This window comes from Rhodanobacter sp. FW021-MT20 (assembly GCF_041107475.1).
In the GTDB taxonomy this organism is placed as follows: Bacteria; Pseudomonadota; Gammaproteobacteria; order Xanthomonadales; family Rhodanobacteraceae; genus Rhodanobacter_A; species Rhodanobacter_A glycinis.
Window position 1 is genome coordinate 1 of record NZ_JBGBPX010000011.1, and the last position, 55,523, is coordinate 55,523.

Consider the following 55,523-nt stretch of genomic DNA (forward strand, 5'->3'; position numbering starts at 1 on the left):
GCCGGCGAATCGTCGAAAATCTGTCCTCACGCAGCCACTTTTTCGCCTCGAAAGTTTCTACCGCCCACGCTCCTGGGCCGGTTGGCGCGATCCCGTTGCACCGCGATCCTTCATGACTCCACACGAAAAACGCCGGGCGGTTCGCGCCGCCCGGCGTTCGTTTTCAGCTCAACCGGAAACGATCAGTGCATGATCGTGTTCGGGTCCTGCTTGGCCTTCAGTGCCGCGCAGAGCAGGCTCGACTCGCTGGTCTGGGCCAGACCGCGTGCCGCACCGGCGGCATCGTTCACGCGGGTCTTGAAGAACGCCTGCAGGCGATCAACCTCTTCCTTCGAGCAGCTGCCGCCGGCGGCCAGCATCGGCAGGCGACCCCCTGCGAAGCTGCCGGTACGCGCCAGGATCTGCGGGTAGTGGCCGGTGAACCAGCTCCACAACGCGTCACGCTGGGCACGGGTGTCGCGACCACCGCGCAGGATCGATGCCATCTCGCCCACCTTCACCGACTTGTCCAGCGCGAAGTCACGTGCCTCGTTCGCTAATTCCGGTGTCTGTGCGGCGCTGAGTCCGGCGAGGATGCCGTTGCGCAAGGCCGGGTCGGTGGTCTTGGGCAGTTCGGCGATCAAGGCATCGACGGCGCTCTTGCCATTCGTCTGCACCGCCACGCCCAGCGCATCGCCGAGCAGGTCCGGATCGGCCGCGGCCAGGTTCAGGCGACCATCGGCTTTCTTCTGCAGCGCCGCGTCACCCTGCTTGAGCAAGGCCGCACGCACCTGCGGCACATCGAAATCGAACGCCAACGCACCAGCCAGCGTACTGCGCAGCAACGCATCCCCATCGGACTCGCCCGCTTTGCGCACGTAGCCGAGCTGCTCCAGCCGCGGCAGGTAGGCCGATTCGATCCACGAACGGATATGCGCACGCTGGGCGTCGGTGGTGGCCTCGTGGCGATAGATCCACGCGACCTGGCCGATCGGCGCGGTGGCCACTTCGCTGGTCTTGGAATGGGTCAGCGGCTTCAGCGCCATCAGCATGTCGCCGGCATTCAGATCGCCACGCTTGAAGCTGGCGCTGATCGCGTCGGCATAGGCCAATTGCTCGGTGTCGCTGAGCTTGTCCGCCTGCTTGCTGAGCGCGGCCAGTGCGTGCTTGTCGAGGCTGAAGCGGTAATAGCCGCGACCGTCGGCATTCGGCATCACCCAGGTCGGCTTGCTGGCATCGGTCAGCACCATCGAACCGGTGGCCTTGTCGAGCATGTCGCAAGCCACCTTGCTACCGCCGGCCACGCCGTAGCGCACGCACACCGGGATGCCCCAGATGCGCTGGCTGTCGCCGGTGCTGCCCAGTGGCAGGTAACGGCTCTGCTTGAGTTCCAGCACGGTCTTGCCGTCCTTGTGCTCCAGCCGGGTCTGCACGTACGGCACGCCGGACTGGTTGAGGAAGCTCTTGAACGCGTGCTTGAAGGCATCGCCCTTGCCCGCCGCCGTGGCGATCGAATTCACCAGGTCGCTGGCGGTGGCGTTGCCGAACTTGTGCGCTTGGATATAGGCGCGCATGCCCTTCTGGAAGGTCTTCTCGCCGACGTAGCCTTCGAACATGCCGATGACCGCGGCACCCTTCTGGTAGGTAATGCCGTCGAACGCGGTCATGATGTCGCCGTTGCCGGTGATCGGCTGGCGGATCTCGCGCGCGCTGACCAGGCTGTCGTTGTTCATCGCACCCTCGGCGCCGCGCACGCGATCCAGATCGGCGCGGTATTCCGGATGCACTTCCATCGTCACCTTCTGCTGCATCCAGGTGGCGAACGCCTCGTTGAGCCAGATGTCGTTCCACCACGGCATGGTGACGGTGTCGCCGGTCCACTGGTGGGCCAGCTCATGCGCGGTGACGTTGAAGGAACCGCGCACGTTGCGCGCCGGGGAATCCGGGTCGAGCAATAGCAGCCAGTCGCGGAAGGTGACCAGGCCGGCGTTCTCCATCGCGCCGGCGGAGAAATCCGGTGCGGCGAGCAGGTCGAGCTTGTCCCACGGATAGCCGAAGCCGTAATAGTTCTCCAGCGCGTGGATGATGCTCGGCGTCTCGTCGAGCACGTGCTTCATGCGATGGCCCTCGCCCTTGGCGGCGATGCCGCGCAACTGCAGCGGCTCGCTGCGGTACTTGTCGGGCGAAATGTCCGGGGCCTTCACCACGTCCCACGGACCCACCGCGAAAGCCACCAGGTAGGTCGGCAGCGGCTTGGTTTCGGAGAAGGTCAGCGTCTTCCAGCCCTTGCCGGCGGCGACCTGCTTCACCTGCTTGGTGTTGGCCACGCCGACCAGGTTGTCGGGAATGGTCAGGCTGATGTCGAACGGCGTCTTGAACGAGGGCTCGTCGAAACTGGGGAAGGCGAAGCGCGCGCTGATCGGCTCCATCTGCGTCATCGCGTACGCGTTGCCGGCGTAGTTGACCTTGTACAGGCCTTGCAACTGCTGGTTGAGCGGCGCGGTGTAGTCGAACGTCAGGGTGAGCTGCTGCGGCTTCAGCGTGGTGCCGAAATCGACCCGCGCCACGCCCGCCTTCGGCAGCGACGCGATGTACTTGCCGGTGTGCAGCTTGCCGGCGGCATCGGTGATCGTCACCTTGCTCACCTTCAGGTCGGCGCCATCCAGCCAAAGGTGGTCGGAGGCCTTCTTCAGGTTCAGCTTGATGGTGGTGACGCCGGAGAAATTCGCCTGCGACGGATCGACCTTGAACGCGATGTTGTACGACTCGGGCATCGCCCAGCGCGGCAGTCGCCCATTCGGTGCCTGGTCGGCAGAGGCAGCAAGCGCCGAACCGCAACAGGCGGCCAACGCAGTAAGCAGGAGGGGACGGACAAGGTGACGCATGGCGGATTTCCAGCAACGAAGAAGAACCTTGCACGCTAGATCGGGCATGACTATGGACACAGTGCCAAAAGGCATGCCCGCCCCGGCGCCGACAGCAGACGACCCACCATGCAAGCGATGGCTACCCCATCCGGTGCCAAGCCACTTGCAAGGGCCGGAACCCGCTTGCGACCTTTTCCCTTGCCTGTGGAAGATGGGAGCCGGTGCGCGTACCGGGGATCGCCCATGCATTGTCATGATTGATTATTTCAGGCAAAAGCCATAGATAGGAACTATTCCATTCACTGGCCGGAGCCGACGATGAACCTGCGCGATCTGCATTACCTCGTAGCCCTGGCCGAACATCGCCATTTCGGCCATGCGGCCGAGGCCTGCTTCGTCAGCCAGCCCACCTTGTCCACGCAGATCCGCAAGCTGGAAGACGAGCTGGGCGTGTCGCTGGTCGAGCGCACGCCACGCAAGGTGCTGCTGACCGACGTGGGCCGCGAGATCGCCGCCCGCGCGCGCGACGTATTGAACGACGTGGAGCAGATCAAGGGCATCGCCCGACGCACGCTCGACCCGGAATCGGGCACCGTGCGACTGGGCATCTTTCCCACCCTGGCGCCCTACCTGCTGCCGCACGTGGTGCCGCTGGTGCGCAAGCGCTTCCCGCGACTGGAACTGCTGCTGGTGGAGGAAAAGACCGAGGAAGTGCTGCACCGCCTGCACGAGGGTCGGCTCGACGCCGGCATCGTCGCGCTGCCCGTGCACGAGGACAGCCTGCACGCGGAATTCCTGTTCGAGGAACCGTTCCTGCTGGCCGTGCCGCAATCGCATGCGCTGGCGAAGCTGCCGTCGCTGAAGTTGTCCGACCTCAGCACGCAAAGCCTGTTGCTGCTGGAGGATGGCCACTGCCTGCGCGACCAGGCGCTGGAGGTCTGCCACCTGGCCGGCGCCGGCGAACGCACCGGTTTCCGCGCCACCAGCCTGGAGACGTTGCGGCAAATGGTGGCCGCCGACGTGGGCATCACCCTGCTGCCCACGCTGGCGGTCAAGCCGCCGGTGGCGCAGGCGCCGAACGTGCACCTGATCGAGTTCCGCGGGCATCCGCCGAGTCGGCGCATCGCCATGCTGTGGCGCAAGAGTTCGGCCATGGCGGGCTTTCTCAAACAGCTCGCCGACGTGTTCAAGGAACTGCCGAAAAACCTGCTCGACGCACACAGTGCCGCGTCAACGCCGGTATCGGCCAAACCGGCCAAACGGTCCGCCAGCAAAGCTTCCGGCCATAGTCGCAGTCAATCGTCATGATCGAGACAATCAATTTCATTATGCCTTCGCGCATGGCTACGCTCGGTTAGTCGGGGCTTCGCGCCCTCTCAAGCATTGCCCTCCCAGCCCAACGCCACGAGGTGATGTCATGAGCAACCTGAAAGGCTCGAAGACCGAGCAGAATCTGAAAGACGCGTTCGCCGGCGAATCGATGGCCAACCGTCGCTACCTCTACTTCGCCGCCAAGGCCGACGTGGAAGGCTACAACGACGTTTCCGCCGTGTTCCGCTCCACCGCCGAAGGTGAGACCGGCCATGCCCACGGCCACCTGGAATATCTGGAAACCGTCGGCGACCCCGCCACCGGCCTGCCGTTCGGCGAAACCCACCTGAACCTGAAAAGCGCCGTGGCTGGCGAAACGCACGAGTACACCGACATGTACCCGGGCATGGCCAAGGCCGCACGCGAGGAAGGTTTCGACGAGATCGCCGACTGGTTCGAAACCCTCGCCAAGGCCGAGCGCTCGCACGCCAACCGTTTCACCAAGGCATTGGGCGAAATGGGCTGACTTCCCCGGATCACCGGGTAGGAGCGCACCCTGTGCGCGATGGTCTTGCTTCGATCCGTTCCCGGAGCATCGCGCACAGGGTGCGCTCCTGCCGCAGGGGAAATCGTTCGGGCACGGGGTTCCCGCCGATGTGGGGATGCCGTTGCCCGTGGTTCGCCACGGAGAGACGATGATGGCCGACCCCATCGACGAAACGCGCGAAGGCAATCTCGAAGCGCCCACACGGCACCCGCTGGGCCAGGACGACCCCGCCTTCTGGGATGCTTCCGCGCTGGAAGCGGAAATGGAGCGCGTGTTCAACATCTGCCACGGCTGCCGACGCTGCGTCAGTCTGTGCCATGCGTTTCCTACCCTGTTCGACCTGATCGACGAGTCGAAGACGATGGAGATCGACGGGGTCGACAAGGCCGACTACCCCAAGGTCACCGAGCAGTGCTATCTGTGCGACCTGTGCTACCAGACCAAGTGCCCGTACACGCCGCCGCATCCGTGGAACGTGGATTTTCCGCACCTGATGCTACGGGCCAAGGCAGTCGACTTCCGTGAACACGGCGCGCCGCTGTCGGCGAAGATCCTGTCCAACACGCGTGGCGTCGGCAAGCTGGCTTCGATCCCGGTGGTGGTGCAGACCATCAACGCCGCCAACCGCAACACGACTGCGCGCAAACTGCTGGAAAAGACCATGGGCGTGGATGCCAAGGCGCGCGTTCCGGCCTATCACTCGCCCACGGCGCGCAAGCGGCTGAAGGCACTGGACGGCGCCGGCGAGGCACAACCGGCCGGCCGCACGCGCGGCAAGCTGGCGATCTTCGCCACCTGCTACTGCGACCACTCCGCGCCCGGCGTAGTCGAGGACCTGGCCGCCGTGCTCGCGCACAACGCGATCCCGAACAAGCTGGTCGAACAGGAAAGCTGCTGCGGCATGCCCAAGCTGGAGCTGGGTGACCTCGACACGGTGCGGAAATACAAGGATCGCAACATTCCCGTGCTGGCGAAGATGGCTCGCGAAGGCTGGGATTTCACGGCGGCCATTCCCTCCTGCGTGCTGATGTTCAAGCAGGAACTGCCGCTGATGTTTCCCGACGATGCCGACGTGGCGCTGGTGCGCGACCGCTTCTTCGACCCGTTCGAATACCTCGCCGAACGGCACAAGGCCGGTCTGCTGCACACCGACTTCAAGACCTCACTGGGCAAGGTGGCCTGGCAGGTACCGTGCCATCAGCGCGTGCAGAAGATCGGCCCGAAGACGCGCGACATCCTGCAACTGGTACCGGAGACCGAGATCGTCACCATCGAGCGCTGTTCCGGCCACGATGGCACCTATGGCGTGAAGCACAAGACCTACGCGCTGTCGCGCAAGCTGGCCAAGCCGGTGGAAAGTCGCGTGGCCCAGGCCGAGCCCGCGCACTTCACCAGCGACTGCCCGATGGCCGGCGGCCATATCGCGCACGGGATGGACGACCAGCCGGCGGCGGAGCATCCGCTGAGCTTGTTGCGCAAGGCCTATGGTATTTGAGGAGTGAGTGGAGAGGAGTGAGAGAAAACCCTCGCCACCCACCACGCCACGCTCCGCTTCCGGCTCTATCTCACTCCTCACTCCTCTCCACTCACTCCTCGCTTCCTGCCCTTCTCCACTCACTCCTCGCCTCATGGACAAACTGACCCGCACCGACCTGCTCTCCCTCGAAGCCTACGCCGCGCAACGTGCCGACTTCCGCATCCGCGTGATGGCGCACAAGAAGCAGCGCACCGTACACATGGGCGAGCACCTCACCCTGATCTTCGAAGACCGCCTGAGCATCCAGTACCAGGTGCAGGAGATGCTGCGTATCGAACGCATCTTCGAAGCGGCGGGCATCGACGACGAACTAGGAGCCTACAACCCGCTGATCCCGGATGGCCGCAACCTCAAGGCCACCCTGATGGTGGAATACGCCGACGCGGAGGAACGCAAGCGCGAGCTGGTGCGCCTGCGCGGCATCGAACACGCCATCGTATTGACCGTGCAAGGCCATGCTCCCTCCATCGCGATTGCCGACGAGGACATGGAACGCAGCAACGACGAGAAGACCTCCGCCGTGCACTTCCTGCGCTTCGAGCTGGACGACGCGATGATTGCGGCATGGAATGGCGGCGCCCCCGTCACTGTCGCCTCGACGCTGCCGGCGTTACCGGTGGAAGCCGCGCTCACGCCCGAACAGCGCTGCATGCTGGCCGCCGACTTCGCCTGAGTCGCGCCTGCCTGCGATGTCAGGCGCTCAGCCGGTCCGGCGTCGGCATGCACGTCACGCCAGTGCCTTCCAGCCCGCAATAGCCATGCGGATGCACGGACAGATACTGCTGGTGTTCGTCCTCGGCGAAATAGAACGGGCCGGCCAGCGCAATCTCGGTGGTCACGGTGTCGAAACCCGCGCGCTGCAGTTCCGACTGATAGAGCCGCGCCGAATCCTCGGCCATCGCCAGTTGCGCAACGGTGGACGTATAGATGGCCGAACGGTACTGCGTGCCCATGTCATTGCCCTGGCGCATGCCCTGGGTCGGGTCATGGCTTTCCCAGAACACGCGCAACAGCGCCGGCAGACTGGTCACTTTCGGGTCATAGACCACCCGTACCACTTCCGCATGGCCGGTCATGCCGGTGCAGACTTCGCGATACGTGGGATTGGGCGTGTAGCCGCCGGCATAACCTGCCGCCGTGGTCAGCACGCCGGGAAAATCCCAGAACCGGTGTTCCGCGCCCCAGAAACAGCCCATGCCGAACAGCACCGATTCGCTGTCCGGAAATGCTTCGGACAGCAACGATCGGCCGTGCACATGGTGGCCTTCCCTTGGCAAGATGGCTTGTTCGCGCCCCGGCAGCGCGTCATCGCGGCGTGGCATCCGCTGTTTCCAGGCTCCCACTCCCAACATGGACATCTCCTTGAGTCCTGCGCAATCGTGCGCTCGCCGTCAGTAACGCAGCAGGGCGTGCAGCGGTGTACCGCCCAGCCAGCGGTCGCGTCCGTGCAGGGCGGCCAGTTCGATAACCACGGCTGCACCGATCAGTTCGCCGCCCAGTTGCGCCACCAGTTCCCGGGCCGCCACCAGCGTGCCGCCGGTGGCCAGTACATCGTCGATGATCAGCGTTCTTTCGCCCGCGCACAGTGCCTTGCTTCCCACTTCCAGACGGTCGCTGCCGTATTCGAGCTGGTAATCCGTCCCCAGTACCGGCGGCGGCAGCTTGCCTGCCTTGCGGATCGGCACGAAGCCGGCGCCCAGCTTCAGCGCCAGGGCGGCACCGAAAATGAAACCGCGCGACTCGATCCCGCAGACAGCTTGTACGCACTGCCCCTGCCCCTGCCCCTGCCACGGCTCGGCCAGCGCGTCGATGCAGCGGGCAAACCCCTCGGCATCGGCCAACAAGGGCGACACATCGCGGAACAGCACGCCGGGCCGGGGGAAATCGGGCACGGCGGTGACCAGGTGTTCAAAGGGCGACATGGAACCTCCAGCGGAATATCAGACCACGCGACGACGCGGCCGCAACGTTCCCAGCAGGATACCCGCCAGTGCCAGCAGCAGGCCCAGCCAGTCGCTCGCCGAGGTGACCCGATGGAACAGCAACACATCCAGCACGAAAGCCAGCGCCGGCTGCAACAGCAGCAGCAAACCCACCAGTGACGCCGGCAGCCGCGGCATTGCACGCACCATCAGCAACCACGCCACGACCTGGCCAAAGAAACCCAGGCCCAGCAGCGCACTCCAGTTACGCAGGCCATGCAATGCAAAGCTGTCGCCTTCCAGCCAGCCCCACAGCCATAACAGCAGCGCAGCCAGCAAACTCATCAGGCCCAGAAGCTGTGCCGCCGACAGCTGCGTATGTCCGGACAGGGCGCGACGGAAACTGAGCAGATAAGCGGTATAGGCCAACGCGCTGCCCAGGCCCAGCCACACGCCGAGTCGATGCCGGGCATCGAACATCGACCAGTGCGCGCCCACCAGCAGCCATAACCCCAGCACGGCCAGCAACATGCCCGGTACAAAACCGCGCGCCAATTTTTCCCGATAGAAAACCACGCCGACCAGCGCCAGCAGGAATACCTGCACATTGGTCAACAGGGTTGCCACACCCGGCCCCACCCACAGGATGCTGTGGTGCCACTGCGCCAGGTCGGCGGCAAAGCACACGGCCGGCAGCAGGGCCAGCAGCCAATCGCGCCGGCTGACTCGCTGCCATTGCCCGCGCAAGACCACCCAGCCCAGCAGGATCACGCCGCCGAACAGCATGCGGTAGAACGCCGACACCGTCGGCGCCACCTGCGCCAGCACCACGAAGATGCTGGTGGTGGACAGCAGCATCGCGCCCAGCCCCATGCGCACCACGGCAGCGGGCACCGACAAGGCCTCGGCGCGCGATGGCGCGCTCGTGGAAGTCATCGTCATCGACAGGTCAGCAGGGGGCGGGCTGCAGGTCGTCCGGGGCGTCGCCGGCCTCGTCCAGCGCCTGGCGCGCCTCGACCAGCATCGCCTCGATCTCGCGCACGATGCCCTCGGCCGCAGGCAGGCTCGATTCGGGCACCAGCACCGTCATGTAGTCGCGCGCCGGCAACTGGCCAACCGCACCCATCAGGTATTCGCCGCCGATGAAGGCCGGAATCTCCGCCCGTTCCAGTGCATCCTTCACCAGATGGGCGTCGAACAGGTTTTCGGCTCGATAGGCAATGCGCATGACTGCACGCTACCCCGGCCACCCGGGCTCCGCAAGCAAGCCGGTCCAGAACGCACGAATCCCCGCCACGCCCTGTCCGCCAGCCTGCCGCGCGATCTCCATCTGAGCCGGCGCGACACCGCCCAGCGCGTAGACCGGCAATGCCGCCGCCTCGACCAGTTCGCCAAAGCGTGCCCAGCCCAACGGTGAAGCCTGCGGATGACTGCGCGTGGCCGCCAGCGGCGACAAGGTGGCGAAGTCGGCACCAATCCGCACCGCCTGCGCCAGTTGTGGCGCATCGTGGCAACTGGCGCCCACCGGCTGACTCCACGGCAACGGACGTTCGGCCAGCGTCGACAGTTGGGCGGTCTTCAGATGTACGCCCACGCCCGGCCCCAGCTGGCGGGCGCCCTCGATATCGGCATTGAGCAGCAGTTGCGCGTCGTGCGCACGCGCCGTCGGCAGCAACCGGGCGGCCAGTTCGCGTACCGCTGCTACCGGCCATGCCGGCAAGCGCAGTTGCAGCAAGCGGGCACCTTGCTCGATAGCTTCACTGACCCGGCAGAAAAGGGATTCGGCAGCCGTTGATGGCAGGTCGGCCGGCGTGATCGGGTAGCGCGACGGCAGGCGTAGCGTCTGCAGGATGGCGCGGTCGGCGGGCGCCAGCATTGTCGGATCCACCTGCCGCGGCTCACACCACTGCAAGGCCTGGTTGTCCAGTGAGGCCGGCGCTCCCTGCCAGCGGGTGACCTGCCAGACATCGAGGTGCAGGCCACGTTCGCCGTAAGCCCACGGCACCCGGGTCAGCGGTGTGCAACTGAGCGGGTCGATCTCGATGCCCAGCTCCTCGCGCAGTTCACGCGCCAAGGCAATCAGCGGGGTTTCACCGGGCTCGAGTTTGCCGCCGGGAAATTCCCACAACCCGGCCAGATGCTTGCCGGGCGGCCGCTGTGCCAACAGCACGCGGCCATCCGTATCGCGCAGCGCGCCGGCCATCACGTGCATCGGCGGCAGGCGCGGCGTCATGCGATGAAGGCTCAGGAGCCGTGGACGTATTCGACCATGTCGAAATCGTAGGCGTGCTCGGCATCCTTCTTGTGATGCGTACGCGAAACCTCGGTCCACTCGCTGAAATGCACGCCCGGGAAGAAGGTGTCCGCGCCATCGATCGCGGCGTTCACCCAGGTCAGGTACAGCCGGCGAGCGAACGGCAGCGCTTCGCGGAACACCTGGCCGCCGCCGATCACCATCAGGCCGGTGCCGCCGCAGCGGGCCTGCGCCTCGTCGATCGAACGCACGGTGATCTGGCCGGGGAACGGCGCCTCGTGCTTGCGCGACAACACCAGGTTGGTGCGGTCGGGCAGCGCCTTGCCGATCGACACGGCCGTGTTGTAACCCATCAAGACGTACTTGCCGGTGGTGAGCTGCTTGAACCAACGCAAGTCATCCGGCAAATGCCAGGGCAGCTCGCCCTTGCGGCCTATGGCCAGATTCTCATCCAGCGCTGCGATCAACGAAATGGCCATCGGTGCTCCAGTAAAACCTGAAAGTGGGGTAGATCGAACGGCACATGTGGCGGCAGCACAGCCACCTCATCCTGACCGGGTATTGTATAGCGAGTCAGGAGGACGAACGAGCATGGCCATGGTAACGGGATTCCTTGTCGCGGCGGCGCTGGCCGCCGGTCCATCCGCCACACCGCTGGCGTCCGCCCAGGTGGTGCCTACCACCTATGAGGCGGGCCATTTCTATGCCACGCCGGAAACGGCCGATGGGCATCGACTCAGACTGCAGGTCGATACCGGCGGTGGTGGCAACGCGACGATGTACTGGATCAGCGCTGCGGCGGCAAAACGGCTCGGCCTGAAAACCGCCAATTGCCTGCTGGACAAGCAGCCGACCCCGGTGGCGCCACTACCCGATTACCGCCCCGGACACGGCCTGCCTCCGCCGGCACCCAACCCGTGCGGAAACGCGCTGCTGGTAGCACCCAAGGGAACCGGCGATGCAGATGGGCAACTGGGCGGCGCGTATCTTTCGGGTGGTCTCGCCTGGACTTTCGACTACCCGGCGAAACGACTGATTGCAGAAGGTTCGGCATGGCGTCCCGATGCCCGCGCACACGCCACACCACTGGGGTTCCAGCGCGACGACAAAGGCGAAATGACCGACGGTTTTGCCCGCATTACCCTCCACGTCGACGGCCAGCCGCTGGAGATGCTGCTGGATACCGGCGCCACGGCGCATCCTTCGGCCGCTGGAGAAAAAGCCAGTGGCACACCGACGGTCAACGGCATTGGCGTCGCCAGCTACATCACCACCAGTGTGATGAATCGCTGGCACAAGGCGCACCCGGGCTGGCGCGTGGTGGCGAAGGGTGACGATTTGGCCGGTGCCAGGTACGCGGCAAGGTTGATCGAAGTGCCGAAGGTGGATATCGCCGGCTGGACAGTGGGCCCGGTGTGGTTCACCGAGCGCCCCGATACGGCCTTCCACGATTTCATGTCGAGCATGATGGACAAGCGTGTCGAAGGCGCCGCCGGCGGCAACATCTTCCAGCACTTCGTGATGAGCATCGACTACCCGCACACCACCGCGTATTTCCGCTGCGTGCGCGGCTGCAAGGCCGTCGCTACACCGCCACCGGCGCCTTGATCGCCGGGTACGGATCGTAGCCTTCGATGGCGATGTCCTCGTAGCGGAAATCTTCCAACGCGCGCACGTCCGGGTTCAGCACCAGCCGCGGCAACGGTCGCGGCTCACGCGTCAGTTGCAAGCGCGCCTGCTCGACGTGGTTGTTGTACAGGTGCGCATCGCCCAGCGTGTGCACGAAATCGCCCACGCCCAGTCCGCACACCTGCGCCACCATGTGGGTGAGCAGCGCATAGCTGGCGATGTTGAACGGCACGCCGAGGAAAATGTCGCCGGAACGCTGGTAGAGCTGGCAGCTCAATTTTCCATCAGCGACGTAGAACTGGAACATCGTGTGGCACGGCATCAGCGCCATCTTCGGCAGCTCGCCCACGTTCCAGGCGCTGACGATCAGGCGGCGCGAATCGGGGTTGCGACGGATCTCGTCGACCACCCAGCGGATCTGGTCCACCGCGCCGCCATCGGCGGTCGGCCAGCTGCGCCATTGCTTGCCGTAGACCGGCCCGAGGTCGCCGTTCGCGTCGGCCCATTCGTCCCAGATGCTGACGCCGTGTTCCTTCAGATACGCGATGTTGGTATCGCCACGCAGGAACCAGATCAGCTCGTGCACGATCGACTTCAGGTGCAGCTTCTTGGTGGTGACCAGCGGGAAGCCATCGTTGAGGTCGAAACGCATCTGCCAGCCGAACACGCTCTTCGTGCCAGTGCCGGTGCGATCGGATTTTTCGGTGCCGTGGTCGAGGACGTGGCGTAACAGGTCGAGATAGGCGCGCATGGGCCAAGGATAGCCGATAGGCACATGACAACGGTCACTCGCGGCGTGCCGGGCACCGGCCTAGACTCGGGCTTTTCCAGGCACGGGACACACGTCATGGCGCAGTGGTACTTCAGTTACGGCAAGAACACCCCACGCATCGGCCCGCTCGACGACGCGGCCGCCCGCGCGCAGGCGCAGCGCCAGCCCGGCGGCTACTGCTGGCGCGAGGGCTTCGCCGAATGGATCCCGATTCGCGATGCTTCCGAGCTGTCCGCCGCGGGCACGAACCTTGGTGCGACGCTGGCGCCGCCACCGATGCCGACCGGTGCAGGCGGCAGTGCCGACGAGATCGATTACCGCATCGTCGGCCACGACATGCAGTTCGTCGAGATCGAGCTGGACCCGGGCGAGAGCGCGGTCGCCGAGGCCGGCGCGCTGATGTACAAGGAATCGGCCATCCAGATGGACACCGTGTTCGGCGACGGTTCCAGCAGCAGCGGCCAGAGCGGTAGCGGCCTGATGGACAAGCTGCTTTCTGCCGGCAAGCGCGTGATCACCGGCGAAAGCCTGTTCACCACGGTGTTCACCCACACCGGCAGCGGCAAGGCCAAGGTGGCCTTCGCCGCGCCCTACCCCGGCACGGTGATGGCGATGAAGCTGTCCGACCACGGCGGCCGGTTGATCTGCCAGAAGGATTCGTTCCTGGCCGGCGCACGCGGCGTGCGGCTGGGCATCTTCTTCCAGCGCAAGATCCTTACCGGTCTGTTCGGCGGCGAGGGCTTCATCATGCAGAAGCTGGAAGGCGACGGCTGGGTGTTCGTGCACGCCGGCGGCACCATGGTGGAGCGCGAACTGGCGCCCGGCGAACGACTGGATGTCGACACCGGTTGCGTGGTGGCCTTCCACGACACGGTCAGCATGGACGTGCGCCCGGTCGGCGGCATCAAGAGCATGCTGTTTGGCGGCGAAGGCGTATTCCTCGCCACGCTCAGCGGACCGGGCAAGGTCTGGTTGCAATCGCTGCCGTTCTCGCGCCTGGCCGGACGCATGCTGGTCGCCGCGCCGCAAGGCGGCGATCAGCGCCGCGGTGAGGGCTCCATCCTCGGTGGTCTCGGCGACCTGATCGGCGGCGACCGCAACTTCTAGCCTCGCGCCTTTCTCCCTCTCCCTCTCCCCTCCGGGGAGAGGGTCGGGGTGAGGGGCCAACCTCGCGGCGATGTAGCTACGCAGCGACACTCCGCCCGCAACACGTCCGCGAGCACCCGCCCCTCACCTCAGTCCTCTCCCCAAAGGGGAGAGGAAGCAAAGCATCACCCGCCGACCTTCGCCAACGGCAGGAGCGGTGCCCGCCGCGACATCCACAACAGCACCAGTCCCACCGCGATCAGCGGCAGCGATTGCATCTGTCCCATCGTCACCCAGTGCGTGCCGTACAGGTAGCCGAGTTGCGGATCGGGCACGCGCACAAACTCCACCGCGAAGCGGAACACGCCGTACATCAGCGCGAACAGGCCGGAGATCAGGTAACGCGGCCTGGGCTTCATCGACACCAGCCACAGCACCGCGAACATCACCACGCCCTCCAGCGCCAGCTCGTACAGCTCGGACGGATGCCGCGGCAGGCCGCCGTAGCGCTGCATCAGCGACGACCAGGCCGGATGCGCGGCAACGTATTGCAGATCTTCACCACGGGCCTCCGGGAAAATCATCGCCCACGACACCGTGCCGGGCTTGCCCCAGAGTTCGCCGTTGATGAAGTTGCCCAGCCGTCCGAGGCCCAGGCCGATCGGCACCAGCGGTGCCACGAAATCCATTGTGTCGAAGAAATGCAGCTTCTGCTTGTGCGACCACCACAGCGCGGCCACCAGCACGCCAAGCAGGCCGCCGTGGAAACTCATGCCGCCATCCCACACCTTGAACAGCGCCAGCGGCGTGGTCCAGATCCAGTGCAGGCCACCGGCGTAATAGAACAGCATGTACCAGATGCGACCGCCGATGATCACGCCCATCATGCCGTAGAAGAACAGGTCGCTCAGTGCATCCCGGGTGACCGGCAGGCGGCCGCGCCGGCGCCGGTATTCGCCCAGCACGATCGCGCAGAGGAAGCCCAGCAGGTACATCAACCCGTACCAATGCACCTGCACCGGCCCGAGGTGGAAAGCCACCGGATTCAAGTGAACAACGTAAGGCTGCGACATGGGCCATCCGGACGAGGCAAAGACCGCAGTTTAGCCGCAGCGGCCTACCTGCGGCGGCACAAGCGACCATAAGCCTCAGGCTTGGTTACACTGGAGCCGGGTTGGCCGCATTCGGCTGGGGAGTCGATTGCCACGGAATGGCCATGCCCCAACCACATCAGGGGAAATCGATGTCCACCTTCGCAATGCGAGCCATGCTGGCCGCGGGCTGCCTGCTGCTGTTCACCACGACCGTCGCGGCCACGCCGCAGCTCATTCCCGTAGAAACTTTCGCCCGCCACGCCAGCGTGCTGATGCCGCGGCTGTCGCCCGATGGAAAGTACGTGGCCTTGCGCATGGATGACGGCGACGAACACGCACTCGTCGTCTATCAGATCAGCGACATGAGCCATCCGGTGAGCATGCTGCGCATGCCCAAGTTCCAGCTGCCCGTCGACATCGCCTGGGTCGGATCGACCCGATTGATCGTGGTCAAGGGGCGCGAATTCGGCTCGATCGGCAAACCGGAAAGCACCGGCGAAATCCTCGCCACGGATGTCGACGGCAAGCACCAGGACTACCTGTTCGGTTACAAGGGCGGCTACGGCAGTCGCGCCGACACACGCAATGGCGACCACGGCTGGGGCTCGATCGACGGCCTGCCCGAGCCTGCCAACAATCATTTCTACATGGGTGCCCAGCTCTGGAACAGCGACAACCACAGCTGGCTGTACGACGTCGATGCGGTGAAGAACACCCGGCATCTGATCGGGGATATCGGCGTGAACGGGCTGGATTTCACCGTGGGCCCCGACGGCAAGGCCCACTTCGCCTACGGCACCAACAACGACTTCGATTACGTGGTCTACCACCGCCAACCCGACGGCTGGGCGCCCTATGCCGGGAAGCTACCCGGGCACAGCCTTGCCCCGATCCGCTTTGCGCCCGACCACCAGCACATCTACGCCTATGACAGCGATCACGGGGCCCCGGCCGACCTGATCGAACAAGACGAAAATGGCGGCGATCGCAAGGTACTGGCCAAGGCCGGTTTCGGCAGCATCGGCGACCTGCAATGGACGGCGCCGCCGTTGCAGCCCTTCGCTGCCATCAGCGATACCGGCACGCCGCAAGTCACCTACATCCAGCCAAACCTGCCCGCCGCCAAGTTGTATCGGGCGCTGAGCCTGAAGTTTCCCGGCGAGTTCGTCGACTTCATCAACTTCAGCGAAGACGGCAAAGAGCTGCTGTTTTCAGTCAGCAGCGATCGCGATCCCGGCACGTATTACCTGATCGACACGCAGCACTACAAGGTCCTCAAGCTGTTTTCCGTGGCGCCATGGATCAACCCTGCGCAGATGGCCGAACGCATACCGATGCACTTCAAGGCCAGTGACGGCCTCGAACTGGAAGCCATCCTCACCGTTCCCAACCATGTCCCCATGAACAACCTGCCGATGGTGCTGCTGCCCCACGGCGGTCCCCACGGCATCAGCGACACCTGGTTTTTCGACGAGGATGCGCAGTTCCTCGCCAGCCGCGGCTATCTGGTATTGCAGGTGAACTACCGTGGCTCCGGCGGTCGTGGCTACGCCTTCAAGGAAGCCGGCTACCTGAAGTGGGGCACGCGCATCCAGCAGGATCTGATCGACGGCGTGAAGTGGGCGGAGGCGCAGCACTATGCCGACCCCAAGCGGGTGTGCGTCTACGGCGCCAGTTTCGGCGGCTACTCGGCGATGATGTCGGTGATCCGCGCGCCGGGCCTGTTCAAGTGCGCGGTGGGTTACGCCGGCATCTACGACCTGGCGATGATGTACAAGAAGGGCGACATTCGCGAGCGCGCCGCAGGTCGGAGTTACCTGCGCACGGTGATTGGCAGGAACGATGCCGATCTCGATGCCAACTCGCCGGACAAGCTGGCCGACCGCATCGACGTACCCGTGCTGCTGGTGCACGGCAAGGACGACCAGCGCGCCCCGTTTGCCCAGGCCAAGGCCATGCGCGATGCACTGGAAGCCGCCCACAAGCCCTTCGAATGGCTGGTCAAGCCCGGCGAGGGCCACGGTTTCTACAGCGAAAAGGACAACGTGGATTTCCTCAACCACCTGCAGGCCTTCCTCGCCAAGTACATCGGCCCGGGCGCGGAGCCCGCCAACTGAGCCTGTTCTCACGCAGGAAATTCCCGGCCAGCCGCATGATGTCGCGGCTGGCCCTTGCCCTCGCAACCCGCACCCGGTGGCGCTGAGCACGTAACAAAAGTTCCGGACCGCACGTATGTGCGTTCGGTCTCGGTTGCTTTTCGGCATCACTTTGCCTTAACGTCGGGATTACATCGTCTTTCCCCCAAGCTCGACGATGCCATGTACGCATGTTCCTTTCCCCAAGGGCTGCGTGCCACTCAAAAGACGTGTCCTGATACCCGGCCCAACGGCTGGCTCGGGCCATTTTTGTTCGGAGTTTCCATAACAATGAAGCAGAAGACTTTGCTGGCTACCGCCATCACGGCGGCGCTCATGCTGCAAGCGTGGGCGGTTTCGGCGCAGGATGCGTCCCCGGCGCCAGCCCAGACCACCGACAGCAGCGCCCCCAGCGCCGCCAAGGCCAAGAAGCTCGAGACAATCACCGTCACCGGTTCGCGCATTCGCAGCGTGGACGTCGAAACGGCACAGCCCATCGTCTCGATGAGCCGCAAGCAGATCGAAGCCACCGGCCTGACCAACGTCAGCGACGTGCTGCAGCGCATCGTGTCGGCCAACACGCCGGACATCACCCCGGAAGACACGCTGTCCTCGGGCTCGTCCGTCGGCGGCACCTACACCAGCCTGCGCAACCTCGGTTCGCAGCGCACCCTGGTGCTGGTCAACGGCCGTCGCTGGAGCACCGACATCAACGGCCTGACCGATCTGTCGACGATCCCGACCTCGATCATCGAGCGCATCGAGATCCTGAAGGACGGCGCCTCGTCAATCTACGGTTCGGACGCCATCGGCGGCGTGGTCAACATCATCACGCGTGACCATTACAACGGCGCCGAAGCCAACGTCTACTACGGCCAGAACCAGAAGGGCGACGGCCAGCAGCAGGCCTACGACATCACGTTCGGCACCAGCACCGACAAGTCGAACACCGTCTTCACCGCCAGCTACCGCAACGAAGACGCCATCTGGGACAGCAAGCGCGAGCTGACTCGTACCGGTTACGGCCCGCGTCACCCGGAAGACGGTTTCTACACCGGCCCGTGGGGTCGTGTGGTTGATCCGAACGACAAGTCCAAGAGCTATGTCATCAACCATGGCGCCACCGACTCGTCGAACTTCGCGAACTACCACTTGTACGATCCGAACAGCAACGCGGACAAGTACAACACCAATCAGGACATGACGTATCGCGCGCCCTCGCGCCTGAAGAACCTGTTCGCGCAGGAACGCTACAACCTGACCGATAACATCACGTTGCATGCCACGGGCAGCTACAGCGAGCGCACCTCGTCCTCGCAGCTGGCCGGCTATCCGTTCCAGACGAACGGCAACCAGATCGTGAAGATCTCCGGCCAGAACGCCTACAACCCGTTCCCGGGCCAGGACGTGTCATTCTTCCGCCGCACGGTGGAAATGCCGCGTATCACCAACAGCACCGCCAAGATGTCGCACTTCGACGTCGGCGCGGAAGGCTTCTTCGGCCTCGGCGACCAGGAGTGGAGCTGGGACGCGAACTACAGCTACTCCAAGGCTGACATCAACCAGCGCACCACCGGCAACATCAACCTGGTGAACGCCGCCAAGGCACTCGGCCCGACCGCCATGGTCGACGGCCAGGTGGTCTGCGCCAACGCCGACGATCGCGCCGCTGGCTGCCTGCCGTGGAACATCCTGGCTGGCCCCGGTGGCACCTCGCAAGCGGTGATGAACTACGTCAACACCGTGGAGCAGGCTTCGGCCCAGAACACCACGCGTGACTTCACCGCCAATGTCAGCGGCGGTCTGTTCGATCTGCCGGCCGGCACCGTGAATCTGGCCGTGGGCGTCGAGCATCGCCGCCTGGCCGGCTCGTTCACGCCGGACCAGTTCGCTTCCTCGGGCTACTCCACCGACCTGGCCAGCGCACCGACCGTCGGCAAGTACACTGCCAACGAGGCCTACGCCGAGCTCGACGTGCCGCTGCTGCAGGGCCTGCCGGGCGCGCAGGAGCTGGCCGTCAATATCGCCAGCCGCTACTCGCACTACAGCAACTTCGGCAGCACCACCAACAACAAGTACAGCTTCCGCTGGAAGCCGATCAACGACCTGCTGGTCCGCGGCACCTACGCCGAGGGCTTCCGCGCGCCGACGCTGAGCGACTTGTACGGTGGCACCGGCCAGAGCTTCGAAACCTTCCTCGATCCGTGCGACAGCGCCTACGGTGCGGCATCGACCAACCCGTCGGTGGCCAAGGCTTGCTCGGCTGCAGGCGTGCCGGCCAACTACCGCCAGGTCGACGCCTCCGGCAAGCAGATCGCCAGCAATGCCGGCGGCCAGACCCCGACGCCGTTCCTGTCGGGCTCCAACGCCGAGCTGAAGCCGGAAACCTCCACCACCCGCACGCTGGGCCTGGTGTACAGCCCGCACTTCGTGCAGGGCCTGGACTTCTCGCTGGACTACTACAACATCCGGATCAAGAACACGATCCAGTCGGTGCTGGCGTCGGACATCCTGAACTACTGCTACATCCAGAACGATCCGAGCTTCTGCGGTCGCTTCACCCGCAACAGCAGCGGTGTCATCACCAACCTGAACGAGAGCCTGGCCAACCTCGGCGAGCTCAAGACCGAAGGCTACGATTTCTCCGCGCACTACCGTCTGCCGCAGATGACCGCCGGTCAGTTCGTGGTGTCGCTGGACAGCACCTACCTGTCCAAGTACGACATCACCAACGGCCCGGGCCAGCCCACCGAAGGTCAGGCCGGCATGATCGCCGGTACCAACGGCCTGTTCCGCATTCGCGCGAACGCGTCGCTGGACTGGAGCTACGGCAACTTCGGCGCCACCTGGACCGTGCGTTACTACTCGGGCCTGCGTGATGTCTGCTGGGATGCGACCACCGAGTGCAACGAGCCGAACTACACCAACCCGTGGATCGGCACCACCGGCGCCAGCAGCAAGGGCGCAGTGGCGTTCAATGACGCACAGTTCCGTTACAAGCTGCCGTGGAACGCGTCGTTCAGCGTTGGCGTGAACAACATCTTCAACAAGAAGGGTCCGTTCTACTACAACGTCACCAACGCTGGTCAGGGCGAAGGTCCGTACCTGCCGTCGTTCGACATCGACCGTTACTTCTACGTGTCGTACAACCAGAAGTTCTAAGCTCTCCGGAGCCGGACTTCCCGGAAAGGCGGGCCCGCAAGGGCCCGCTTTTTTTGTGGCTTTTCGCGATGCAGGGCGCGCTCCGGCAACAACAGGCACATCACCCCATGAATCCTTTTGCGCCGCCAGCGACTCCATCGGATGCCGGACCTTCTCGGCGCACTCTTACGGAGATATGCATCATGAACAGCACCCAGCTTCTCAAGACAGCCCTAGCCGGCGCCCTGACGCTTGGCATGGCATCCGTCGCCACCGCGTCACCCGCTTCGATGCAGATGACGCCGGCACAGATGAAGATGCAGCAGGCCCGGCTGATGGCCATGGTGAAAAAGGATCACATGCAGCTGTGCTATGGCATCAATGCCGCGTACAAGAATGACTGCAAGTCGGTAGGGCATTCCTGCGCAGGCCAGGACAGCAAAGCGCGTGACCCGAACTCTTTCGTAGCCGTTCCGGCGGGTCTGTGCGAGAAAATCGACGGCGGTGTCGTGAAGGCCATGTAAGGCCAACGCGCCGTGTCGATCTCATCTGCCATTGCCACGGGCGCCCGTCCGATGCCGGCTTCAGCCGGCATCGGCTTGCGTGCTCCGCACATCTACCGCGTTCTGCGTGAACGACCCCGCGTGCCGTGGTTCGAGATACATAGCGAGAACCTGTTTGCCGCCGGCGGAAGCCTGCATCAGGCGATGGAGAGCATTCGCGCTGACTACCCGCTGAGCCTGCATGGCGTGGGGCTATCGCTGGGCTCTGCCGATGCGCTGGACGCGGCGCACCTGACGCGGCTGGCGGCGCTGGTAGACCGCTACCAACCGGCGCTGGTATCCGAACACCTGTGCTGGAGCGCCGTCGGCGGCCGGCACAGCAATGACCTGCTGCCCTTGCCGTTTACCGAAGAAACGGTGACCTTGCTGGCCGCACGGATCAGCCAGGTCCAGGACGCGCTGGGACGCGAGCTGCTGGTCGAGAACGTTTCCACCTACCTGCGCTTTCGTGAAGGTGATTACACCGAATGGGAGTTCGTCGCCGAAGTGGTTCGGCGCAGCGGTTGTGGCCTGCTGTGCGACGTCAACAACATTTACGTCAACAGCGTGAATCACGGCTTCGATCCACGCGTCTATCTGCACGCCCTGCCCCACGATGCGATACGGGAAATCCACCTGGCCGGCTTCACGCGCAAGGACGAACTCGCGGTACCACTACTGATCGACACACATAGCCGTCCCGTGGACGACGCAGTGTGGGCTTTATATGCGGAGGCGATAGCGCGCTTTGGACCGGTTCCGACGCTGATCGAGTGGGATCAGGATATTCCGGAGCTGGAGGTGCTGCTGGCCGAAGCGGCTCGTGCAGAGGGGATATTGCATGCACATCGCACCCTCGCTGCTTGACCTGCAAACCGACTTTCTGGCGGCACTCTACGGCGATCAGGAAGCCACTATCGCCGATCAGCTTGTCGGTGCCGGACTTGCCCCCGCGGCCCGGTTACGCATCTATCGCCATAGCACCGAGCAGATTCATCTCGACGCGCTGCGCACCATCTATTCGGCGCTGTCCGCGCTGGTGGGCGAAGCCTTTTTCGAGCAAGCCGCTGCGGCCTATCACCGCGGGCATCCGTCCTGCTCGGGCAATCTGCAGGCCTTTGGCGAACACTTTCCCGATTTTCTTGAAGGGCTGCCAAATACACGAGCGCTGCCCTATCTCGGCGATGTCGCGCGGCTGGAATGGCGTCGTCAGGTGGTGGCATTGGCCGCCGAATACGACTCCTTGTCCCTCGCCGACTTCGACACTGTCCTGGCGGCGGCGGAAGGAGCCGTGCGGATAACGTTTCAACCCGGCATGCAATGCTGGATCAGCCCATACCCCGTGCTCGCGATCTGGCGCTACGCCACCCAGCCCACGCCAGAACGCCTCGTGCTGTCGACATCAGGCGACCACATGGTGCTCTGGCGCAGCGAAGTCGATGTAGCCATGGCGGGCGTCGATGTGGCCAGCTTCGCCTGCATCGACGCACTCGTCCGCGGCGACACGCTGGACACGGCCTACGCCCTGGCCCGTGCACTGGACCCGGCGTTCGATTTGCCGACCTGCATCACCAGTCTGGTAGACGCAGGATTGGTCACAGCCATCACCCCGTCTCGACTCATGGAGCATGCAGCATGCGCCGACTTCAATCGCTGATTGCCGGCTACATCGACAGTACACACATCGCCGCCAACGGACTCGGCCCAATCGTCCTGCTGCTCATGCGCGTGTGGGTCGCGCTGGCGTTCTGGCATGCCGGACTGGTCAAGTTCGATGATCCCTACGGCACGAAATTCCTGTTCAACACGATGTATCAGGTTCCGCTGCTCTCGCCTGATACAGCCGCCCTCCTCGGCACCTGGATCGAACTGATAGCACCATGGTTGCTGGGTCTGGGCCTTGCCGCACGGCCAACCGCGGCGTTCCTGTTCGTCTACAACATCATCGTGGTGATCTCGTATCCAAGCCTGTGGCCACGCGGCTTCTGGGCCGGCCTGTTCGGCGGCGATTTTAACGACCACAAGATCTGGGCCATGATGTTGCTGGCGGTGATCGCGTGGGGACCGGAAAGACTGTCGCTCGATCACGGACTGGCCCGACTCTGGTCGAACGCGAGCCGCTCGCGGCCGGGACGTTCATGACGACACGACACCCGCCATGTCAAGCTTCGAACCACGCTTGGATCCTTTCCGGCACAAGCAGCCTCTATCAAGTAAACGCCACTCACGCGGTAGCATCGAACAACCTGCGCAGACACCTCATGCGACACGACCCCATTCTGCTGGAATCCGCACGCCAGGGCGACTTGGTCGCGGTGGAGCGTCTGCTGGCCCAGTGCCGCCCCGAGCTGCGCCGGATCGCCCAGTCGCAGTGCGCCAGCAGCGTGGACCCGGACGATGCAGTGCAGGAATCGCTGTTGCTGATCTTCCGGCGCATTGGTGCGCTGCGCACCATTGCCGCATTCCCGGCCTGGACGTTTTCGATCGTGCGGCGCGAGTGTCATCGCCTGTGGCGTGCCATGCACGGCGAAACCCACCTGCCGGAAGACGACGACCACCCGGTATTCACCTACACCGATCATTACGAACTGCGTCGCGATCTGGCTGCTGCCATCCAGTCGCTGCCAGACAAATATCGCGAAGCCATTATCCTGCGCGACTTCGAGGAATTCTCGATCACCGAGATCGCCGACCAGTTGCTGCTGACGCGGGAAGCCGTCAAGAGCCGCATTCACCGCGGCCGGCAGATGGTGCAGGAGTATCTGAAAGACTGATCTTCTTGCAGCGTGGCGCCAAGGCCACGAGGTATCTCCGTCAATTCGGTCCAGTCAGAACCGGAGCTTCCCCCCCGGAGACGAACCGCCCGGGATAATTTCGTATCGAAAATGCGCACGGAAAACGATCCGCGGAATCTGTCGCCTGCGCGGCGGCTCACCCAAGCCAGAAAAACAAAGGCCAGCAACGAGTTGCTGGCCTTTGAAAGATGGCGCCCGAAGTTGGACTCGAACCAACGACCCCCTGATTAACAGTCAAGTGCTCTAACCAGCTGAGCTATTCGGGCGGGGCGAGCTGCGTAGTTTGCGCAACGTGCCGCGAACTGTCAAGACGTTCGCGGCACATCCGGCACCGGTTCGCAGCTCGGCAAGCGTTACTGGGCCTCAACCGGCCCGAACCCGATAACACGGTTCGTAGGCCGTGCCACCCGGCAGCTTCATCCGATGTTGCACCACGAAGGCCTGCAGCAGCGCGTCCAGCGCCTGCATGATGTCCTTGTCGCCGTCGATGTCGAACGGACCACCCTCGCGAATCGCGCGTACGCCTTCATCCTTCACGTTGCCGGCCACGATGCCCGAGAAAGCGCGGCGCAGGTCAGCGGCCAGCTCGTGCCGCGGACGACCATGGCGGATGCTCAGCTCGCGCATCGCCGCGTGGGTCGGCCGGAACGGCTGCTGGAACGCCAACGGAATATCCAGCGCCCAGTTGAAGAAGAACGCATCCTTGTTGTCCAGCCGGTGGTTGCGCACCTTGTCGATGCCACGCACCATCGCGCGCGCCACCATCGCCGGGTCGTCCACCACGATCTGGTAGTGCTGCGCCACCTCGTCGCCCAGGGTCAGGCGCAGGAAGCGGTCGATCTGCTCGAAGTACGCCGCCGACTGCTTCGGACCGGTGAAGATCAGCGGGAACGGGATGCCGGCATTGTCCGGGTGCAGCAGGATACCGAGCAGGTAAAGAATTTCCTCGGCCGTACCCACGCCACCGGGGAACACGATGATGCCGTGGCCCATGCGTACGAAGGCCTCCAGGCGCTTCTCGATGTCCGGCATGATCACCAGCTGGTTGACGATCGGGTTCGGCGACTCGGCCGCGATGATGCCCGGCTCGGTGATGCCGATATAGCGGTTGTTGCGCCGACGCTGCTTGGCGTGCGCAATCGTCGCGCCCTTCATCGGTCCCTTCATCGCACCCGGGCCGCAGCCCGTGCAAATGTCCATGCCGCGCAGGCCGAGCTGGTAACCCACCGCCTTGGTGTAGTCGTACTCCTCGCGCGAAATCGAGTGACCGCCCCAGCACACCACCAGGTTCGGGTCGACGTGCGGTCTGAGCGTGCGCGCGTTACGCAGGATCTCGAACACTGCGTGGGTGATGCCCACCGAATCGTCGAGGTCGAAACCGCCCTGCTCCAGCTGCGTGGACACATAGACGATGTCGCGCATCACCGCCATCAGCAACTCGTTGATGCCGCGGATGATCTGCCCGTCCACGAATGCCTGCGCCGGGGCGTGGGTCAGCTCGATCTTGATGCCGCGATCCTGCTGCAGCACCTGGATGTCGAAGTCGGGGAACAGCTCGAACATCGAGCCCGGGTCATCGCTGATGTTGCCCGAGGTGAGCACGGCCAGTGCGCAACGCCGCAACAGTCCATGCAGGCCCGAGCCACTGACGTCGCGCAGGCGCGCGACTTCATTGCGGGAAAGGATGTCCAGGCCACCGGCGGGGGAAATGCGTGCGCTGACGGTAGCTGCCTTGCCGGCGTGGCCGACACTCGAATCATTCATCTAAACACTCTCCATGCCACTTTCCGGCGGGCACGCGCCCGCCTGGATGCGACAGTCCTCTAGCATCCTGCCTTGCACGTGACGGGGTCAAGACAATAAAAAACCGGCGCCCTCGCAGGCGCCGGTTCCAGAACTTGCTGCAATAACGATCAGAACTTGTAACGCACGGTCAGCTGTACCGACCAACGCTGGATCAGGTCGCCCGTACCATACGAATCGTCATAGATCGGCAGCGTTTGAGGTGCGTAGTTGCCGTTCTTGTCCGTGTAGTTCGAACCACCGATGTCATAGATGTACTTGCCGGTAGCCGGATCGACACCATAGAAATCAGCCAGCGCACGAACACCCGGGAAGCTGGCGCGCTTCTCGATACCCCAATGCTTGTTCAACAGGTTGCCGACATTGTAGATATCGAGACGAACCACGCCCTTGTTGCCCTTGAACAGGCCGGGTATCTCCTGCGAGATCGACATGTCGATCTGGTTGATCCACGGCGCCTTGGTACCGTTGCGTTGGGCGATCTGACCCTGGTGCTTGCGCAGGTAATCGTTGTTCTTGATGTAGGCGTAGAACTGATCGATCTCGGCCTGGCTGGTGCCTGACTTGAATTCCACACCGCCCTGGCGCGGGATGTACGCCAGATCGTTGTAGAAGCTGTCGCCATTGGCATCGTTGCCAAAGGCCCAGCTGTACGGGCTGCCGCTATGGCCGTCGTAGAACGCGCCGATGGTGGTGTAGTAGTTGCCGAAGAAGGCGTGACGCCACGACACCGAGGCGATCGCACGCAGCGGGGTGTTGTAGTTGGAGATGCTGGGCTTGTTCTCGTTCGAGTTGGTGACGTAGACGCCCTTGTAGCTCGACATCGCCACGCTGGACATACCCGGATTCACGTCCGTGGCGCGACTCCAGGTGAAGCCGACCGAGGCCGACCAGTTGTCCTGGAACGGCTTCTTCAAGGCCAGGGTCAGGTTGTTCGATTCGCCGCGGCTGGTGTTGGCCAGGTTGATGATCGCGCTGCTGAACGCCTTGTTGGCGTTGGCCCGGTTCGACTGACCCTTCGCGCGCGGATCAGCATCCGGCAACTTGTAGTAGGTCACGCGGCCGTCAGGCAACACGCCGGTCGGAGCGCCCAGGTTCAGATCCTGATACCAGATCGCATCGCGTGCCTTCAGGTGCTCGAACTCGACCGTGCCGACCAGGCCCCACCACGGCAACTCGGCGTCGTAGCCCAGGCTGAATTTCCAGGCCGACGGCAGATGGAAGTTCGGATCCACCGTGTTGACGGTCTGCTGACTGCTGCCGGTCACACCGTCGTTCTGGTGATACGGATCTGCGCTGAATGCCGGCAGGTCGACGTTGCACGGCGCATTCGACTTGCTCTGGCCGCAGCTGAAACCCGTAACCGTCCGACCCGAATTGGTGTAGATGTTGCCCAGCCACACCGTCGGCGGCTCGGTGATGAACAGGCCGAAACCGCCACGCAGCTGCATCATGCGTTCGGTGTTGAAGGCATAGTTGAACGACATGCGTGGCTGCACCACGCGCTTGCCGCTGACCGTGTACTGGTTGGTATTCAGCACTTCGCCCGTGGGCGTGGTGAAGCCGGCCCCGGCGAAATCCGAGTTGTACATCGGCTTGTCGCTGGTCTGCGGAATGTCAACGCGGAAGCCGTACTGCACCGACAAGCGATCGGTGACCTGCCAGGTGTCCTGCAGGAACAGGCCCCACTGCTTGAGCGTGAAGGCTGCCGCCGTCTGGTTGAGGCTGAGGCCGTCGGCCGGACGGTTGTAGTAGTACGAGTAGTAGTCGCCGTTGATGAAATCGTTCAACGAATCGAACGTGTACGCGCCCATGTAGTCCTGCAGGAACAGGTTGTACTTCTTGTCGCGCGAGTAGTCGAAACCGCCCTTCACGGTGTGGTCGCCCAGGAACAGGATGCCTTCCCACGACGCGTACAGCGACTTGGTGTCGATCTGGTTGGCCTGGTACGAATAGTTGGTGCCGAACTCCACCGACGGGCTGTTGTAAGCCGTGGTGTGGACGGTGATATCCGGCATGTAACCGCCGCTGTACGGGCCGCTGTCCTTCTTGTAGTGCGCGTACGAAAGGGTGGCGTTCGACGAGAACACATCGTTCCAGTCGTCATAGAAATGCAGCGCGTAGCTCTGGTTGTCCACCACCGAGGTGTGCCAGTTGCTCGACAGCACGAGCTTGTTGTACGCGCCGCCACTCGGGAACGGCTGGCTTTCCTTGGTACGGCTCCAGGTGAAGCTGGCACGGTGGTTGTTGGTGATGTTCCAGTCCAGCTTGCCCAGATAGCGCTTGTCTTCCAGGTTCGAATTGCCGCCGGTGTAGTTGCCGATATCGGTCAGGCCGTATTTCGCGGCCGCATTGCGCACGGCCTGCACGTCGGCCGAGGTCAGGCCCGTGATCGGGTTGGTGGTCGACACATCCTCCGGACCATAGGCACTGGTGCCCTTGCCGATCTGCTTGCTCTTCTCGAACGAGGCGAAGAAGAACAGCTTGTCCTTGATGATCGGGCCGCCGAGCGTGGCGCCGGCCGTCCAGGTGCGATCGAAGCCGGCGTACTTTTCCTTCTTGCCGTCGACTTCGTCGCCGATCATGTCGTTGTTCTGGAACACGTAGTACGTGGAACCGTGGAACTGGTTGGTACCGCTCTTGGTCACCGCGTTGATGTTCGCGCCCAGGCCGCGACGGTTGTCCACGTCGTAGTTGGCCACCGAGATGTTGTACTCGGCGATGGTGTCCTGCGAAATCGGCGTGCCGGTGGTGGCCAAACCGTTGGAATTCAGGCCGAACGGGTCGTTGGCGCTCACCGAATCGACGGTGATGTTGTTGTAGCGGAAGTTCTGGCCCAGCGCCGTGATCTTGCCTTCCGCGCGATCACTGATGACCACGCGCGGGTCGAGGCGGGCGATGTCCTGGATGCTGCGTCCCGGGGTCGGGGTCGTTTCCAGCTCACGCTGCGAAACATTGGTACCCACACCCTTGTTGTCCGGCGTGAAGATCTGGTTCAGCACCGTGGCATTCACGGTCACCGCGCCGAGGTTCTGGGCGTTGGCCGCGGCACTGGTCAGCTGCAGGTTGACCGCCGAGACGTTGCCCAACTGCAAGTACACCTTGCCCTGCTCGGCCTGGGTGAAACCGGACTTGGTCGCGGTGATATCGAACGGGCCACCCACGCGCAAACCCTGCGCGGTGTAGCGGCCATCCGCACCCGTGGTGACCACGCGCGTGGTGCCCGAAGGTTCGTGCACGATCGTCACGGTGGCGCCAGACACCGGCTGGCCGGCGTTGTCGAGGATGCGGCCGGTCACGGCGGACGAGGTGACGTTCTGCGCCACGACCGGCGCGGCCACCAGCAGCGAAGCAATGGCAAACGGCAGAAGCTTGGCTCGGATTCGGCTATTCATTATTTTGGGCCCTAATGGATTCGCAACGAAAGTTCTTGCAGAAGAAACCAGACAACGCGCCGCCCGGCTGATGGCCAGGCAGGGTGCACGTGGTAAATCCCCAGTACGTTGTAGGTAGTTCGTGGTGTGACGCAGCGACGGGGCCACCCCGCCTGCCAAATCAATTGTTAAGCGAACTTTAACGTCATTGTATGACAGTTTTCTAACAAGTTCACGCTTTCCGTGCGCTATCGCACGAAAACGATGTCATCCACCGCAATTTCCAGCGTGACGGCGGTAATCCGCGAAAACACCTCTCAAACCGCCAGGTGCAGATACGCCGCGATGCCGCCCAGGAACATCTGCACCGACAGGGCGATCAGCAGCATGCCCATCACGCGTTCCAGCGCGGTCAGCACGCTTTCGCCCAGCCAGCGGAACAGGTAGGTGGAGCACAGCAGGATCACGGCAGTGGCCAGCCACGCGCCGATCAAGGCGATCGCCCAATCGGCGGTGCGTCCCGGCTGGCTGTTGGTGAGCAGCAGCAATGCGGCCATCGCCGACGGGCCGGCCACGCCGGGAATCGCCATCGGCACGATGAAGGGTTCGCCCTCGCCGGTCTTGCCGAAGATGCCGCCGCCATCGGCCGGCGGAAACACCATGCGGATGCCGATCAGGAACAGCACGATGCCGCCGGCGATGCTGATCGAATCGGTCTTCAGTTGCAGCAGGCCGAGGATATGCTGCCCACCGATCAGGAACACCAGCAGCACACCCAGCGCGATCAGCAACTCGCGCACCATGACCTTGCGCCGGCGCTTCGGCGGCACGTCCTTGAGCAGGCTGAGGAACAGCGGAATGTTGCCCAGCGGATCCATGATCAGGAACAGCAGGATCGCCGCCGACAGCGTGGTCATCTGCGCTTCCATCTCAATCCCCTGTGCGTGTGCCGTGTCGTTCGGTGATGCGAAAAAACGTGGAATGTCCGGCGCTCATGCGGAGCGCAGGTCGAGCATGTGGCCTCGCGCCACCACCGCCTGCTCGCCCAGCAGCCATACCGCCGCCTCGGCGGTGGCATCCGGCGTGGGCTGCTGCATGGTGTCCTCGCCGAAATAGGCCAGGCGCCGCAGTGTCGTTCGCATCGGCGCGGGCAGCAGCGCGTGGACGCGCAACGTGCCCTCGTCGTGTTCCTCGTGCAGGATCGCCACGAAGCGCTCGAGTGCCGCCTTCGACACGCCGTAGGCGCCCCAATGCGCACGACTTACCAGTTCGGGATCATCCAGCACGAAGACCACGGCACTGTCCGGCGCGGCGGAGAGCAGCGGCAGGCAGGCCTGGGTCAGGGCGAACGGCGCCGACACATTCACGTGCAGGGCGCGCAGCCACGCGTCCGGTTTGTACATGGCAATCGGTGTCAGTCCGACGAAGCTCGTCGCGCAATGCACGATGCCGTCGAGGCGGCCGAGATCGCGCTGCAACCCCTCGGCCAGCGCCTCGTAGTCACGCGGCGTGGCCGACTCCATGTCCAGCGGATGGATCACCGGCTCGGGCAGCCCTTCGGCCACCATCGCGTCGTAAAGCTGTTCAAGCTGGCGCTTGCGCTTGCCGGTAATGACCACCGTGGCCCCGGCTCGCGCAGCGGCGCGGGCCACCGCACTGCCAAGACCGCCGTAGGCACCGGTGACCAGCACCACGCGGCCGGCCAGCGTATCGGCAGCAGGCGCCCATGCAGCAGGCAACCGCGATACGGGCAAGCTCATGCCTGGTCCGCCTGATTGGCCTGCCTGACCTCGCACGCCATGCGCGCCAGTTCGCCGGACGCCTTCAGGTCCTCGACGATGTCGCAGCCGCCAATCAGCTCACCCTGGATGAACAACTGCGGAAAGGTCGGCCAATTGGCGTAATGCGGCAGCGCAGCACGCACTTCCGGATCGGCCAGCACGTTCACCGCGTGGAACTGCGCACCGGCATCTTCCAGTGCGCGGACGGCACGACTGGAAAACCCGCACATCGGAAATTGCGGCGTGCCTTTCATGAAAAGCACGACGGGATGCCCGGCCAGTACCGCCTTGATTCGCTCGTTAACGTCCATAGCTAGGGATTTCATCATTACAATGCACGGAGAACGCTAGTGTATCAGTCGCACACCGGCCGCCACCGGCGCGTCGGCGCGACCTCCCTCCCTCAGCCAACGCCCAGGAGTCTCAAATCATGGCGATCGAACTTCCCGCCCTGCCCTTCGAAAAGAATGCCCTCGAGCCGCACATCTCCGCCGAAACGCTGGAGTACCACTACGGCAAGCACCATCAGGCGTACGTGACCAACCTCAACAAGCAGATCGAGGGCACGGAATTCGAGAACGCCTCGCTCGAAGACATCATCAAGAAGTCTTCCGGCGGCATGTTCAACAACGCCGCGCAAACCTGGAACCACACCTTCTATTGGAACTCGATGAAGCCCAACGGTGGCGGTGCGCCCAGCGGCAAGCTGGCCGACGCGATCAGCAAGGCGTTCGGCTCGTTCGAGAAATTCAAGGAAGAGTTCAGCAAGTCCGCCGCCGGCAACTTCGGTTCGGGCTGGACCTGGCTGGTGCAGCGCCCGGATGGCGCACTAGGCATCGTCAACACGTCCAACGCGGCCACGCCGATCACCGGCAGCGACAAGCCGCTGCTGACCTGCGACGTGTGGGAACACGCTTATTACATCGACTACCGCAACGCCCGTCCGAAGTACCTGGAAGCGTTCTGGAACCTGGTGAATTGGGACTTCGCGGCGAAGAACCTCGCCTGATCCCGCAAGTCACCCAAAAAAAGCGGCGCCCATGGCGCCGTTTTTTTGTTCGCAAAACCCGGCCGTCCTGTCTTGTGGGTGCAACCGCAGGAGCCCGCTTGCGGGCGATGCTTTTGGCCAGGAGCCGGGAGAGCATCGCTCGCCAGCGGGCTCCTGCCGTGGATCACGCCGACGTGCCGCCCAGCACGCGAAGACCTGGCTCTGCCTGCGCTTCGCGTCCCAGTGCCTGCGCGAGGTCCCGCAAGCGTACCGCCAGCGTCGCGGCGTCGGGGGCGCAGACGGTGGCGTGGCCGACCTTGCGCCCGGGACGCGGTTGCTTGCCGTAGTCATGCCAGTGACCGTCGACGGCGCGGAGTACCGGCGCCATGTCCGGCAATTCGCCAATCCAGTTGAACATGGCCGAGCAGCCGCGCACGCCGGTGTCGCCCAGCGGCATGCCCAGCACCGCGCGCACATGGTTCTCGAACTGGCTGGTGTGCGCGCCCTCGATCGACCAGTGGCCCGAGTTGTGTACGCGCGGTGCCATCTCGTTGCCGAGCAGCTCGCCATCCTTCACGAACAGCTCCAGCGCGAACACGCCCACGTAATCGAGCTGCTCGGCCAGCGTGCGTGCCAGGGCGGCGGCACGTATCTGCAGGTCGTCGATATCCGGTGCCGGCGCCAGGCTCAGCGAAAGCACGCCATCGGTATGCCAGTTGCCGGTCAACGGCCAGGTGCGGAACTCGCCGTCGCGGCCGCGCACGGCCAGCACCGACAACTCGCGCTGGAACGGCACAAAGGCTTCCAGGATCAACCCGTGCGTCGCCGCCGATGCCCCCAGGGCAGCCCAGGCGGCGTCGGCGTCGGCCAGCGTCTTCAGGCGAAACTGACCCTTGCCGTCGTAGCCGAACCGACGGGTCTTGAGCACCGCCGGCGCGCCGATTTCGGCCAGTGCGTGATCCAGCCCGGCGCGGTCGTCCACCGCCATGAAGGCCGGCGTGGCGATGCCGCACTCGCGGAACATCGTTTTCTCGGTCAGCCGGTCCTGTGCCACGGCCAGCGCATCGGAATTGGGATACACCGCCACCTTGCCGGCCAGCCGGCGCGCAGCCTCGGCCGGCACGTTCTCGAAATCGAAGGTTACGACGTCGACCTGCGCGGCAAAGGCATCCAGCGCGGCCTGATCGCTCCAGTCGGCCTGGATGAGTGGCGCCACCTGACCCGCACAGGCGTCGGCGACGTTGTCCACCACCTGCGTTTTCACGCCCAGCGGCGCGGCAGCCAACGCCAGCATGCGCGCCAGTTGGCCACCACCGAGAATCCCGAGCACGGGTTGGCGATAGGTGCTCATGCGCGCGGGTCCGGCTGGTCGAGCACGGCCTGCGTCTGCTTGGCGCGGAAGGCATCCAGCGCGGCGGCCAGTTGCGGATCATGCAGCGCCAGCACCGCGGCGGCGAGCAGGCCGGCATTCACCGCGCCGGCCCGGCCGATGGCCAGCGTACCCACCGGAATGCCGGCCGGCATTTGCGCAATCGACAGCAGCGAATCCATGCCATTGAGCGCCTTCGACTGTACCGGCACGCCAAACACCGGCAGCCGCGTCTTGGCCGCCAGCATGCCAGGCAAGTGGGCGGCGCCACCGGCGCCGGCGATGATGACTTCGATGCCGCGCGCAGGCGCTTCCTCGGCGTAACGGAACAGCAGGTCCGGGGTACGGTGCGCCGATACCACACGCACTTCGTGCGGCACGCCCAGCTCGGTCAGCACTTCGACCGCGTGCGTCATGGTTTCCCAATCCGAACGCGAGCCCATCACCACGCCGACCTTCGGCGCTGCAGCAGTTCCTGTCATGGTCCGGCCGTCCAAAAGGGGTTATTGTACGGGCTTTCACGTAGTGCAACGAAACCCCCATGGACAAGCGCCTGCTCGACATCCTGTGCTGCCCGGTCAGCAAGACGCCGGTACGCCCGGCCAATGCCGCCGAACTGGATGCGCTGAATCGCGCCATCGACGCCGGCCAGCTCGATACCGTGGCGGGCGCCGGCGTGAAGACGCATTTCGCCGAAGCCCTGGTCACGGTCGATCGCAAGGTGGTCTACCGGGTCGACGACGGGATTCCGGTAATGCTGCCCGAGGAAGGCGTCGGCACGGCGCAATTGGCGGATTTCCCCGCCGGAACGTGACCGATTGCGCATGACAAGCGCGACGCATTTGGCTTATCGTGAGGGCCTGCGGACGTGGCTGTTGTCCCGGAACGCCAGCAACACACAGGGGTGTGGCGATGCAGAACGCGAGTGAGCCATCCAACATCGTCGACCTGAGTCAGCGCCTGGACCCGTCCAGCCCGCGCGGCGGCGAGCTGTTGAATGCGGTTCGCGGCATTGCCACGCGACGCCTGCAGCTGTGCCTGGGCAACCTGTTCGAGCAGGTCGACGACGCCCTTTTCGACCTGGCTGAAAAAGCCGAGAACAACGCCGCGCAGATGCACTATTTCGACGGCATGCGCGAGGTGCGCAAGCGCCGTCCGCTGGTCGAGCGCAGCTTCCTTGCCCAGGTCTCGCGCAATCTCGACGATTTCGCCGGCAAGGGGCCGTCTGCCGGCCATGCACCGGCCACCGCGCCCAACGGGCCGACGGAGCTGTCGCTGGTGGCCGACAACGAGCTGGAGGAGTCGCTTGCGATCACCAGCATGATCGGCAAGAACGAAACCCGGCTGGCACGCGACCTGTTCGCGGTGAACCAGCGGCTGTCGGTGATCTGCGGCGGCATGAAGATCGACGACGCCGGCAACCCGCTTGGTCCGGCGGCCCTGTCCCAGTCATTCCGCCAGTCGGTGCGCGAGCTCAGCGCCGACATGCGCGTGAAGCTGATCATCTACAAGCTGTTCGATCGCTACGTGCTGGCCACGCTGGACGAGCTGTACCAGGAAATCAATGCCGAGCTGATCCGGGCCGGCGTGCTGCCGCAATTGCGCCACGAAGTACGTCGTGGCCAGGCGGCGACGGATGCCTCGCCCACCGACACCGTGGCGGGCGCCGCCGTGAGCGACGACCCCGCCGCCGAGGCAGCCGAAAGCGAAGCCGCGACGGAGTTGCTGCACACCCTGCGCAGCCTGTTCCAGGCCCGCCGCGCCCATCCCAACGTGCCGCTGTCGGCGATGAGCCACGGTCCGTTGCCGACCGCGAACGAATTGATCGGCGCGCTCAGCGTGCTGCAGAACCAGGCGGCCACCGTGCCGGCCCCGGGCATCGCCAACCGCGGCACGCTCGACCTGACCCAGGAAGTGCTGCACCTCAAGGAACAACTGCTGTCCCAGCTTGGCGCCTTGCGTGGCGAGCGCCCCGGCCAGGTGGCGACGATCGACGAGGACACCATCGACCTGGTCGGCATGCTGTTCGAGTTCATCCTCGAGGACCGCAACCTGCCCGCGCAGATGCAGGTCATGCTGGCCCGGTTGCAGATCCCCTATCTCAAGGCCGCGATTCTCGACCGCAAGCTGTTCGCCCATCGCCAGCATCCGGCGCGACGCCTGCTCGATGGCCTTGCCGACGCCGCCAAGGGCTGGTCGGCCGAATCCGACCGCGACGGCCGCCTGCTCGACACGGTGAAATCCATCGTCGAGCGCCTGCTGCAGGAATTTGACGACGACCTGGGCATTTTCGAGCGCCTGTGCGCCGAGCTGCAGTCCTTCCAGGACACCACCGGCCGTCGTGCCGAACTGGCCGAACAGCGCGTGGCCGAATCCACCCGTGGTCGCGAAAAGCTCGAACAGGCGCGCCGCCGCGCTGCCCGTGAAATCCTTACCCGCATCGACGGCCATACCCTGCCGCCCTTGATCCACGGCGTGCTGTCGCGCGCATGGGCCAACTACCTGGTGCTGACCATCCTGCGCCAGGGCGAGGAATCGCACGACTACAAGGACGCCCTGCGCTTCGTCAACGATTTCATTGCCAGCACCAAGCCCGCACGTGACGACGAAGCCCGGCGCACGCTGCGGCAGATCCTGCCCGGCATCGAGCGCTCGTTGCGCCGCGGGTTGGCCAATGTCGCCTTCCAGGACAACGACATCGAACGCCTGCTGGCGCAGTTGCACGACTACTACCGCCAGCAACTCGGTGAAGTCGCCGCGCCTGCCACGCCGCCAGATGCGCTCGCCGAGCCCGTCGCACTGCCGATTCCCGACAGTGTGCAGCCGCTGGCGACCAGCGCCGAGGAACTGGACGAGGAAGAGGATGGCGCCATCGAGATGACGCCCGAGGCCAGTGCCGAACTGCAACTGGTTGGCGAACTGCGCCCCGGGACCTGGCTGGAATTCACCTCCCGCAACGAAACCCCCGAGCGCGCCAAGCTGTCGTGGATCAGCCCGATGAGCGGCCGCTACCTGTTCGTCAACCGCCGCGGCCTGAAGGTCGCCGACTACTCGCCGCATGAACTGGCCCGCGCCCTGGCTGCCGGCCAGGTGCAGGTGCTCGACTCCAGCGCATTGTTCGATCGCGCCATGGACGCCATCGTCGGCCGCCTCAGCCAGTCCGCGGACGACCGCCCCACGGATACCGAATGACGCCCGACGCCCGTTTCGCGCCGCCCGATGCCAAGCTGATCACCGCCGATATCGAACGTGCCTTTGCCGAAGACCTCGGCAGCGGCGATGCCACCGCCGACCTGTTGCCAGCCGATGCCCGCGCCAGCGCCCGACTGACCTGCCGCGATGACGCCGTAATCGCCGGCACGCCGTGGTTCGACGCCTGCTTTCGCCGGCTCGACCCCGCCGTGCAAATCGACTGGCAGGCCACCGACGGCCAGCGCGTAGCCCCAGGCAGCGTGATCTGCCAGTTGCAGGGCAACGCCCGCGCGTTGGTCAGCGCCGAACGCTCGGCGCTGAATTTTCTGCAGTTGCTCTCCGGTACGGCCACCGCCACGGCCCGGCATGTCGAGGCCGTGGCCGGCACCGCCGTGCGCGTGCTGGACACCCGCAAGACCCTCCCCGGCCTGCGCCTGGCGCAGAAGTACGCCGTGCGCTGCGGCGGTGGTCACAATCACCGGATCGGTCTCTACGACGCCATCCTGATCAAGGAAAACCACATCATCGCCGCGGGCGGACTGGCGGCGGCAGTGGCCGCGGCGCGCGGCAGCCACCCCGGCCTGCTGCTGGAAGTGGAAGTGGAGAACCTCGACGAACTGACCCAGGCCCTGGTCGCGGGCGTGGATCGCATCATGCTGGACAACTTCACCCCGGCCCTGATGCGCGAGGCCGTGGCACTGACCGCCGGCCGCGTGCCGCTGGAAGTGTCCGGCAACGTCGACCTGGTCACCATCGGCGAGTTCGCACGCACCGGCGTGGACTTCATCTCGGTGGGCGCGCTGACCAAGCACGTGCACGCGGTCGACCTGTCCCTGCGTCTGCAGTTGGACTAGGCGCGCGGCGCCGAGCTTGCGCCGGCCCGATCCCGCCCCCACCCTTCGCGCATGAACGGCCTTTTCGAACTACTGCCACTGTTGATCCTGCTCGCCATCGTGGGCCTGTGGCTGAAGCTGAGCCGCGCCCGCGAGATGGCGGTGGTCGAGGCACGCCGGCAATGCGAGCGGCATGGCCTGCAATTGCTGGACGAAACGGTCGGCCTGAGCGGCGTACGCATCCGCCCCGTCCACGGACAACGCCGACTGGAACGCTGCTACAGCTTCGAGGTAAGCATCGACGGCAACGACCGCGAGCCGGGCCGCCTGTGGATGGTCGGCAGCCATTTCACCGGCCTCAGCCTGCCGACCATCGAAGCGCGGATGCGCGACGATCACGATGGTCCCGCTACGCCACCGAGCACCAGCAACGTGATCCCGCTGCCGCCGCGCGATGGGCAGCACCGGTTGCACTGAGCGGCCACACTTTTGCACGCGCCACCCGGGCCGCGGCATACCTCCCTGCAACGCAAGGGACTCTTCGAGCTTGCGCATAGTCCGGGGCAGGCCATGCGCCCGCATTCCTGCCTTCCGCAAGGCTCGCGTCGGCTGGGGATGCGTTGAACAGAGGCCTGGCAGACCGAGCCATGGCCGAAAAACATTCCGCCGACAGGCCCGGCTACTTCACCACGCGCAGGTGCGCACCGCCGCGACGCGGCTTCTCTTCGTCCGGCGATGGATCCGACGGTGGCGAAGGCGGGGTGCCATCCGGCGGCGGCGTGTCGCCATTGCCGTCGGCGGGGAACATCATGCCCTGCCCGTTTTCCTGCGCGTACAACGCCAGCACGGCCTGCACCGGCACATGGATGTGGTGGCTGACGCCGGAGAACCGCGCCTGGAAGCTGACCCAGTCGTTGCCCAGGTCGAGGTTGGCCACGGCACGCATGGCCAGGTTCAGCACCACCTGGCCGTTCTTCACCACCTGCGGCGGCACCTTCACCCCCTCACGGGTAGCGTCGATCAGCACATAGGGGGTCAAATCGTTGTCGGTGATCCAGTCGTAGATCGCCCGCAGCAGGTACGGACGGTTCGAGGTCATCGGAACGGAAGGGGTATCGCTCACCGCATCGCCTTTTCTTCGGGGGTCAGGCTACGCGCGTAGCCCTGACTGTGAAACAGGCGCTCACCATAATCGATAGCCGGCTTGCCGTCGCGTCCCAGTTCCACGCCCAGCCACGGCAGGCGCCAGATCACCGGAGCCACCAGGCAATCAAGCAGGCTCATTTCGGGATTGAGGAAGAATTTCGAGGCCCGGAACAGCGGCAGCGCAGCCAGCAAATGTTCGCGCAAGCGCTTGCGTGCCGCATCCGCCGGTCGACCACCGGCACGGATATGTTCCACCTCCGGCAGCCAGTCGCGCTCGATCCGCACGGCAGCCACGCGCAGGCGCGCCCGCGAAAGCGGGTCGATCGGCATCAGTGGCGGGTGCGGATAACGTTCGTCGAGGTATTCGCACACCACCGAGGCGTCGTACAACGTGAGGTCACGATCGACCAGGGTCGGCGTATTGCCATAGGGATTCAGGTCGAACAGATCTTCAGGAGGCTTGGCCGGATCGACCAGCACGCGCTCGTAGCCGACGCCCTTGGCGGCCAGTACCAGCCGCACCCGATGGCATTGCACGTCATCGGCCGTCGTATACAAGGTGAGTATGGTGCGTGTACGGGCGCTTGGAACCATGCGCAATCTCCCCTGAAGACGCGTCCGCCGACAGTCTCATGCTGCCGCCGGCACGCCGGAACCGCTTTTAGTGAACGTCCTTCCAGTATTCCTTCTTGAGCAGATAGGCCAGGAAGGTGAACAACGCCAGGAACAGGATCACCCAGACGCCATAGTGGCGCCGCTGCAGGGCGGCCGGCTCGGAGACGTAGTCAAGGAAGTTGACCAGGTCACGCGTGGCCTGCTGGTACTGCGCCGGCGTCATCGTGCCCGGGTGCGACAGCTCCAGCTTCTCGACGGCATGTCCATCCTTGCCCATCACCGCGGTCTGCTCGCCCTGCAGTTCCCATAGCGGGAACGGCATGGCGGCATTGGGCAGGATGGTGTTGTTCCAGCCGATCGGACTCTTCGGATCGAGGTAGAACGAGTTGAGGTAGGCGTAGACCCAGTCGGCACCTTTGGCGCTGACTTCCAGCGAAAGGTCCGGCGGATCCTTGCCGAAGGCCTTGGTCGCCAGCTCGGCCGGCATGTGCGAGATCACCGGATCGTCGAACTTGGCGCCGGTGAAGTTGAGGTTCTGCATCACGTCCTTCTCGGACAGATTCAGATCCTGCGCGATGCGCGAATAGCGCATGTACTTCAGCGAATGGCAACCCACGCAGTAATTGAAGAACAGGTGCGCGCCACGCTGCAGCGACGCCTGGTCGCGCAGGTTGTTGCCGGCAGCCGGCAACTCGGGGCCTTCGGCCCACGCCGATGCACTGCCCAGCAGCAGGCCAAGTGACAGCAGAAGAGTGGAGATAAGCCGCTTAGTCATGCGTCGTCACCCGTTCCGGAACCGGTTTGGTCTTCTCCCAGCCGAGATGCGTGTACAGCCACAGGAACACGAAGAAGCCGAAGTAGGCCAGCGTCATGATGCGGCCGAACACGTTGTCCCACGTGGTCAGGTCGATGTCCGCCCCGAACAGCTTCGGGAACAGCACGTCGGTGAGGTCGGTGCCGATCAGCATCAGGCTCAGGAAGGCGATCACGAAGACCGTGAGCCCCACCTTGTAGCCGGTGCCGCGATAACGGATGGACTTGACCGGACCCACGTCGATCCACGGCAGCGCGAACAGCACCGCGATGGAACCGAACATGGCGATCACGCCCCACACGGCGGTGCCGGCGAACGAGGGCACCATGCGCACGATCGCGTAGAACGCAGTGAAGTACCACACCGGCTTGATCTGTGCCGGGGTCAGCAGGTTGTTCGCCGCGATCGAGTTGTCATGCTCCAGGAACCAGCCACCGAAGGTCGGCGCGAAGAAGATGATGAAGGCGGCCACGATCAGGAACACGCCCACGCCGACCAGGTCCTTCAGCGTGTAATACGGATGGAACGGAATCCCGTCGGCGGGCTTCAGCGCATCCCAGCGGTTGCCCTTGGGACCGTGCTTGACGTCCACACCGTCCGGGTTGTTCGAGCCCACTTCGTGCAGCGCGGCCAGATGCAGCACCACCAGCAACAGCAGCACCAGCGGCAGCGCGATCACGTGCAGCGCGAAGAAGCGGTTGAGGGTGGAATCGGCGGGCAGGAAATCGCCCATGATCCACTCGACCAGATGGCCACCGATCACCGGGATCGTGCCGAACAGCGAGACGATCACCTTGGCGCCCCAGAACGACATGTTGCCCCACGGCAGCACGTAGCCCATGAAGGCCTCGGCCATCAGCACCAGGAAGATCAGCATGCCGAGCACCCACACCAGCTCGCGCGGCTTCTTGAACGAGCCGTACATGATGCCGCGGAACATGTGCAGGAACACCACCACGAAGAACAGCGACGCGCCGGTGGTATGCATGTAGCGGATCAGCCAGCCCCACTCCACGTCACGCATGATGTACTGCACCGAGTCGAAGGCTCCCGCCGCGCTCGGGTCGTAGTTCATGGTGAGGAAGATGCCGGTCACGATCTGGTTGACCAGCACCAGGATCGCCAGCGAGCCGAAGTAGTACCAGAGATTGAAATTCTTCGGCGCGTAATACTCGGTCATGTGCTTGCGGTACATCGGGGCCATGCCCGGTGCCCGCTCGTCGAACCAGCGAACGAATGCGTTGGCCATTACGCAGCCCCCTTCGGATCAACACCAATCTGGACGGTCGTGTCGTCCACGTAGTGGTAAGGCGGAATCTGCATGTTCTTCGGCGCCGGAACGCCCTGGTAGACGCGGCCCGCCATGTCGTAACGCGAATGGTGGCAGGGGCAGTAGTAGCCGCCCTGCCAATCCGGATCGAACGGCTCGGGCTTCATCTCGCCCACGTAGTTCGGAACGCAACCCAGGTGGGTGCAGATGCCGATCATCACCAGCCACTCGGGCTTGATCGAGCGGGTTTCGTTCTGTGCGTATTTCGGTTGCTGATCGGCAGAGCTGCCGTTGGACTTGGGGTCCACCAACCGCGGATCCTGCTTCGGCAACGCAGCCAGCTGTGCCGGCGTGCGGTTGACGATGAAGACCGGCAGGCTGCGCCACGCCACGATCAGCTGCTGGCCCGATTCGACTTTTTTCAACGACTGGGTGACCGGAGCTCCAGCGGCCTTGGCGCGCGCGCTGGGTTCCCACGACTTGATGAAAGGTACCGCAGCCGCTACCACGCCCACGCCGCCAACCACTGCCGTGGTCGCGGTGAGGAATCGGCGGCGGCCATGATCGACGACTTCATTCGCCATCAGGCTCTCCGGATGCTCGCATGCCATTGAGATGCAGGTTTTTGGACCCTGCAAAAATCGCGTTAGTGTAGCGTCAGGGCTTGACACGTACAATCAAGCTCATCATGCAGACGCAACGCCCCTGTTGTCGACGCTACCTTAATCCGCCCGCTCTTGTCACGGACCGCCCCACGACATGAAACATGCCGCCGGCCTGCTCGCCTTCGTCGCCCGCTTTGCCGTGTTGGGGCTGGCACTGGCGTTCGTGATCGGGCTGTTCTGGCCGGGTGTTGGCTCGCGCCTGCGCGCGCACTTCGGCATGCCCGTCGCCCAACCCGCCGCCGCGACTGCCGCCGCACCCGAAGCGCCCCCCGCGCCGGCATCCTATGCCGATGCCGTGGCACGGGCCGAGCCGTCGGTGGTGAACATCTACGCCAACAAGGTGGTCACCGAGCAAGCCGTGCGCATGTACAGCGACCCGCTGATGCAGCGCCTGTTCGGCGGTCACCTGGTCGGCACCTACCAGCATCCCGAGCAGAGCCTGGGCTCCGGCGTGATCGTCAGCGACAAGGGTTACGTGCTGACCAACAACCACGTCATCGCCAATGCCAACGACATCCAGGTGCTGCTGTACGACGGCCGCGTGGCCAAGGCCACCCTGGTCGGCGCCGACCCGGAAACCGATCTGGCCGTGCTGAAGATCAACGCCGGCAACCTGCAGCCGATCCGCATGGCCGACCAGAAAAAGCTGCGCGTGGGCGACGTGGTGCTGGCCATCGGCAACCCGCTCGGCCTCAACCAGACGGTAACGATGGGCATCATCAGCACGATCGGCCGCCAACTGGTCAGCGGCAGCCCGGAAGATTTCATCCAGACCGACGCGGCGATCAACCTGGGCAATTCCGGCGGCGCGCTGGTCAACACCCGGGGCGAACTGGTCGGCATCAACACCTTGCTGATCGGCAAGGCCGCCGACGCCGAAGGCATCGGTTTCGCGATTCCGGTGAACACCGCCACCGAAGTGCTCAAGCAGCTGATCGCCACCGGCCATGTGGTGCGCGGCTGGCTCGGCGCCGATTACGCCTTCGTACCGGTGGCGGCCGACAGCGGCCTGCCGGCGGCGGCACGCGGCGTACAGGTGACCGATGTCTATCCCGGCAGCCCGGCCGCGCTTGCCGGCATCCAGCCACACGACATCCTGCTGCGCATGGGCACGCACGGCATCCTCGATCCGGCCGACCTGCGCCGCTACGAGGCGTCGCTCAAGCCCGGCACCACGCTGGAGGTTTCCGGCCTGCGCAACGGCAGCCCGTTCCACGTCAAGGTGACCCTGATCGCCCGCCCGGCACAGGCCAGCGTATCGCTGCAGCAGGGTCAGTCATGAGCGCACTTGCCTGAAACCCCGGTACACCCGGCATGCCACCATCGCCCCCATGCAGGAGTCCGCTCGCGGGCGATGCCTTTTGGCAGGACATCGGAAAAACCTGAAGAGCATCGCCCGCGAGCGGGTTCCTACTCCAAGGCAGCGTGCTCGTCAGGAAAGATGTCGAACCGGCGCTTGAACCGTTCGCAGCGAGTGGAATCGAAGTGTCGCCACCGGCTCAGCCCGGACCGCTGGCCGCCAGCGTGGTGTGCAACACGCTGCCGTAGCGCTTGCGCAATTCGCCGACGCGCCTGACATACACCTCGGTTTCCGCATAGGGCGGCACGCCGTTGTAACGCTCCACCGCACCCGGGCCGGCGTTGTAGGCCGCCGCTGCCAGACGCTCGTCGCCATTGAAGGTTTTCAGCAGCAGGCCCAGGTAACGGGCACCGCCCTCGATGTTGTCGTCGGCGTTGAAGGCATCGGCCACGCCCATGTCGTTGGCGGTGCCCGGCATCAACTGCATTAGCCCCTGCGCGCCCTTGGACGACAGCGCGTGCGGGTTGAACGCACTTTCGGCATGGATGATCGCACGCAGGAAGGCTTCGTCCACGCCGTAGCGCAGGCTGGCCGCACGGATCACGTCGGCATACTCGCGCAGATGCAGCGGCACGTGCATCCAGTCGATGGTCGAGTGCAGGTTGCAGGCCACGCAGGTGGCGATGTAACTGAAGAGCATGGTTACCGCATGCGTGTTCCGGCCGGCCGGGTGGATATTGGTGTATTCCACGCTGCCATCGGCATGCACCACCCGGTAGACCGAGCCACGCAATACCCGCGCACCGGTGGACGGCGCCGCGGCATCGGCCTGCGCCAGTGCGGCCGCGCCGGCATCGCGCGAATCCTGATAAGCCCATTGGCCCGGCGTACCTGTCGCGGCCGGCGGCAGCACCTTGGCGGTGGTGCTCACCGAACTGCGCACCCACGCCAGCGAAGTCACCGGCCTCTCGACCTTGCGTGCCGTGGTCGTCACCGATCCGCGCACGCCAGCCAGCGATGTCTTCGGCGCGAATTTCGTCACGCGACGTGGTGCGGCAGGTGCCTGATACCCGCCCATCCGGTGGCAATCGCGATAACCGTTGCGGCTGCTGCTGAATACGGCTTCGCCATGCGTTCCGGTGCAGCGGTAAAGCACCCCGGCCTGTGCCGGTGACCACGCCAGCCAGCCGGCCAACAGCAGGGCGCAGCCCAGCGCGACCCGGGTGAGGATCGATCGGACTGGGAAGGTCATGCTGGGCAGGCCCACGCCTCCCCGATGGCGTGCGGCAACGAACATGCGGCGCAGTGTGCCCCCACGGCGTGCCCGCGCCAAGCCCGCGACGCTGTTTTCGTGCACTACGCCACGCGGCAAGTGCTTGATCCGTCAGCGCACTTGACTGGCGAGCAGGTACCCGCGCGAGTAAACTGCCGGGTTCGACACACGCCGTCGACAGCGTCGACGCAATCACGACAAGACCATGGCATGAGCGGCAAACTTTTCATCAAGACCCACGGCTGCCAGATGAACGAGTACGACTCGGCCAAGATGGCCGACGTGCTCAAGGCATCGCACGGGCTGGAACTGACCCAGGACGAGTCCGAGGCGGACGTGATCCTGATCAACACCTGCTCGATTCGCGAGAAGGCGCAGGAGAAGGTATTCAGCCAACTCGGCCGCTGGCGCGAGCACAAGAAGGACGGCAAGCCGGTGCTGATCGGCGTGGGCGGCTGCGTGGCCAGCCAGGAAGGCGAGGCCATCATCAAGCGCGCGCCCTACGTCGACCTGGTGTTCGGCCCGCAGACCCTGCATCGCCTGCCCGAGCTGATCGAGAAACAGCGCGAGACCGGCAAGCCGCAGGTGGACATCTCCTTCCCCGAGATCGAGAAGTTCGACAAGCTGCCCGAGCCCCGCGCCGAAGGCCCCACCGCCTTCGTCTCGATCATGGAAGGCTGCTCCAAGTACTGCAGCTACTGCGTGGTGCCCTACACCCGCGGCACCGAAATCAGCCGCCCGTTCGACGACGTGCTGGTGGAAGTGGCCCAGCTGGCCGAGCAAGGCGTGCGCGAAGTGAACCTGCTCGGCCAGAACGTCAACGCCTACCGCGGCCCGATGCACGACGGCGGCATGGCCGACCTGGCGGTGCTGATCCATGCCATCGCGCAGATCGAATCCATCGGCCGCATCCGCTTCACCACCTCGCACCCGTTGGAGTTCTCCGACTCGCTGGTCGAGGCGTACGCCAGCGTGCCGAAGCTGGCCAACTTCCTGCATCTGCCGGTGCAGGCCGGCTCCGATCGCATCCTCAGCGCGATGAAGCGCGGCTACACCGCACTGGAGTTCAAGCAGAAGATCCGCAAGCTGCGCGCGGTACGCCCGGACATCTGCATCAGCTCGGATTTCATCGTGGGCTTCCCCGGCGAAACCGACGCGGATTTCGAGAAGACCATGAAATTGATCGACGACATCGGCTTCGACCAGAGCTTCTCCTTCATCTTCTCCTCGCGCCCCGGCACGCCGGCGGCGAGCCTGGCCGACGACACCCCGATGGCGGTGAAGCACGAACGCCTGGAACGCCTGCAAGCCACGATCAACGCCAACGCGAAGAAGATCAACGAGGCGATGGTCGGCACCGTGCAGCGCGTATTGGTGGAAAAGCCGAGCACCAAGAATCCGAACGAACTCGCCGGCCGCACCGAGAACATGCGTTACGTGAACTTCCCCGGCGATGCGCGCATGATCGGCCGCTTCGTCGACGTGCTGATCACCGACGCGATGAGCAATTCGCTGCGCGGGCGGGTGCACGCGCTGGCCGAAGAAGCCGCCTGATGCCTGTTGACTCCCTCTCCCCTCCGGGGAGAGGGTTGGGGTGAGGGGCCGGGGCTTGCGCCACCGTTCATCGTGCACGCTCCGCCCGAACCCTCATCCGCCTGCCGGCACCTTCTCCCGAGGGGAGAAGGACTCACCCTTGAACCTTTCCCGAGCCCCATGACCGAACATCCCAACCAGCGCGATTTTGCCCTCGACCCCGAGGACAACGCCCGCCTCGCCAACCTGTGCGGACCGTTCGACGAGCATCTGCGCCAGGTGGAATTGCGCCTGGGCGTGGAAATCGATCACCGCGGCAACCTGTTCCAGGTGATCGGCGAGGCTGCCGCCACGCGCGCCACCGAGAAGGTGATACGCGCGCTCTACGCCGCCGCCGAAAACGAACCGCTGAACGGCGCGAAGATCAACCTGCACCTGGCCGAATCCGGCGTCGACGCGCTTGCCGAAGACGCCGAGGGCGAGGCGCAGGAAGTCGTCATCCGGGTCAAGCGTGGCGTGATCAAGGGCCGCGGCCCCAACCAGGCGCGTTACCTGCACGCCATCACCCGCCACGACATCAATTTCGGCGTGGGCCCGGCCGGCACCGGCAAGACGTATCTGGCCGTGGCCAGTGCGGTCGAGGCCCTGGAAGCCAACCGCGTGCAGCGCGTGCTGCTGGTGCGTCCGGCGGTGGAAGCCGGCGAGAAACTGGGCTTCCTGCCCGGTGACTTGTCGCAGAAGGTCGACCCCTACCTGCGCCCGCTGTACGACGCGCTGTACGAGATGATCGGCTTCGAGAAGGTGGCCAAGCTGATCGAGCGCAACGTGATCGAGATTGCCCCGCTGGCCTACATGCGCGGGCGCACCCTCAACGATTCCTACGTGATTCTCGACGAGGCGCAGAACACCACCGTCGAGCAGATGAAGATGTTCCTCACCCGGATCGGTTTTGGCTCGGTAGCGGTGATCACCGGCGACGTCAGCCAGGTCGATCTGCCCCGCAGCACCCGCTCGGGCCTGCGCCACGCGGTGGAAGTGCTGCGCGGCGTGGACGGCATCAGCTTCACCTTCTTCACTTCGCGCGACGTGGTGCGTCATCCGCTGGTGGCGAAGATCGTGCGCGCCTACGAGGCATTCGAGCAGCAGGACGAGGCCGCGAAGTGAGCACGTCGACGGTGCACGTGGGCTACGCGGTACCGCGCACCGGCATCCCTGCCGCGGCCAGCTTCCGTCGCTGGGTCGACGCTGCGTTGCGCGGGGCCAAGCGACGCAAGGCCACGGAGCTGTCCATCCGCATCGTCGATACCGCCGAAGGTCGCGCGCTCAACCGCGACTATCGCGGCAAGGACTACGCCACCAACGTGCTCTCCTTCGAAGCCGAACTGCCGCCCGGTGTGAAGCTGCCGTTGATCGGCGACCTGGCCATCTGCGCCCCCGTGGTGGCGCGCGAAGCGGCCGAACAAGGCAAGCGCGAACGCGACCACTGGGCCCACCTGACCGTACACGGCGTACTGCACCTGCTTGGCTACGACCACATCGAGGATGCCGACGCCGAAGTGATGGAGGCGTTGGAAACCCGCGTGCTCGCCGACTTGGGCATCGCCGATCCCTACGCCGCCTGACCCCCTCCCAACCTCCCCCTGCGACCGAAGGAAGTCCCTTTGGGGCACGCAGGGGAAGGAGCCAAATCCCGAATCAGCCATGCTTTTCCCCCTCCCCTGCTTGCAGGGGAGGGTCGGGGAGGGGTGCTCTTGCGCCCTGAATCGTCACATCATTTCCGCTAAACTCGGGTTTCCGCCCGTTCCGGGCCGAATGCAAACGGATTGATGAACGACGACCCTGGCAGTACCAGCGGCCCGGCTCACCGCACCTGGTGGGATCGACTGGGCCACCTGTTTTCCGGCGAACCGCGCAACCGCGAGGAGCTGATCGAAGAGCTGCGCACCGCGCACGCCAACGGCCTGCTCAGCGCCGACACCCTGCCCATGCTGGAGGGCGCGCTCAAGGTCACCGAGCTGAGCGTGGACGACGTGATGGTGCCGCGCGTGCAGATCGTGATGATCGCCGCCAGCGCACCGCTCGAGGACATCCTCGCCGCCGTGGTCGAATCCGGCCACTCGCGCTTTCCGGTGCATGGCGAGGACAAGGACGAAATCCTCGGCATCCTGCTGGCCAAGGACCTGCTGAAGTTCTTCGGCAACGGCGCCGAATTCGACATCCACGAAATCCTGCGTCCGGCGGTGCTGATCCCCGAGTCGATGCGCCTGAATGTGCTGCTGGCCGAGTTCCGCCGCAGCCGCAATCACATGGCTGTAGTGGTGGACGAATACGGCGGCGTCGCCGGCCTGATCACCATCGAAGACGTACTCGAGCAAATTGTCGGCGAGATCGACGACGAGCACGACGACGAGGAAGAGCCCGCACTGATCCACGCGCAGGCCGATGGCAGCTGGCTGATCAGCGCACTGACCCCGATCGAGGACTTCAACGAGGAGATCGGCAGCGATTTTTCCGACGAGGAATTCGACACCATCGGCGGCCTGATCACCTCTGAATTCGGCCACCTGCCCGAGGCGGGCGAGGAAACCGCCGCGGGCGAGTTCCTGTTCCACGTCATCGCCGCCGATGATCGCCGCGTGCAGCAGTTCCGCGTGACTCGCCGCGAGGCCTGACCCGCGCGGAACCCCGACCCGGCCTCGTAGTAGGAGCGCACCCTGTGCGCGAATGGCCTTTGCGCAAGCAGGCGACGCCATTCGCGCACAGGGTGCGCTCCTACCGCGAATACCGACGAAGGACGGCTTCCATCCACGATTCACTTGGCACACCGGCACAAGCAGGAAAATCGCAATCATGCGCCCCATCACCAAGCTGCTGTCCCTGCTCGCCCTGATCCTTCTGGCCACGGTCCCGGCACACGCGGACGTAACCGATGCCCCGGGCGCCAACCTCGAAGTCTCGCTGATCACCTACGGCCCCGGCGCCACCTACTGGGAACGCTTCGGCCACGATGCGCTGCAATTGCGCGACACCGTCAGCGGCCAGTCGATCAACTTCAACTACGGCGTGTTCGACTTCAGCGAGAAGAACTTCTTCCTCAATTTCGCCCGCGGCCGCATGCACTACCTGATGGACGCCGAGCCGGCCGGCCCGGAAGAAGCGTTCTACGTGCAGGAAGGCCGCTCCATCACCCGCCAGCGGCTCGCGCTCACCCCGCAACAAGCCGCCGCGTTGCGCGATTTCCTGTTCTGGAACCTGCGTCCCGAAAACGCCGGCTACAACTACGACTACTACATCGACAACTGCACCACCCGCGTGCGCGATGCGTTGAACAAAGCGCTGGGTGGCGCGATCAAGGCCGCGCTGGCCGGCCATCCCGGTGGCATGACCTATCGCCAGCAGACCGATCGCCTGATGAGTGCGCAACCCTGGCTGATGCTGGCGCTGGACCTGGGCCTCGGCCCCTACGCCGACCAGCCGCTCGACGCGTGGCATGAAAGCTTCCTGCCCATGGAGCTGCAGGCCAACCTGCGCGCCGTCACCACGACAGACGTCCACGGCAACACCCGTCCGCTGGTGGAAGGCGAGCGCCAACTGTCACCCAACCGCCTCGACGTACCCCCGGCACAAGCACCCGACCTGCGCCTGCCGCTGGGCGCCGCCGGTCTGCTGATCGCCGCCCTGCTGCTGGTGACTTCTCGCCACTGGCGCCTCGGCTACACCCTGCTCGGCTCGCTTTTCCTGGTCCTCGCCGGACTGGTCGGGCTGCTGCTGCTGGCCTTGTGGACGCTCACCACCCACCACTCGGCCTGGGCCAACGCCAACCTGCTGCTGTTCAACCCACTCGCCTTCGTGCTGCTGCCCGCCCTCTGGCGCGCCCGCCGCCACATCGCCCCCACCCGCTTCGCCGACGCCATCCTGTTGCTGCAACTCCTCGGCCTGATCGCCGCCGTGCTATTGCACCTGCTGCCCGGCGCCGTGCAACAGAACCAGCCCTGGATACTCTTCGCGCTGCCCGTGTGGCTGGCGTTGGCGTGGAGTCTGCGCCAACCCGCCGCCTGACCCCCTCCCCTGCTTGCAGGGGAGGGCTGGGGAGGGGTGCTCTTCAACGCCTTCGCGACAAGCCCCACCCCCTCCCAACCTCCCCCTGCAAGCAGGGGGAGGAGAAAGCCCTCGCATTGTCCGATGCCGCCTCGCGCGGCATCATGCACCCATGAATCCAATCGCACCTTCCGTCTCCGGGGCCGCCGACACCGCGATGGTCGTCAACTGCGTTGCCTACCGCACGGACGGCACGCGCAGCGGCGACATCAGCATCGATGCGATCAGCGACGTGCTGAAAGAACCCGACACCTTCGTCTGGGTGGGTTTGCATGAACCGGACGAATCGCTGCTGCTGAAACTGCAGGATGAGTTCGACCTGCACGACCTGGCCATCGAGGATGCGCAAAGCGCACACCAGCGCACCAAGATCGAAGCCTACGGTGATTCGCTGTTCATCGTGGTGCAGACGGCACAACTGGTAAACGGCAACCTCGCCTTCGGCGAAACGCATATCTTCCTCGGCCCGCGTTACCTGGTCACCGTGCGCCACGGCGCCTCGCTGTCCTACTCGCCCGCGCGGCGTACCTGCGAGCACGCGCCCGAGTTGCTCGCGCTCGGCCCCAGCTACGGGCTGTATGGCGTGCTCGACTTCGTGGTCGACAACCTGCTGCCAATCGTGCGCGACTTCCGTGAAGAGTTGCAGGAACTCGAACAGGACATCTTCGCCGCCACCTTCAACCGCAGCACCGTGCGCCGCCTGTACGACATGCAGCGCGACCTGATGACGCTGCGTCTGGCGGTGGCGCCGATGCAGGATGTCATCAGCCAGCTGGTACGACTGCACCCGCAACTGATTCCCGAAGACCTGCGCGTGTATTTCCGCGACATCTACGACCACGTGTTCCGCGTCAACGAGTCGATCAGCGCGATGCGCGAAATGCTCACCGCCGCGATCAACGTCAACCTCTCGCTGGTCACCTTCGGCCAGAACGAAGTGATGAAAAAACTCGCCGGCTGGGCCGCCATGCTCGCCGCCCCCACTCTCATCACCAGCTGGTACGGCATGAACTTCACCCACATGCCCGAACTGAGCCGACCGTGGGCGTACCCGCTGATCATCGTGATCGTGATTGGGGTCGTGGGCGGGATTTATACCGGGTTGAGACGGGCGAAGTGGTTGTAGGGGTGTTACCCCCTCCCAACCTCCCCCTGCTCGCAGGGGGAGGAGCAAATTCCGGACACCCAGCTTTCCTCTCTCCCCTGCTTGCAGGGGAGGGTTGGGGAAGGGTCAACCACCCTCGTCGCCACGCGGCAAATGCCGAAGCACCTCTTCCAACACCGCCTCCCTGCGCAGCAACACGTCATCGTTCCAGAAGCGCAACACGCGATACCCCTCGGACTCCAACGCCTGCGTACGCTTGATGTCGTAACTCAACGCATCAAGATGCTGCCCGCCATCCAGCTCCAGTACCAATCGGGCCGACAAGCAGACAAAGTCCACGATGTAGCCGGCGATCGGGTACTGGCGACGGAACTTGAAACCCGCAAGCTGCTCTCGCCGCAGATAACGCCATAAATGCTGCTCGGCATCCGTAGCTTCGTTGCGAAGTTTGCGGGCGAATATCCATTTCCGCTGCATGGCTGATCCTTTGCCTTTGTCGTAAAGCCTTACCCCCTCCCAGCCTCCCCCTGCAAGCAGGGGGAGGAGTCAAAACATGTCACGGCTGTAGCTGCTTGTATCCCCTCCCCTGCTTGCAGGGGAGGGCTAGGGCGGGATCGCTCTACTGCTTCGTCCACTTCTCCAGCCACGCATTCACCGTGTCATGCCACAGCACGCTGTTATGTGGTTGCAGCACCCAGTGGCTTTCGTCGGGGAAGGTGAGGAATTCGCTGGGAATGCCACGTCGCTGCAGCGCGGTGAAGGCGCCCAGGCCCTGGCTCAGCGGAATGCGGAAGTCGTGGCCCGAATGCACCACCAGCATCGGCACGCGCCAGTCCTTCACGTGGTCGAGCGGGTTGAACTTCTCGTAGTTCTGCGGATGCTCGTACTGCGTACCGCCGTTCTCGTGCTCCTCGAACCACAGCTCGTCGGTGGCGTAATACATCATGCGCGAATCGAACACGCCGTCGTGGTCGACGAAGCATTTCCACGGCGAGTTCCACACGCCGGCGATCCAGTACGTCATGTAGCCGCCATAGCTGGCACCCAGCGCACACGCGCGACCGCTGTCGAGGAAATCGTACTTCGCCAGCGCCGCCTTCCACCCCAGCTTGAGGTCTTCCAACGGCTTGCCACCCCAGTCGCCCGAGATCGAATCGGTGAACTTCTGGCCGTAACCGGTGGAACCATGGAAATTGATGGTGACCACCGCGAAGCCCTGCCCCGCATACGTCTGCGGGTTCCAGCGGTAGCTCCAGCTGTTGGTCATCGCGCCCTGCGGGCCGCCGTGGATGATGAAGGCCACCGGGTACCTCTTGCCGGCCTGGTAATTCGCCGGCTTCACCACGTAGCCCTGCACGGTTTCGTTGTTCCAGCCCTTGAAGGTGAAGAACTGGAAGTCGCCTTCCTGCGTGTTCTTCAGCCGCGCGGCATTGGCATGCGTCACCTGCTTCAGATCACGGCCATCGGTATCGACGGTGTACAGGTCACTCGGCCGCTTCAGGTCATTGCGCGCCAGCAACACACGCTTGCCGACAACCGAATAGCCGTCCACCTCGCCATCACCCACCAGCTGCCGCACCTTGCCGCTGACCGCATCGACCGCGAACAGCGGATGCTGGCCTTCGTCATCGGCAGTGACGAACAGCGTCTTGCCATCGGCGGAAATATTCATGCTGCCGGGCGAACGATCCCACTGCGGATCGATCTCGCGCGTAGCGCCCGTGGCCAGATCCATCGCCATGATGCCGAAACGGTCCGCCTCGAAACCCGGCGTTTTCATCGCCAGGTAATAAAGCGTCTTGCCGTCCGGTGACGGCACCGGATAGGCATCCCACGCCTCGTTCTTCGCGGTAAGGTTCGTCGGGGCCGACGAACCGTCGGCCGGCACCTTGTAGATATCGAAGTTGGTCGACCACGGTTCACTGGTGCCGGCAATGCGCACGTCGAAGTACACCGTCTTGCCATCCGGCGAGAACGCGAACTCGCTGGCGTCGCCAAACGGCTTGCTCGGCACATCGCCATCGATGCCGCGTGAAAGCAGGGTCGGCTCCACCGGCAACTGACCGTCCGCACCGAAATGCGCGAGATAAAGCTGGTTGCGCCGACCGTCCGACCACGTATCCCAATGTCGCACGAACAGCTTGTGATACAGCGTGCCGGTGGACTTGTCCTTCGCCCGCTTGTCCAGCCTGGCCTTGGTGCAAGCCAGGTCGCTGCAGTCGGTGTACACCGCATACGACAGCAGCACGCTCTTGCCGTCCGGCGACAATTTGTAATCCTGAATGTCCAGCGGCGCATGGCTGACCTGCACCGGCGCCTTCGCCGCTGCCAGATCGAGACCACCGCCACCCTTCGCAAAATCCACCCGCCACAACTGCGCCACGCCCTTGACCGACGCCACGTAATAAAGGCTGCGCCCATCCACCGACCAGCGCGGTGATGACGCGCCCTTGGCCACCACCTGCACCGGCTTGCCGTCACGCGACAAATCCAGCACATCGATCGCGTTCACGCCCTTGTTCGCCGCGTAATCCGTGCTGCGCACACCAAACGCCGCATAGCGTCCATCCGGCGACAACTGCGGATCGCTCACCCGCTTCAGCATCACCAGATCGCGCACGTTGAACGGATGCGGCGTGTTGTAATCGAAGCCCGCAAACGGCGACCGGATCGGCGTGGACACGGAGGCCGCCGCAGCCGGCAACGCCATCGCCAGCAACAGGGCAGCAAGCAAAGGTTTCATGGGATTCTCCCTCGGGTGGATAGCTGTGACGGTAAGCGGGCACGCAAGGCGGCGCAAGCAGATCGTCCATTCCCCGCAAGCAAGCCCCATCCGCGGTGACGGGTGCATATCACTCCTGCGCAGACTATGCTTCAGTCAGCTTCGCTTCGCACGACGCACCATGGCCATCCAGCAAATACAAACCGCGTTGGCCTCACACCCGGATATACGGCTGGCCTATGTGTTCGGCTCGGTGGCCCAGGGGCGTGCGCGCCCGGACAGCGACGTGGATGTCGCCGTGCAAATGCCCAAACCGCTCGACAGCGCCCTGCGCATGCAACTGATCGAGGAACTGGCCCTCGCCACCGGCCGTCCCGTCGACCTGATCGACCTGCAAACGGTCGGCGAGCCCTTGCTGGGCCAGATCCTGAAGCATGGCAAGCGGATCGCTGGCGACAAAACGGCGCACGTGGCCATGATGTCCCGCCACGTCTACGCCATGGAGGACTTTGTGCCTTACGTGACCCGCATGCTGGAAGAGCGGAGGCGTCTATGGACACCCTGATCGTCGCGCGCAAACTCGACTCGCTGCAGCGCTGTCTCGTGCGCGTGCACGACAAATGCCCGACTACCGCCGACATACTCGCAGCCACCCCCGACCTGCAGGATATTGTGGTGCTCAATCTGAGCCGGGCCGTCCAGCTCTGCGTCGACCTGGCCCTGCATGTGCTGGCCGATTCGGGCCTGCCGCCACCCGACACGATGGGCCAGGCCTTTGATCAACTCGCCTCGACCCATTCACTGGATGCCTCACTGGCAACGCGTCTGCGCAAGGCGGTCGGATTCCGCAACCTCGCCGTGCACAGCTACAGCAGCATCGACTGGGTCATCGTGCACGCCATCGCCACCCGCCACCTGGGCGACTTCACAAACTTCGCCACATGGGTCGAAGCCCAGGAACAGTGACACACGAAGGCCGCTTGCCATCATAGGGGCCTGCTCAAAATCTCTCCTGGTGAACGCACAACCTTGCGGCAGGAGCGGCTTCAACCGCGATGCTTTTGGCATGGTGTCCGAAAAACCCGGAGAGCATCGCGGCTGAAGCCGCTCCATCAGAACGACGAGGGCTACAAACAGGCACACGGACGAGATTTCGAGCAGACCCCAAGCCGCTTGCACCACCCAAAGTGATACTGTAGTGTCACTTCATGCGCACCGAACTCGTCACCACGCTCAAGCGCCAGGCCACCGAACTCCTCGCGGACATCGAGCGGGACAAGCAGCCCATCCTCATCACCCAGCATGGCCTGCCAAGCGCCTACCTCCTGGATGTCGAGACCTATCAATTGATGCAACAGCGCATGGCCGTCCTTGAAGGTATTGCCCGTGGTGAACAAGCCATTGCCGAGGGCCGCGTAGCTACTCACGCCCAAGCCAAAAAGCGCCTCGCCAGATGGCTCAAATAATCTGGTCAGAGCCAGCACTGGCTGATCTGGATGCCATTGCTGACTACATTGCGCTGGAAAACCCCGTCGCTGCATCTGAGCTCGTCAAACGCATCTTCGACCATGTCGATCAACTCACCGACCAACCGGATAGCGGCAGTCGCCCGCAGGAGCTTGGACGCTCTCGATACCGCCAGATTGTGGAGCCGCCTTGCCGCGTCCTCTACCGTCATGACGGACACAAGGTGTTTATCCTGCACGTCATGCGCTCGGAACGCCTGCTACGCAAGAAGCAACTTGCGGCGCGCGCCAGGCAAGCAAAGACCTGACTCATCCAGGCGGATGGCGTCGCCACACCGATCCGCAGGGCGTCGCGCACTCAGCCCGCGAACCCGCTCAACGCCCCAGACTGGGCATGCACCCGCATCTCCCCACCCTCCACAAGTGGGAGCGGCTTCAGCCGCGATGCTCTTCGAGTCTTTCCGACGCCCCGCCAAAAGCATCACGGCTGAAGCCACTCCCATCGGTGGGCTGGATGCTCGCCATCGCACCGCGCCTGCGCAAAGCGGTCGGCTCTTCGGCTGTT

General features: G+C 64.4%; 53 protein-coding genes and 1 tRNA gene. 29 read left to right on the forward strand and 25 right to left on the reverse strand.

Annotated elements, in window-relative coordinates; genetic code table 11:
- Positions 1-182 precede the first annotated feature (182 nt).
- Positions 183-2,864, reverse strand: a complete 2,682-nt coding sequence (locus tag AB7849_RS12310; protein ID WP_037100472.1) for a M1 family metallopeptidase — start codon at positions 2,862-2,864, stop codon at positions 183-185.
- A 300-nt stretch (positions 2,865-3,164) separates the two neighbouring features.
- On the opposite strand from AB7849_RS12310, the gene oxyR reads away from it, so the two are divergent.
- The 4 genes from oxyR to AB7849_RS12330 all read left to right on the forward strand — a co-directional run bounded on the left by oxyR (position 3,165) and on the right by AB7849_RS12330 (position 6,914).
- A complete protein-coding gene (oxyR, locus tag AB7849_RS12315; RefSeq protein WP_369501114.1) occupies positions 3,165-4,154 on the forward strand; it encodes a DNA-binding transcriptional regulator OxyR in 990 nt (329 codons plus the stop codon).
- A gap of 109 nt (positions 4,155-4,263) precedes the next feature.
- Complete coding sequence (locus AB7849_RS12320) at positions 4,264-4,683, forward strand: rubrerythrin family protein (protein WP_008212885.1); 420 nt, start codon at positions 4,264-4,266, stop codon at positions 4,681-4,683.
- A gap of 169 nt (positions 4,684-4,852) precedes the next feature.
- A complete protein-coding gene (locus AB7849_RS12325; protein WP_008212887.1) occupies positions 4,853-6,199 on the forward strand; it encodes a heterodisulfide reductase-related iron-sulfur binding cluster in 1,347 nt (448 codons plus the stop codon).
- Between the two features lie 133 nt (positions 6,200-6,332).
- Entirely contained in the window at positions 6,333-6,914 is a 582-nt protein-coding gene (locus AB7849_RS12330) for a DUF3501 family protein (RefSeq protein WP_008212888.1), read from the forward strand.
- A 19-nt stretch (positions 6,915-6,933) separates the two neighbouring features.
- Here AB7849_RS12330 and msrA read toward each other — a convergent pair whose 3' ends face one another.
- From msrA to AB7849_RS12360, 6 genes are read right to left on the reverse strand one after another with little or no spacing between them, the layout of a single operon-like run.
- Positions 6,934-7,593, reverse strand: a complete 660-nt coding sequence (gene msrA / locus AB7849_RS12335) for a peptide-methionine (S)-S-oxide reductase MsrA (protein WP_037100487.1) — start codon at positions 7,591-7,593, stop codon at positions 6,934-6,936.
- Between the two features lie 39 nt (positions 7,594-7,632).
- Complete coding sequence (locus AB7849_RS12340; RefSeq protein WP_008212894.1) at positions 7,633-8,163, reverse strand: adenine phosphoribosyltransferase; 531 nt, start codon at positions 8,161-8,163, stop codon at positions 7,633-7,635.
- 18 nt (positions 8,164-8,181) lie between these two features.
- Positions 8,182-9,099 carry a DMT family transporter gene (locus tag AB7849_RS12345; RefSeq protein ID WP_237711851.1) on the reverse strand — a complete coding sequence of 306 codons (918 nt, stop codon included), beginning with the start codon at positions 9,097-9,099 and terminating at the stop codon, positions 8,182-8,184.
- Between the two features lie 13 nt (positions 9,100-9,112).
- Entirely contained in the window at positions 9,113-9,391 is a 279-nt protein-coding gene (locus AB7849_RS12350) for a putative signal transducing protein (RefSeq protein ID WP_008212898.1), read from the reverse strand.
- A gap of 9 nt (positions 9,392-9,400) precedes the next feature.
- Positions 9,401-10,396 carry a Nudix family hydrolase gene (locus AB7849_RS12355; protein WP_008212900.1) on the reverse strand — a complete coding sequence of 332 codons (996 nt, stop codon included), beginning with the start codon at positions 10,394-10,396 and terminating at the stop codon, positions 9,401-9,403.
- A gap of 11 nt (positions 10,397-10,407) precedes the next feature.
- Positions 10,408-10,896 (reverse strand): dihydrofolate reductase, encoded by a 489-nt coding sequence (locus AB7849_RS12360; protein WP_008212903.1) that lies wholly within the window; start codon positions 10,894-10,896, stop codon positions 10,408-10,410.
- A 112-nt stretch (positions 10,897-11,008) separates the two neighbouring features.
- On the opposite strand from AB7849_RS12360, the gene AB7849_RS12365 reads away from it, so the two are divergent.
- On the forward strand, positions 11,009-12,025 hold the full coding sequence (locus AB7849_RS12365; RefSeq protein ID WP_008212905.1) for a hypothetical protein: 1,017 nt from the start codon (positions 11,009-11,011) through the stop codon (positions 12,023-12,025).
- Here AB7849_RS12365 and AB7849_RS12370 read toward each other — a convergent pair.
- Positions 12,003-12,797, reverse strand: coding sequence for a thymidylate synthase (locus AB7849_RS12370; protein WP_008212906.1), 795 nt, complete (start codon positions 12,795-12,797; stop codon positions 12,003-12,005). The two genes, AB7849_RS12365 and AB7849_RS12370, sit on opposite strands and share 23 nt — an antisense overlap.
- Positions 12,798-12,893: 96 nt before the next feature.
- Here AB7849_RS12370 and AB7849_RS12375 point away from each other — a divergent pair, with 96 nt between their 5' ends.
- Positions 12,894-13,925, forward strand: coding sequence for a TIGR00266 family protein (locus tag AB7849_RS12375; RefSeq protein WP_008212913.1), 1,032 nt, complete (start codon positions 12,894-12,896; stop codon positions 13,923-13,925).
- Between the two features lie 164 nt (positions 13,926-14,089).
- On the opposite strand, the gene lgt is transcribed toward AB7849_RS12375, so the two are convergent.
- Positions 14,090-14,977, reverse strand: coding sequence for a prolipoprotein diacylglyceryl transferase (lgt, locus tag AB7849_RS12380; RefSeq protein WP_008212916.1), 888 nt, complete (start codon positions 14,975-14,977; stop codon positions 14,090-14,092).
- Between the two features lie 170 nt (positions 14,978-15,147).
- Here lgt and AB7849_RS12385 point away from each other — a divergent pair, with 170 nt between their 5' ends.
- The 7 genes from AB7849_RS12385 to AB7849_RS12415 all read left to right on the forward strand — a co-directional run bounded on the left by AB7849_RS12385 (position 15,148) and on the right by AB7849_RS12415 (position 23,590).
- Positions 15,148-17,115 carry an alpha/beta hydrolase family protein gene (locus tag AB7849_RS12385; RefSeq protein ID WP_369501115.1) on the forward strand — a complete coding sequence of 656 codons (1,968 nt, stop codon included), beginning with the start codon at positions 15,148-15,150 and terminating at the stop codon, positions 17,113-17,115.
- Between the two features lie 309 nt (positions 17,116-17,424).
- Positions 17,425-20,295 carry a TonB-dependent receptor domain-containing protein gene (locus tag AB7849_RS12390; RefSeq protein ID WP_008212918.1) on the forward strand — a complete coding sequence of 957 codons (2,871 nt, stop codon included), beginning with the start codon at positions 17,425-17,427 and terminating at the stop codon, positions 20,293-20,295.
- A 182-nt stretch (positions 20,296-20,477) separates the two neighbouring features.
- Positions 20,478-20,798 (forward strand): BufA1 family periplasmic bufferin-type metallophore, encoded by a 321-nt coding sequence (locus AB7849_RS12395; protein WP_008212923.1) that lies wholly within the window; start codon positions 20,478-20,480, stop codon positions 20,796-20,798.
- A 12-nt stretch (positions 20,799-20,810) separates the two neighbouring features.
- A complete protein-coding gene (gene bufB / locus AB7849_RS12400; protein ID WP_369501116.1) occupies positions 20,811-21,683 on the forward strand; it encodes an MNIO family bufferin maturase in 873 nt (290 codons plus the stop codon).
- Entirely contained in the window at positions 21,658-22,473 is an 816-nt protein-coding gene (locus AB7849_RS12405; RefSeq protein ID WP_008212926.1) for an HvfC/BufC N-terminal domain-containing protein, read from the forward strand. The genes bufB and AB7849_RS12405 overlap by 26 nt, the downstream gene beginning before the upstream one ends.
- On the forward strand, positions 22,452-22,958 hold the full coding sequence (locus AB7849_RS12410) for a DoxX family protein (RefSeq protein WP_008212927.1): 507 nt from the start codon (positions 22,452-22,454) through the stop codon (positions 22,956-22,958). Before AB7849_RS12405 ends, AB7849_RS12410 begins: the two co-directional genes overlap by 22 nt.
- Positions 22,959-23,077: 119 nt before the next feature.
- Positions 23,078-23,590 (forward strand): RNA polymerase sigma factor, encoded by a 513-nt coding sequence (locus AB7849_RS12415; RefSeq protein ID WP_008212928.1) that lies wholly within the window; start codon positions 23,078-23,080, stop codon positions 23,588-23,590.
- A 210-nt stretch (positions 23,591-23,800) separates the two neighbouring features.
- On the opposite strand, the gene AB7849_RS12420 is transcribed toward AB7849_RS12415, so the two are convergent.
- The 6 genes from AB7849_RS12420 to grxD form a co-directional block, all read right to left on the reverse strand.
- Positions 23,801-23,877 (reverse strand) — tRNA-Asn (locus AB7849_RS12420).
- Between the two features lie 97 nt (positions 23,878-23,974).
- Entirely contained in the window at positions 23,975-25,375 is a 1,401-nt protein-coding gene (ppnN, locus tag AB7849_RS12425; protein WP_008212929.1) for a nucleotide 5'-monophosphate nucleosidase PpnN, read from the reverse strand.
- Positions 25,376-25,524: 149 nt separating this feature from the next.
- Positions 25,525-28,809, reverse strand: a complete 3,285-nt coding sequence (locus tag AB7849_RS12430; protein WP_369501117.1) for a TonB-dependent receptor — start codon at positions 28,807-28,809, stop codon at positions 25,525-25,527.
- A 296-nt stretch (positions 28,810-29,105) separates the two neighbouring features.
- The gene (locus tag AB7849_RS12435) at positions 29,106-29,705 is read right to left on the reverse strand and encodes a YhgN family NAAT transporter (RefSeq protein ID WP_008212932.1); all 600 of its coding nucleotides are present in this window, start codon (positions 29,703-29,705) and stop codon (positions 29,106-29,108) included.
- Between the two features lie 75 nt (positions 29,706-29,780).
- Complete coding sequence (locus AB7849_RS12440; RefSeq protein WP_008212935.1) at positions 29,781-30,548, reverse strand: SDR family NAD(P)-dependent oxidoreductase; 768 nt, start codon at positions 30,546-30,548, stop codon at positions 29,781-29,783.
- The gene (gene grxD / locus AB7849_RS12445; protein WP_008212936.1) at positions 30,545-30,880 is read right to left on the reverse strand and encodes a Grx4 family monothiol glutaredoxin; all 336 of its coding nucleotides are present in this window, start codon (positions 30,878-30,880) and stop codon (positions 30,545-30,547) included. Before grxD ends, AB7849_RS12440 begins: the two co-directional genes overlap by 4 nt.
- A gap of 119 nt (positions 30,881-30,999) precedes the next feature.
- On the opposite strand from grxD, the gene AB7849_RS12450 reads away from it, so the two are divergent.
- Entirely contained in the window at positions 31,000-31,578 is a 579-nt protein-coding gene (locus AB7849_RS12450) for a superoxide dismutase (protein WP_008212937.1), read from the forward strand.
- A gap of 163 nt (positions 31,579-31,741) precedes the next feature.
- Here AB7849_RS12450 and AB7849_RS12455 read toward each other — a convergent pair whose 3' ends face one another.
- Positions 31,742-32,908, reverse strand: coding sequence for a 5-(carboxyamino)imidazole ribonucleotide synthase (locus AB7849_RS12455; protein WP_369501118.1), 1,167 nt, complete (start codon positions 32,906-32,908; stop codon positions 31,742-31,744).
- Complete coding sequence (purE, locus tag AB7849_RS12460; RefSeq protein WP_037100480.1) at positions 32,905-33,408, reverse strand: 5-(carboxyamino)imidazole ribonucleotide mutase; 504 nt, start codon at positions 33,406-33,408, stop codon at positions 32,905-32,907. The genes AB7849_RS12455 and purE overlap by 4 nt, the downstream gene beginning before the upstream one ends.
- 59 nt (positions 33,409-33,467) lie before the next feature.
- On the opposite strand from purE, the gene AB7849_RS12465 reads away from it, so the two are divergent.
- From AB7849_RS12465 to AB7849_RS12480, 4 genes are all read left to right on the forward strand, one after another.
- A complete protein-coding gene (locus AB7849_RS12465; protein WP_008212941.1) occupies positions 33,468-33,740 on the forward strand; it encodes a Trm112 family protein in 273 nt (90 codons plus the stop codon).
- A gap of 98 nt (positions 33,741-33,838) precedes the next feature.
- Entirely contained in the window at positions 33,839-36,118 is a 2,280-nt protein-coding gene (locus AB7849_RS12470) for a DUF1631 domain-containing protein (protein ID WP_008212942.1), read from the forward strand.
- Complete coding sequence (gene nadC, locus AB7849_RS12475; protein WP_369501119.1) at positions 36,115-36,972, forward strand: carboxylating nicotinate-nucleotide diphosphorylase; 858 nt, start codon at positions 36,115-36,117, stop codon at positions 36,970-36,972. Before AB7849_RS12470 ends, nadC begins: the two co-directional genes overlap by 4 nt.
- Before the next feature lie 51 nt (positions 36,973-37,023).
- Positions 37,024-37,428 (forward strand): DUF3301 domain-containing protein, encoded by a 405-nt coding sequence (locus AB7849_RS12480; protein ID WP_008212578.1) that lies wholly within the window; start codon positions 37,024-37,026, stop codon positions 37,426-37,428.
- Between the two features lie 202 nt (positions 37,429-37,630).
- Here the strand turns inward: AB7849_RS12480 and AB7849_RS12485 are convergent, their stop codons facing one another.
- The 5 genes from AB7849_RS12485 to petA all read right to left on the reverse strand — a co-directional run bounded on the left by AB7849_RS12485 (position 37,631) and on the right by petA (position 41,380).
- Entirely contained in the window at positions 37,631-38,050 is a 420-nt protein-coding gene (locus AB7849_RS12485) for a ClpXP protease specificity-enhancing factor (RefSeq protein ID WP_008212577.1), read from the reverse strand.
- 20 nt (positions 38,051-38,070) lie between these two features.
- Positions 38,071-38,691 carry a glutathione S-transferase N-terminal domain-containing protein gene (locus AB7849_RS12490; protein ID WP_008212576.1) on the reverse strand — a complete coding sequence of 207 codons (621 nt, stop codon included), beginning with the start codon at positions 38,689-38,691 and terminating at the stop codon, positions 38,071-38,073.
- Positions 38,692-38,758: 67 nt separating this feature from the next.
- A complete protein-coding gene (locus tag AB7849_RS12495) occupies positions 38,759-39,487 on the reverse strand; it encodes a cytochrome c1 (protein WP_008212575.1) in 729 nt (242 codons plus the stop codon).
- Positions 39,480-40,775 (reverse strand): cytochrome b, encoded by a 1,296-nt coding sequence (locus tag AB7849_RS12500; RefSeq protein WP_092702895.1) that lies wholly within the window; start codon positions 40,773-40,775, stop codon positions 39,480-39,482. The genes AB7849_RS12495 and AB7849_RS12500 overlap by 8 nt, the downstream gene beginning before the upstream one ends.
- A complete protein-coding gene (petA, locus tag AB7849_RS12505) occupies positions 40,775-41,380 on the reverse strand; it encodes a ubiquinol-cytochrome c reductase iron-sulfur subunit (RefSeq protein ID WP_092703059.1) in 606 nt (201 codons plus the stop codon). Before petA ends, AB7849_RS12500 begins: the two co-directional genes overlap by 1 nt.
- Positions 41,381-41,555: 175 nt before the next feature.
- Here petA and AB7849_RS12510 point away from each other — a divergent pair, with 175 nt between their 5' ends.
- The gene (locus tag AB7849_RS12510) at positions 41,556-42,743 is read left to right on the forward strand and encodes a S1C family serine protease (RefSeq protein ID WP_092702893.1); all 1,188 of its coding nucleotides are present in this window, start codon (positions 41,556-41,558) and stop codon (positions 42,741-42,743) included.
- A gap of 217 nt (positions 42,744-42,960) precedes the next feature.
- On the opposite strand, the gene AB7849_RS12515 is transcribed toward AB7849_RS12510, so the two are convergent.
- Positions 42,961-44,013 (reverse strand): lytic transglycosylase domain-containing protein, encoded by a 1,053-nt coding sequence (locus AB7849_RS12515; RefSeq protein WP_237711763.1) that lies wholly within the window; start codon positions 44,011-44,013, stop codon positions 42,961-42,963.
- Positions 44,014-44,244: 231 nt separating this feature from the next.
- Between AB7849_RS12515 and miaB the strand changes: the two genes are divergently transcribed.
- The 6 genes from miaB to AB7849_RS12545 all read left to right on the forward strand — a co-directional run bounded on the left by miaB (position 44,245) and on the right by AB7849_RS12545 (position 50,791).
- Positions 44,245-45,588, forward strand: a complete 1,344-nt coding sequence (miaB, locus tag AB7849_RS12520; RefSeq protein ID WP_008208857.1) for a tRNA (N6-isopentenyl adenosine(37)-C2)-methylthiotransferase MiaB — start codon at positions 44,245-44,247, stop codon at positions 45,586-45,588.
- A 159-nt stretch (positions 45,589-45,747) separates the two neighbouring features.
- Positions 45,748-46,731: a PhoH family protein gene (locus AB7849_RS12525; RefSeq protein ID WP_008208859.1), complete on the forward strand. Its 984-nt coding sequence runs from the start codon at positions 45,748-45,750 to the stop codon at positions 46,729-46,731.
- Complete coding sequence (gene ybeY, locus AB7849_RS12530) at positions 46,728-47,189, forward strand: rRNA maturation RNase YbeY (RefSeq protein WP_008208861.1); 462 nt, start codon at positions 46,728-46,730, stop codon at positions 47,187-47,189. The genes AB7849_RS12525 and ybeY overlap by 4 nt, the downstream gene beginning before the upstream one ends.
- 204 nt (positions 47,190-47,393) lie before the next feature.
- The gene (locus AB7849_RS12535) at positions 47,394-48,239 is read left to right on the forward strand and encodes an HlyC/CorC family transporter (protein WP_008208863.1); all 846 of its coding nucleotides are present in this window, start codon (positions 47,394-47,396) and stop codon (positions 48,237-48,239) included.
- Positions 48,240-48,417: 178 nt separating this feature from the next.
- On the forward strand, positions 48,418-49,626 hold the full coding sequence (locus tag AB7849_RS12540) for a lipoprotein N-acyltransferase Lnb domain-containing protein (RefSeq protein ID WP_008208866.1): 1,209 nt from the start codon (positions 48,418-48,420) through the stop codon (positions 49,624-49,626).
- Positions 49,627-49,777: 151 nt separating this feature from the next.
- Positions 49,778-50,791 carry a magnesium and cobalt transport protein CorA gene (locus tag AB7849_RS12545; protein WP_008208382.1) on the forward strand — a complete coding sequence of 338 codons (1,014 nt, stop codon included), beginning with the start codon at positions 49,778-49,780 and terminating at the stop codon, positions 50,789-50,791.
- Positions 50,792-50,896: 105 nt separating this feature from the next.
- Here the strand turns inward: AB7849_RS12545 and AB7849_RS12550 are convergent, their stop codons facing one another.
- Together AB7849_RS12550 and AB7849_RS12555 are read right to left on the reverse strand one after the other, a co-directional pair.
- Positions 50,897-51,247 carry an endonuclease domain-containing protein gene (locus AB7849_RS12550; protein WP_008208383.1) on the reverse strand — a complete coding sequence of 117 codons (351 nt, stop codon included), beginning with the start codon at positions 51,245-51,247 and terminating at the stop codon, positions 50,897-50,899.
- Between the two features lie 142 nt (positions 51,248-51,389).
- Positions 51,390-53,513, reverse strand: a complete 2,124-nt coding sequence (locus tag AB7849_RS12555) for a S9 family peptidase (protein ID WP_369501120.1) — start codon at positions 53,511-53,513, stop codon at positions 51,390-51,392.
- Positions 53,514-53,673: 160 nt separating this feature from the next.
- Between AB7849_RS12555 and mntA the strand changes: the two genes are divergently transcribed.
- The 4 genes from mntA (at position 53,674) to AB7849_RS12575 (ending at position 55,266) form a co-directional block, all read left to right on the forward strand.
- Positions 53,674-54,057 carry a type VII toxin-antitoxin system MntA family adenylyltransferase antitoxin gene (mntA, locus tag AB7849_RS12560; RefSeq protein ID WP_008208387.1) on the forward strand — a complete coding sequence of 128 codons (384 nt, stop codon included), beginning with the start codon at positions 53,674-53,676 and terminating at the stop codon, positions 54,055-54,057.
- Entirely contained in the window at positions 54,045-54,458 is a 414-nt protein-coding gene (gene hepT, locus AB7849_RS12565; protein WP_008208389.1) for a type VII toxin-antitoxin system HepT family RNase toxin, read from the forward strand. The genes mntA and hepT overlap by 13 nt, the downstream gene beginning before the upstream one ends.
- Before the next feature lie 242 nt (positions 54,459-54,700).
- Positions 54,701-54,958 (forward strand): type II toxin-antitoxin system Phd/YefM family antitoxin, encoded by a 258-nt coding sequence (locus tag AB7849_RS12570; RefSeq protein ID WP_008208391.1) that lies wholly within the window; start codon positions 54,701-54,703, stop codon positions 54,956-54,958.
- The gene (locus AB7849_RS12575) at positions 54,946-55,266 is read left to right on the forward strand and encodes a type II toxin-antitoxin system RelE/ParE family toxin (protein WP_008208394.1); all 321 of its coding nucleotides are present in this window, start codon (positions 54,946-54,948) and stop codon (positions 55,264-55,266) included. The genes AB7849_RS12570 and AB7849_RS12575 overlap by 13 nt, the downstream gene beginning before the upstream one ends.
- Positions 55,267-55,523: the final 257 nt, after the last annotated feature.

What these genes read in the sequence shown, in the direction of transcription:
- AB7849_RS12415 (WP_008212928.1), top strand. Translation starts at nt 23,078, where the DNA reads ATGCGACACGACCCCATTCTGCTGGAATCCGCACGCCAGGGCGACTTG.
- AB7849_RS12365 (WP_008212905.1), top strand. Translation starts at nt 11,009, where the DNA reads ATGGCCATGGTAACGGGATTCCTTGTCGCGGCGGCGCTGGCCGCCGGT.
- AB7849_RS12465 (WP_008212941.1), top strand. Translation starts at nt 33,468, where the DNA reads ATGGACAAGCGCCTGCTCGACATCCTGTGCTGCCCGGTCAGCAAGACG.
- AB7849_RS12405 (WP_008212926.1), top strand. Translation starts at nt 21,658, where the DNA reads ATGCACATCGCACCCTCGCTGCTTGACCTGCAAACCGACTTTCTGGCG.
- AB7849_RS12535 (WP_008208863.1), top strand. Translation starts at nt 47,394, where the DNA reads ATGAACGACGACCCTGGCAGTACCAGCGGCCCGGCTCACCGCACCTGG.
- grxD (WP_008212936.1), bottom strand. Translation starts at nt 30,880, where the DNA reads ATGGACGTTAACGAGCGAATCAAGGCGGTACTGGCCGGGCATCCCGTC.
- AB7849_RS12510 (WP_092702893.1), top strand. Translation starts at nt 41,556, where the DNA reads ATGAAACATGCCGCCGGCCTGCTCGCCTTCGTCGCCCGCTTTGCCGTG.
- AB7849_RS12345 (WP_237711851.1), bottom strand. Translation starts at nt 9,099, where the DNA reads ATGACTTCCACGAGCGCGCCATCGCGCGCCGAGGCCTTGTCGGTGCCC.
- AB7849_RS12570 (WP_008208391.1), top strand. Translation starts at nt 54,701, where the DNA reads ATGCGCACCGAACTCGTCACCACGCTCAAGCGCCAGGCCACCGAACTC.
- ppnN (WP_008212929.1), bottom strand. Translation starts at nt 25,375, where the DNA reads ATGAATGATTCGAGTGTCGGCCACGCCGGCAAGGCAGCTACCGTCAGC.
- lgt (WP_008212916.1), bottom strand. Translation starts at nt 14,977, where the DNA reads ATGTCGCAGCCTTACGTTGTTCACTTGAATCCGGTGGCTTTCCACCTC.
- nadC (WP_369501119.1), top strand. Translation starts at nt 36,115, where the DNA reads ATGACGCCCGACGCCCGTTTCGCGCCGCCCGATGCCAAGCTGATCACC.
- AB7849_RS12515 (WP_237711763.1), bottom strand. Translation starts at nt 44,013, where the DNA reads ATGACCTTCCCAGTCCGATCGATCCTCACCCGGGTCGCGCTGGGCTGC.
- AB7849_RS12500 (WP_092702895.1), bottom strand. Translation starts at nt 40,775, where the DNA reads ATGGCCAACGCATTCGTTCGCTGGTTCGACGAGCGGGCACCGGGCATG.
- AB7849_RS12395 (WP_008212923.1), top strand. Translation starts at nt 20,478, where the DNA reads ATGAACAGCACCCAGCTTCTCAAGACAGCCCTAGCCGGCGCCCTGACG.
- AB7849_RS12455 (WP_369501118.1), bottom strand. Translation starts at nt 32,908, where the DNA reads ATGAGCACCTATCGCCAACCCGTGCTCGGGATTCTCGGTGGTGGCCAA.
- AB7849_RS12480 (WP_008212578.1), top strand. Translation starts at nt 37,024, where the DNA reads ATGAACGGCCTTTTCGAACTACTGCCACTGTTGATCCTGCTCGCCATC.
- AB7849_RS12370 (WP_008212906.1), bottom strand. Translation starts at nt 12,797, where the DNA reads ATGCGCGCCTATCTCGACCTGTTACGCCACGTCCTCGACCACGGCACC.
- AB7849_RS12440 (WP_008212935.1), bottom strand. Translation starts at nt 30,548, where the DNA reads ATGAGCTTGCCCGTATCGCGGTTGCCTGCTGCATGGGCGCCTGCTGCC.
- AB7849_RS12555 (WP_369501120.1), bottom strand. Translation starts at nt 53,513, where the DNA reads ATGAAACCTTTGCTTGCTGCCCTGTTGCTGGCGATGGCGTTGCCGGCT.
- mntA (WP_008208387.1), top strand. Translation starts at nt 53,674, where the DNA reads ATGGCCATCCAGCAAATACAAACCGCGTTGGCCTCACACCCGGATATA.
- AB7849_RS12470 (WP_008212942.1), top strand. Translation starts at nt 33,839, where the DNA reads ATGCAGAACGCGAGTGAGCCATCCAACATCGTCGACCTGAGTCAGCGC.
- AB7849_RS12360 (WP_008212903.1), bottom strand. Translation starts at nt 10,896, where the DNA reads ATGGCCATTTCGTTGATCGCAGCGCTGGATGAGAATCTGGCCATAGGC.
- purE (WP_037100480.1), bottom strand. Translation starts at nt 33,408, where the DNA reads ATGACAGGAACTGCTGCAGCGCCGAAGGTCGGCGTGGTGATGGGCTCG.
- AB7849_RS12550 (WP_008208383.1), bottom strand. Translation starts at nt 51,247, where the DNA reads ATGCAGCGGAAATGGATATTCGCCCGCAAACTTCGCAACGAAGCTACG.
- AB7849_RS12330 (WP_008212888.1), top strand. Translation starts at nt 6,333, where the DNA reads ATGGACAAACTGACCCGCACCGACCTGCTCTCCCTCGAAGCCTACGCC.
- AB7849_RS12540 (WP_008208866.1), top strand. Translation starts at nt 48,418, where the DNA reads ATGCGCCCCATCACCAAGCTGCTGTCCCTGCTCGCCCTGATCCTTCTG.
- AB7849_RS12575 (WP_008208394.1), top strand. Translation starts at nt 54,946, where the DNA reads ATGGCTCAAATAATCTGGTCAGAGCCAGCACTGGCTGATCTGGATGCC.
- hepT (WP_008208389.1), top strand. Translation starts at nt 54,045, where the DNA reads ATGGACACCCTGATCGTCGCGCGCAAACTCGACTCGCTGCAGCGCTGT.
- AB7849_RS12410 (WP_008212927.1), top strand. Translation starts at nt 22,452, where the DNA reads ATGCGCCGACTTCAATCGCTGATTGCCGGCTACATCGACAGTACACAC.
- AB7849_RS12310 (WP_037100472.1), bottom strand. Translation starts at nt 2,864, where the DNA reads ATGCGTCACCTTGTCCGTCCCCTCCTGCTTACTGCGTTGGCCGCCTGT.
- AB7849_RS12350 (WP_008212898.1), bottom strand. Translation starts at nt 9,391, where the DNA reads ATGCGCATTGCCTATCGAGCCGAAAACCTGTTCGACGCCCATCTGGTG.
- oxyR (WP_369501114.1), top strand. Translation starts at nt 3,165, where the DNA reads ATGAACCTGCGCGATCTGCATTACCTCGTAGCCCTGGCCGAACATCGC.
- petA (WP_092703059.1), bottom strand. Translation starts at nt 41,380, where the DNA reads ATGGCGAATGAAGTCGTCGATCATGGCCGCCGCCGATTCCTCACCGCG.
- AB7849_RS12495 (WP_008212575.1), bottom strand. Translation starts at nt 39,487, where the DNA reads ATGACTAAGCGGCTTATCTCCACTCTTCTGCTGTCACTTGGCCTGCTG.
- AB7849_RS12545 (WP_008208382.1), top strand. Translation starts at nt 49,778, where the DNA reads ATGAATCCAATCGCACCTTCCGTCTCCGGGGCCGCCGACACCGCGATG.
- AB7849_RS12485 (WP_008212577.1), bottom strand. Translation starts at nt 38,050, where the DNA reads ATGACCTCGAACCGTCCGTACCTGCTGCGGGCGATCTACGACTGGATC.
- AB7849_RS12430 (WP_369501117.1), bottom strand. Translation starts at nt 28,809, where the DNA reads ATGAATAGCCGAATCCGAGCCAAGCTTCTGCCGTTTGCCATTGCTTCG.
- AB7849_RS12320 (WP_008212885.1), top strand. Translation starts at nt 4,264, where the DNA reads ATGAGCAACCTGAAAGGCTCGAAGACCGAGCAGAATCTGAAAGACGCG.
- AB7849_RS12375 (WP_008212913.1), top strand. Translation starts at nt 12,894, where the DNA reads ATGGCGCAGTGGTACTTCAGTTACGGCAAGAACACCCCACGCATCGGC.
- AB7849_RS12490 (WP_008212576.1), bottom strand. Translation starts at nt 38,691, where the DNA reads ATGGTTCCAAGCGCCCGTACACGCACCATACTCACCTTGTATACGACG.
- miaB (WP_008208857.1), top strand. Translation starts at nt 44,245, where the DNA reads ATGAGCGGCAAACTTTTCATCAAGACCCACGGCTGCCAGATGAACGAG.
- AB7849_RS12355 (WP_008212900.1), bottom strand. Translation starts at nt 10,396, where the DNA reads ATGACGCCGCGCCTGCCGCCGATGCACGTGATGGCCGGCGCGCTGCGC.
- AB7849_RS12340 (WP_008212894.1), bottom strand. Translation starts at nt 8,163, where the DNA reads ATGTCGCCCTTTGAACACCTGGTCACCGCCGTGCCCGATTTCCCCCGG.
- AB7849_RS12525 (WP_008208859.1), top strand. Translation starts at nt 45,748, where the DNA reads ATGACCGAACATCCCAACCAGCGCGATTTTGCCCTCGACCCCGAGGAC.
- AB7849_RS12385 (WP_369501115.1), top strand. Translation starts at nt 15,148, where the DNA reads ATGTCCACCTTCGCAATGCGAGCCATGCTGGCCGCGGGCTGCCTGCTG.
- AB7849_RS12435 (WP_008212932.1), bottom strand. Translation starts at nt 29,705, where the DNA reads ATGACCACGCTGTCGGCGGCGATCCTGCTGTTCCTGATCATGGATCCG.
- msrA (WP_037100487.1), bottom strand. Translation starts at nt 7,593, where the DNA reads ATGTTGGGAGTGGGAGCCTGGAAACAGCGGATGCCACGCCGCGATGAC.
- AB7849_RS12390 (WP_008212918.1), top strand. Translation starts at nt 17,425, where the DNA reads ATGAAGCAGAAGACTTTGCTGGCTACCGCCATCACGGCGGCGCTCATG.
- AB7849_RS12325 (WP_008212887.1), top strand. Translation starts at nt 4,853, where the DNA reads ATGATGGCCGACCCCATCGACGAAACGCGCGAAGGCAATCTCGAAGCG.
- AB7849_RS12450 (WP_008212937.1), top strand. Translation starts at nt 31,000, where the DNA reads ATGGCGATCGAACTTCCCGCCCTGCCCTTCGAAAAGAATGCCCTCGAG.